Source organism: Exiguobacterium sp. s192 (assembly GCF_018618795.1).
Classification (GTDB): Bacteria; Bacillota; Bacilli; order Exiguobacteriales; family Exiguobacteriaceae; genus Exiguobacterium_A; species Exiguobacterium_A undae.
Map to the genome: position 1 here is coordinate 172,098 of NZ_JACSMS010000004.1, position 55,319 is coordinate 227,416.

General features: G+C 48.6%; 51 protein-coding genes and 3 riboswitches (1 of these 54 only partly in view). Of the genes, 20 read left to right on the forward strand and 31 right to left on the reverse strand.

Annotation, left to right across the window (positions count from 1 at the left end; all coding sequences use genetic code 11):
- Positions 1-10, forward strand: the final stretch of a protein-coding gene (locus tag KNP87_RS09465; protein ID WP_214721539.1) for an NAD(P)/FAD-dependent oxidoreductase. It extends 1,301 nt beyond the left edge of the window; only the last 10 of its 1,311 coding nucleotides appear in the window; its start codon lies beyond the left edge, outside the window; the stop codon is at positions 8-10.
- A 44-nt stretch (positions 11-54) separates the two neighbouring features.
- On the opposite strand, the gene KNP87_RS09470 is transcribed toward KNP87_RS09465, so the two are convergent.
- The 5 genes from KNP87_RS09470 to KNP87_RS09490 all read right to left on the reverse strand — a co-directional run bounded on the left by KNP87_RS09470 (position 55) and on the right by KNP87_RS09490 (position 5,207).
- Positions 55-1,500, reverse strand: coding sequence for a DEAD/DEAH box helicase (locus tag KNP87_RS09470; protein ID WP_026831657.1), 1,446 nt, complete (start codon positions 1,498-1,500; stop codon positions 55-57).
- Between the two features lie 131 nt (positions 1,501-1,631).
- Positions 1,632-2,705, reverse strand: coding sequence for a dual-specificity RNA methyltransferase RlmN (gene rlmN / locus KNP87_RS09475; RefSeq protein WP_026831656.1), 1,074 nt, complete (start codon positions 2,703-2,705; stop codon positions 1,632-1,634).
- A gap of 144 nt (positions 2,706-2,849) precedes the next feature.
- Entirely contained in the window at positions 2,850-3,656 is an 807-nt protein-coding gene (locus KNP87_RS09480; RefSeq protein WP_119923427.1) for an ABC transporter permease subunit, read from the reverse strand.
- On the reverse strand, positions 3,653-4,534 hold the full coding sequence (locus tag KNP87_RS09485) for an ABC transporter ATP-binding protein (protein WP_214721521.1): 882 nt from the start codon (positions 4,532-4,534) through the stop codon (positions 3,653-3,655). The genes KNP87_RS09480 and KNP87_RS09485 overlap by 4 nt, the downstream gene beginning before the upstream one ends.
- A gap of 40 nt (positions 4,535-4,574) precedes the next feature.
- Entirely contained in the window at positions 4,575-5,207 is a 633-nt protein-coding gene (locus KNP87_RS09490; protein WP_214721522.1) for a methyltransferase, read from the reverse strand.
- A gap of 82 nt (positions 5,208-5,289) precedes the next feature.
- On the opposite strand from KNP87_RS09490, the gene KNP87_RS09495 reads away from it, so the two are divergent.
- Both KNP87_RS09495 and KNP87_RS09500 read left to right on the forward strand, forming a co-directional pair.
- Positions 5,290-5,619, forward strand: a complete 330-nt coding sequence (locus tag KNP87_RS09495) for a heme oxygenase (RefSeq protein ID WP_026831652.1) — start codon at positions 5,290-5,292, stop codon at positions 5,617-5,619.
- 151 nt (positions 5,620-5,770) lie between these two features.
- The gene (locus tag KNP87_RS09500; RefSeq protein ID WP_119923423.1) at positions 5,771-6,514 is read left to right on the forward strand and encodes a uracil-DNA glycosylase family protein; all 744 of its coding nucleotides are present in this window, start codon (positions 5,771-5,773) and stop codon (positions 6,512-6,514) included.
- A gap of 60 nt (positions 6,515-6,574) precedes the next feature.
- Here the strand turns inward: KNP87_RS09500 and KNP87_RS09505 are convergent, their stop codons facing one another.
- From KNP87_RS09505 to KNP87_RS09525, 5 genes are all read right to left on the reverse strand, one after another.
- A complete protein-coding gene (locus tag KNP87_RS09505) occupies positions 6,575-7,303 on the reverse strand; it encodes a GntR family transcriptional regulator (RefSeq protein WP_026831650.1) in 729 nt (242 codons plus the stop codon).
- Between the two features lie 84 nt (positions 7,304-7,387).
- Entirely contained in the window at positions 7,388-8,809 is a 1,422-nt protein-coding gene (locus tag KNP87_RS09510; protein WP_285801237.1) for a glycoside hydrolase family 1 protein, read from the reverse strand.
- Positions 8,810-8,839: 30 nt separating this feature from the next.
- The gene (celB, locus tag KNP87_RS09515; protein ID WP_214721523.1) at positions 8,840-10,177 is read right to left on the reverse strand and encodes a PTS cellobiose transporter subunit IIC; all 1,338 of its coding nucleotides are present in this window, start codon (positions 10,175-10,177) and stop codon (positions 8,840-8,842) included.
- Between the two features lie 15 nt (positions 10,178-10,192).
- Positions 10,193-10,522, reverse strand: coding sequence for a PTS sugar transporter subunit IIA (locus KNP87_RS09520; RefSeq protein ID WP_035387549.1), 330 nt, complete (start codon positions 10,520-10,522; stop codon positions 10,193-10,195).
- Between the two features lie 5 nt (positions 10,523-10,527).
- Positions 10,528-10,824 carry a PTS sugar transporter subunit IIB gene (locus KNP87_RS09525; protein ID WP_026831646.1) on the reverse strand — a complete coding sequence of 99 codons (297 nt, stop codon included), beginning with the start codon at positions 10,822-10,824 and terminating at the stop codon, positions 10,528-10,530.
- A gap of 148 nt (positions 10,825-10,972) precedes the next feature.
- On the opposite strand from KNP87_RS09525, the gene KNP87_RS09530 reads away from it, so the two are divergent.
- Both KNP87_RS09530 and KNP87_RS09535 read left to right on the forward strand, forming a co-directional pair.
- On the forward strand, positions 10,973-12,763 hold the full coding sequence (locus tag KNP87_RS09530) for a type I phosphomannose isomerase catalytic subunit (RefSeq protein WP_214721524.1): 1,791 nt from the start codon (positions 10,973-10,975) through the stop codon (positions 12,761-12,763).
- A gap of 131 nt (positions 12,764-12,894) precedes the next feature.
- A riboswitch (Lysine riboswitch) is annotated at positions 12,895-13,070 on the forward strand.
- A 106-nt stretch (positions 13,071-13,176) separates the two neighbouring features.
- Positions 13,177-14,760 carry a Na+/H+ antiporter NhaC family protein gene (locus KNP87_RS09535; RefSeq protein ID WP_026831645.1) on the forward strand — a complete coding sequence of 528 codons (1,584 nt, stop codon included), beginning with the start codon at positions 13,177-13,179 and terminating at the stop codon, positions 14,758-14,760.
- Between the two features lie 84 nt (positions 14,761-14,844).
- On the opposite strand, the gene htpG is transcribed toward KNP87_RS09535, so the two are convergent.
- On the reverse strand, positions 14,845-16,710 hold the full coding sequence (htpG, locus tag KNP87_RS09540) for a molecular chaperone HtpG (RefSeq protein ID WP_214721525.1): 1,866 nt from the start codon (positions 16,708-16,710) through the stop codon (positions 14,845-14,847).
- A gap of 83 nt (positions 16,711-16,793) precedes the next feature.
- On the reverse strand, positions 16,794-17,726 hold the full coding sequence (locus KNP87_RS09545) for a hypothetical protein (protein WP_353049364.1): 933 nt from the start codon (positions 17,724-17,726) through the stop codon (positions 16,794-16,796).
- Between the two features lie 87 nt (positions 17,727-17,813).
- Here KNP87_RS09545 and KNP87_RS09550 point away from each other — a divergent pair, with 87 nt between their 5' ends.
- Entirely contained in the window at positions 17,814-18,635 is an 822-nt protein-coding gene (locus KNP87_RS09550) for an SDR family oxidoreductase (RefSeq protein WP_026831642.1), read from the forward strand.
- Between the two features lie 166 nt (positions 18,636-18,801).
- Positions 18,802-19,959 carry an ArgE/DapE family deacylase gene (locus KNP87_RS09555; RefSeq protein ID WP_026831641.1) on the forward strand — a complete coding sequence of 386 codons (1,158 nt, stop codon included), beginning with the start codon at positions 18,802-18,804 and terminating at the stop codon, positions 19,957-19,959.
- Positions 19,960-20,001: 42 nt separating this feature from the next.
- Here KNP87_RS09555 and KNP87_RS09560 read toward each other — a convergent pair whose 3' ends face one another.
- Positions 20,002-20,349 carry a hypothetical protein gene (locus tag KNP87_RS09560; protein WP_353049366.1) on the reverse strand — a complete coding sequence of 116 codons (348 nt, stop codon included), beginning with the start codon at positions 20,347-20,349 and terminating at the stop codon, positions 20,002-20,004.
- A gap of 105 nt (positions 20,350-20,454) precedes the next feature.
- Between KNP87_RS09560 and KNP87_RS09565 the strand changes: the two genes are divergently transcribed.
- On the forward strand, positions 20,455-20,877 hold the full coding sequence (locus KNP87_RS09565) for a DUF1801 domain-containing protein (RefSeq protein WP_026831639.1): 423 nt from the start codon (positions 20,455-20,457) through the stop codon (positions 20,875-20,877).
- Positions 20,878-20,939: 62 nt separating this feature from the next.
- On the opposite strand, the gene KNP87_RS09570 is transcribed toward KNP87_RS09565, so the two are convergent.
- Together KNP87_RS09570 and KNP87_RS09575 are read right to left on the reverse strand one after the other, a co-directional pair.
- Complete coding sequence (locus KNP87_RS09570) at positions 20,940-22,178, reverse strand: MFS transporter (RefSeq protein WP_026831638.1); 1,239 nt, start codon at positions 22,176-22,178, stop codon at positions 20,940-20,942.
- Positions 22,179-22,193: 15 nt separating this feature from the next.
- Positions 22,194-22,649, reverse strand: coding sequence for a CBS domain-containing protein (locus KNP87_RS09575; protein WP_026831637.1), 456 nt, complete (start codon positions 22,647-22,649; stop codon positions 22,194-22,196).
- A gap of 189 nt (positions 22,650-22,838) precedes the next feature.
- Here KNP87_RS09575 and KNP87_RS09580 point away from each other — a divergent pair, with 189 nt between their 5' ends.
- Positions 22,839-23,261 (forward strand): MarR family winged helix-turn-helix transcriptional regulator, encoded by a 423-nt coding sequence (locus tag KNP87_RS09580; RefSeq protein ID WP_026831636.1) that lies wholly within the window; start codon positions 22,839-22,841, stop codon positions 23,259-23,261.
- 95 nt (positions 23,262-23,356) lie between these two features.
- Here KNP87_RS09580 and mmuM read toward each other — a convergent pair whose 3' ends face one another.
- The 5 genes from mmuM to KNP87_RS09605 all read right to left on the reverse strand — a co-directional run bounded on the left by mmuM (position 23,357) and on the right by KNP87_RS09605 (position 29,860).
- Entirely contained in the window at positions 23,357-24,289 is a 933-nt protein-coding gene (gene mmuM, locus KNP87_RS09585; protein WP_214721527.1) for a homocysteine S-methyltransferase, read from the reverse strand.
- The gene (locus KNP87_RS09590; protein ID WP_026831634.1) at positions 24,264-25,664 is read right to left on the reverse strand and encodes an amino acid permease; all 1,401 of its coding nucleotides are present in this window, start codon (positions 25,662-25,664) and stop codon (positions 24,264-24,266) included. Before KNP87_RS09590 ends, mmuM begins: the two co-directional genes overlap by 26 nt.
- A 109-nt stretch (positions 25,665-25,773) precedes the next feature.
- Positions 25,774-26,946, reverse strand: coding sequence for an IS200/IS605 family element RNA-guided endonuclease TnpB (gene tnpB, locus KNP87_RS09595; RefSeq protein ID WP_214721542.1), 1,173 nt, complete (start codon positions 26,944-26,946; stop codon positions 25,774-25,776).
- 168 nt (positions 26,947-27,114) lie between these two features.
- A riboswitch (SAM riboswitch) is annotated at positions 27,115-27,216 on the reverse strand.
- 107 nt (positions 27,217-27,323) lie between these two features.
- Positions 27,324-28,742 (reverse strand): polysaccharide pyruvyl transferase family protein, encoded by a 1,419-nt coding sequence (locus KNP87_RS09600; RefSeq protein WP_026831633.1) that lies wholly within the window; start codon positions 28,740-28,742, stop codon positions 27,324-27,326.
- A 206-nt stretch (positions 28,743-28,948) separates the two neighbouring features.
- Positions 28,949-29,860 carry a ketopantoate reductase family protein gene (locus tag KNP87_RS09605; protein WP_026831632.1) on the reverse strand — a complete coding sequence of 304 codons (912 nt, stop codon included), beginning with the start codon at positions 29,858-29,860 and terminating at the stop codon, positions 28,949-28,951.
- A gap of 181 nt (positions 29,861-30,041) precedes the next feature.
- On the opposite strand from KNP87_RS09605, the gene KNP87_RS09610 reads away from it, so the two are divergent.
- From KNP87_RS09610 to KNP87_RS09640, 7 genes are all read left to right on the forward strand, one after another.
- A complete protein-coding gene (locus KNP87_RS09610) occupies positions 30,042-30,758 on the forward strand; it encodes a GntR family transcriptional regulator (protein WP_026831631.1) in 717 nt (238 codons plus the stop codon).
- Positions 30,751-32,292, forward strand: coding sequence for a gluconokinase (gene gntK, locus KNP87_RS09615; protein ID WP_026831630.1), 1,542 nt, complete (start codon positions 30,751-30,753; stop codon positions 32,290-32,292). The genes KNP87_RS09610 and gntK overlap by 8 nt, the downstream gene beginning before the upstream one ends.
- Before the next feature lie 24 nt (positions 32,293-32,316).
- The gene (locus KNP87_RS09620; protein WP_214721528.1) at positions 32,317-33,663 is read left to right on the forward strand and encodes a GntP family permease; all 1,347 of its coding nucleotides are present in this window, start codon (positions 32,317-32,319) and stop codon (positions 33,661-33,663) included.
- 18 nt (positions 33,664-33,681) lie between these two features.
- Positions 33,682-35,082 carry a decarboxylating NADP(+)-dependent phosphogluconate dehydrogenase gene (gene gnd / locus KNP87_RS09625; protein ID WP_214721529.1) on the forward strand — a complete coding sequence of 467 codons (1,401 nt, stop codon included), beginning with the start codon at positions 33,682-33,684 and terminating at the stop codon, positions 35,080-35,082.
- A gap of 220 nt (positions 35,083-35,302) precedes the next feature.
- Positions 35,303-35,866, forward strand: a complete 564-nt coding sequence (ahpC, locus tag KNP87_RS09630; protein ID WP_028105377.1) for an alkyl hydroperoxide reductase subunit C — start codon at positions 35,303-35,305, stop codon at positions 35,864-35,866.
- A gap of 14 nt (positions 35,867-35,880) precedes the next feature.
- Entirely contained in the window at positions 35,881-37,410 is a 1,530-nt protein-coding gene (gene ahpF, locus KNP87_RS09635; protein ID WP_026831627.1) for an alkyl hydroperoxide reductase subunit F, read from the forward strand.
- 352 nt (positions 37,411-37,762) lie between these two features.
- The gene (locus tag KNP87_RS09640; protein ID WP_028105376.1) at positions 37,763-38,305 is read left to right on the forward strand and encodes an ECF transporter S component; all 543 of its coding nucleotides are present in this window, start codon (positions 37,763-37,765) and stop codon (positions 38,303-38,305) included.
- 65 nt (positions 38,306-38,370) lie between these two features.
- Here the strand turns inward: KNP87_RS09640 and KNP87_RS09645 are convergent, their stop codons facing one another.
- Positions 38,371-39,864, reverse strand: coding sequence for a malate:quinone oxidoreductase (locus tag KNP87_RS09645; RefSeq protein ID WP_028105375.1), 1,494 nt, complete (start codon positions 39,862-39,864; stop codon positions 38,371-38,373).
- A gap of 239 nt (positions 39,865-40,103) precedes the next feature.
- On the opposite strand from KNP87_RS09645, the gene KNP87_RS09650 reads away from it, so the two are divergent.
- On the forward strand, positions 40,104-41,630 hold the full coding sequence (locus KNP87_RS09650; RefSeq protein WP_119923411.1) for a cryptochrome/photolyase family protein: 1,527 nt from the start codon (positions 40,104-40,106) through the stop codon (positions 41,628-41,630).
- Between the two features lie 81 nt (positions 41,631-41,711).
- Here KNP87_RS09650 and KNP87_RS09655 read toward each other — a convergent pair whose 3' ends face one another.
- Positions 41,712-43,079 (reverse strand): amino acid permease, encoded by a 1,368-nt coding sequence (locus KNP87_RS09655; RefSeq protein ID WP_028105373.1) that lies wholly within the window; start codon positions 43,077-43,079, stop codon positions 41,712-41,714.
- A 161-nt stretch (positions 43,080-43,240) separates the two neighbouring features.
- Positions 43,241-43,316: riboswitch (glycine riboswitch) on the reverse strand.
- Positions 43,317-43,534: 218 nt separating this feature from the next.
- Between KNP87_RS09655 and KNP87_RS09660 the strand changes: the two genes are divergently transcribed.
- Together KNP87_RS09660 and KNP87_RS09665 are read left to right on the forward strand one after the other, a co-directional pair.
- Positions 43,535-44,089, forward strand: coding sequence for a histidine phosphatase family protein (locus KNP87_RS09660; RefSeq protein ID WP_214721530.1), 555 nt, complete (start codon positions 43,535-43,537; stop codon positions 44,087-44,089).
- 202 nt (positions 44,090-44,291) lie between these two features.
- Positions 44,292-45,536, forward strand: coding sequence for an MFS transporter (locus KNP87_RS09665; RefSeq protein ID WP_026831621.1), 1,245 nt, complete (start codon positions 44,292-44,294; stop codon positions 45,534-45,536).
- A 43-nt stretch (positions 45,537-45,579) separates the two neighbouring features.
- Here KNP87_RS09665 and KNP87_RS09670 read toward each other — a convergent pair whose 3' ends face one another.
- The 3 genes from KNP87_RS09670 to KNP87_RS09680 are packed head-to-tail and all read right to left on the reverse strand — an operon-like array spanning position 45,580 to position 47,111.
- Positions 45,580-46,098 (reverse strand): NUDIX hydrolase, encoded by a 519-nt coding sequence (locus KNP87_RS09670; RefSeq protein ID WP_214721531.1) that lies wholly within the window; start codon positions 46,096-46,098, stop codon positions 45,580-45,582.
- Positions 46,099-46,608 (reverse strand): LURP-one-related/scramblase family protein, encoded by a 510-nt coding sequence (locus KNP87_RS09675; protein WP_214721532.1) that lies wholly within the window; start codon positions 46,606-46,608, stop codon positions 46,099-46,101.
- 17 nt (positions 46,609-46,625) lie between these two features.
- The gene (locus KNP87_RS09680; RefSeq protein WP_214721533.1) at positions 46,626-47,111 is read right to left on the reverse strand and encodes an LURP-one-related/scramblase family protein; all 486 of its coding nucleotides are present in this window, start codon (positions 47,109-47,111) and stop codon (positions 46,626-46,628) included.
- 224 nt (positions 47,112-47,335) lie between these two features.
- On the opposite strand from KNP87_RS09680, the gene KNP87_RS09685 reads away from it, so the two are divergent.
- Complete coding sequence (locus KNP87_RS09685; protein ID WP_028105367.1) at positions 47,336-48,331, forward strand: tRNA dihydrouridine synthase; 996 nt, start codon at positions 47,336-47,338, stop codon at positions 48,329-48,331.
- Positions 48,332-48,388: 57 nt separating this feature from the next.
- On the opposite strand, the gene KNP87_RS09690 is transcribed toward KNP87_RS09685, so the two are convergent.
- The 6 genes from KNP87_RS09690 to KNP87_RS09715 all read right to left on the reverse strand — a co-directional run bounded on the left by KNP87_RS09690 (position 48,389) and on the right by KNP87_RS09715 (position 54,866).
- The gene (locus KNP87_RS09690) at positions 48,389-48,913 is read right to left on the reverse strand and encodes an SF0329 family protein (protein WP_214721534.1); all 525 of its coding nucleotides are present in this window, start codon (positions 48,911-48,913) and stop codon (positions 48,389-48,391) included.
- A gap of 56 nt (positions 48,914-48,969) precedes the next feature.
- Positions 48,970-51,744 (reverse strand): glycoside hydrolase family 3 protein, encoded by a 2,775-nt coding sequence (locus tag KNP87_RS09695; RefSeq protein WP_214721535.1) that lies wholly within the window; start codon positions 51,742-51,744, stop codon positions 48,970-48,972.
- A 4-nt stretch (positions 51,745-51,748) separates the two neighbouring features.
- Entirely contained in the window at positions 51,749-52,861 is a 1,113-nt protein-coding gene (locus tag KNP87_RS09700) for an alpha/beta hydrolase (protein ID WP_214721536.1), read from the reverse strand.
- A 255-nt stretch (positions 52,862-53,116) separates the two neighbouring features.
- A complete protein-coding gene (locus KNP87_RS09705) occupies positions 53,117-54,313 on the reverse strand; it encodes a DUF4317 domain-containing protein (protein ID WP_026827054.1) in 1,197 nt (398 codons plus the stop codon).
- A gap of 126 nt (positions 54,314-54,439) precedes the next feature.
- The gene (locus tag KNP87_RS09710; RefSeq protein ID WP_119923403.1) at positions 54,440-54,619 is read right to left on the reverse strand and encodes a hypothetical protein; all 180 of its coding nucleotides are present in this window, start codon (positions 54,617-54,619) and stop codon (positions 54,440-54,442) included.
- A 28-nt stretch (positions 54,620-54,647) separates the two neighbouring features.
- The gene (locus KNP87_RS09715; RefSeq protein WP_214721537.1) at positions 54,648-54,866 is read right to left on the reverse strand and encodes a hypothetical protein; all 219 of its coding nucleotides are present in this window, start codon (positions 54,864-54,866) and stop codon (positions 54,648-54,650) included.
- Positions 54,867-55,319: the final 453 nt, after the last annotated feature.

The window sequence follows — 55,319 nt, forward strand, 5'->3', positions numbered from 1 at the left end:
GCCGTCCTAAGAGATAAGTTCCCTTAAGACGGCTGGTTGAACGTGCAGTGCACTTTATTTTTTAAACGCTTCATACACCTTCAGCTGTTTGCCTTTGACTTTTGTCGTCTTCATTGCCCGCAAGACGAGTGGACCTTTTCCGTTCAGGATTTCCACATACGTGACGGTATCCTGAATCGTGATGATCCCGATGTCTTGAGCGGTCATGCCTTCAATTTTCGCAATCGTTCCGACAAAATCAACGGCACGCAGTTTCTTTTTCTTCCCGCCGTTAAAATACAGCTTCATGATATCCGCGTTAAGTTGCTCCGTTTTCGACGCCCGGACGTCTGCTGTCGTAATTTTCTCTTCAAACGCATCCGCCGTCCGAATCAATTCCCGCTCAGTCGGTGCCTGACGTTTTTCAATCGCCTCACCGCGGTACTGTTCGACTTCACGCAGACGACGCATGTCAGACTCCGTTACTAAGCTGATCGCTTTTCCGAGTGCTCCGGCGCGCCCAGTCCGGCCCGTCCGGTGGACATAACTCTCTTTTTCGACCGGCATGTCGTACTGGATGACGTGCGTGATGTTCTCAATATCGATTCCCCGTGCTGCGACATCCGTCGCGACGAGGTAACGGAACTCACCGGCCCGGAATGCTTTCATGACGGCGAGGCGTTCATCCTGCTCCATCCCGCCGTGAATTTTTTCGACCGGATAATCCATCGAGGCCAACCCTTTGGCAACGAAATCGACGTGTTCTTTTGTCCGGCAGAAAATCATGCAGCGATCCGGATTTTCGACGACCGTGACGTCTTTTAGAATCGCGAACTTCGTTTTGTCGGTTACTGTGATATAACTGTGTTCGATTTCGGCGATTTCCGTTGCCTTCGTCGTAATTTCAACTTCTTTCGGTGACTGCATGTACCGGTCACTTAACTGATGGATGTCTTGCGGGAATGTTGCTGAGAACAACATCGTCGTCCGTTGTTTGGGCAACTGTTTGAGAATCGTATCGACTTGATCAAGGAAGCCCATGTTGAGCATCTCGTCCGCTTCATCAAGGACAAGGTACTTGACCTTTTCAAGCGATAACGTGCCCCGCTCCAAGTGATCGAGGACACGACCCGGTGTCCCGACAACGATATGCGTCTTTTGTTTCAGTTCCGCCACTTGTCCGCGGAATGGCTGTTTTCCGAAGACGGCTGTCGCTTTGATCCGCTTGTAGCGTCCGATGTTCATGACATCTTCCGTGACTTGCAGTGCAAGTTCGCGTGTCGGCGTCAAGATCAGGGCTTGCGGTTTGTTTTCTTCCCACTCGACGAGCTCACAGAGCGGAATCCCGAAAGATGCCGTCTTTCCGCTGCCGGTGCGGGATTTGACGATGATATCTTTTTCTGACAAAGCGACCGGAATGACCGCTTGCTGGACATCCGTCGGCGTATGGTAACCAAGTTGTTCAATCGCTTCTAGAATCGGTGCACTGAGTTGAAAATCCGTAAATGGTTTTTTAGACATAAGAATACCTCATTTATTTTATAGTTTATTGTAAAGTGTGATTAGTGAATCAGACGTGACCTCTCATTATGCGCTACTTTCGACAGGACGTCAAAAGAGCTTCCCACCTGTTGGCGGGAAGCTCGACTTGCTTATTTTGCTGAAACTGTATCTTTTTTGATTTGTTTACTGCGTAACTGACCACATGCCGCGTCGATATCCGTACCGTGCTCAAGACGGACACCACAGTTGAGACCGTTCTTTTTCAACGTGTCATAGAACGTAGAAATGTCTTCCGACGTACTCCGTTGGTATTGACCGTGCTCATCAACCGGGTTGTATGGAATCAAGTTGACGTACGTCAAGTGGCGTTTGTCTTCGAACAATTTCGCAAGCTCGATCGCTTGAGCTTTTTGGTCGTTGACACCACGTAAGAGAATGTACTCAATCGTGATTTTCCGGTTCGTCGTCTTGACGTAGTAATCGATGGCAGGCATCAATTTCTCGAGCGGAATCGCACGGTTGATTTTCATGATTTGTGTGCGGAGTTCGTTGTTTGGCGCGTGTAATGAAATCGCCAAGTTGACTTGAAGTTTTAGATCTGCGAATTTGTAGATCTTATCTGCGAGTCCACTTGTCGAAACTGTAATGTGACGCGCACCGATCGCAAGACCGTTGTGATCCTTGATGACGTTCAAGAAATCGACCATGTTATCGAAGTTATCAAACGGCTCACCGATACCCATGACGACGACGTGGCTGACACGCTCTTCTTTTCCGACTGCATCGAGGTGATGCTGAACGTTCATGATTTGCTCGACGATTTCTCCAGCAGAGAGATCGCGGCTCTTCTTAATCAAACCACTCGCGCAGAAACTACAGCCGATGTTACAACCGACCTGCGTCGTGACACAAACTGAAAGTCCGTACTTGTGACGCATTAAAACAGTTTCAATCAAGCTGCCGTCATACAATTTGAAGAGGAACTTGATTGTTCCGTCTGCTGATTCTTGTTTCACGGCTTCTGTCATCGAATTAATCGCAAAACTCTGATCTAACAACTCAAGGCAATCCTTGTTGACATTCGTCATTTCTGCGAAAGTAGTGACACGTTTACGATAGAGCCAATCCCAAACTTGTTTTGCTCGGAACGGTTTGTGACCTTGATGCGATAACCATTCCGTCATCTGCTCAAGTGTTAATCCATAAATGGATGGTTTATTCATTAGTGAGACCTCATTTCTTTTTCCAGAACTATAACATTCCTTTATCTTAGTAAAAATCAGCCGCTTACGCAACGTTCAAATCCTAAATGTTCACTTTCTGTAAATTTTCGCGTCTTCTTTGGCTTATTTTCCGGTCCAGTTGTGTCAAATCGACAAACTTCGTTTCCGAAAACTCAAAAATGCCCCGACATGGAAGATCAGGCTGATACTCGCAAGGATCAGAAGGTGGATCAAAAACTGATCAGTTCCTTCTAATAATTGTTGGGTGTTGAACAGGCTGAAAATCGATCCGTAACGCATCCATTCCACTTTTTCACTGAGACCGGATCCGATCGTCAAGACAATCGACAGGACAAGGACACTGCCGGCAATCGAAAAAGCACGCCGTTCATCATCAAACAAGGTGGCAATAAACAACGTGAATCCACCAATGGCATACAGTAACAACAGTGCGTTCACTTGAAAACGAATCAAGGTCAGCCCATCAATCGACACTCCGGAAACAAACCAGTCCGCGAGCAATAAGACAAGCGTATTGCATACTACCAGGCATGTACTGGCGAGCATCATCACAATCATGGCGGCCGCCGTATATTGATGCCGGGTAATCGGCGCTGCCAAGTATAAAATCAGTTCGCCATTATCGATCGGTCGTGCCAGCAGACGGGCGGCAAGCGATAACAAGAACAGGGAAGCGATGATTTGAAAGATCAGCCCGTAATAATTCCCGCCAAGTAAATCAAGCACATTATCAAAACCGGTCACCTTGTCGTATTGAAAAGCTTTTAAGACTTCCGGCGGCAACGCTTGAAGTTTCGCTTCGAGCAATCCGGTCTTCATCATCGAGGGGTAGAGTGCCGCAAGCATCAACAAATACAGACTGGTGCCGATCGCATACGCCGTGATCGGTTTTCCGTTGTGTTTCAACAACGACCAAATGATGGTCATCATGATGATCCCTCCTCACCGTAATAATGTAAGAAGACATGTTCCAAGTCATCCGCTGACGATTGAATCGTCCGGACATCGTACGCTGTTAACAGGTGAATGATCTGATTTAACGTCAGTTCGTGACCCGTGACAAACGAGACCTGATTCTGAAGTCGTTGACTGCCGATCTGCAATGCAAATTGTTCCGCCTCTGCCTCGAGTCCAAATTCGATCGTATATTGTTTCCGACTCGAACGGACCAGCTCATGAATGTCCGCTTCCACGATGATTCGTCCTTCTTTGATCAGGGCAGCACGGTCACACGATTTTTCCATCTCCGGAAAATGGTGTGAGCTCATCAAAATCGCTTTTCCGCGTTGCCGTTCGATGTCGATCAAGTCTAAAAAATGTTCCTGCATCAACGGATCGAGCCCGCTCGTCGGCTCGTCGAGCAGGTAGACCGGGGCATCCTTCATGAAACAGCCGACCAAAGCCAGTTTTTGTTTCATCCCTTTTGACATCTTTCGAATCTTGGTTTTCGTCTCAAACGGAAACCGGTTGAGCAACTCCTGCTGTCGCTGCGGCGAGCTGTGATGCAGTTTTTGCATCAACTGCAACACCTGTTCTCCGGTGAAGTCGCCCGGCAGATTGATTTCTCCCGGTAAATAACCGACCAGACGTTTGACCTCTTCCGATTGATCCCAACAATCAAATCCGCCAATCGTCGCACGTCCCGTATCTGCTTGAATCAATCCCATCAATTGCCGGATGGCGGTTGATTTTCCGGCACCGTTCGGTCCGATGAAACCAAACACCATCCCCGGTTCCACCGTAAAACTGACGTCAAACAATCCTCGTTTCGGGGCAAATTCCTTCGTCACGTGGTCCAAGTGAATCATCCCAATCGCCTCACTTCTTTTGGAGATCGTCGTTAGTACCTTATACCCGTTTTGGCACTTCTTGGGACAAATCAGTCCGATAAATGACAAACCGTTCGTCATGGTTTTTGTCGAACAATTCTTTCAGCCGAACTTCGTCGACTTGCTCAAATACCGTCTGATGCTCTAAAAAATACCGGTACTCGTCTGCCGGATAATACAGAATTAAATCCACCGGTCTCGGACGGCGTTCAATCGAGGCTAAGATATTGTCCACGACCTTCATGAAGATTTGCACAGAAAACGGATTAAAGAAATAACATTTCGTGACATCATCGGGAATCGGGTACGCTTCTGCATAGGTCTGCTCAAAACGGATGCTTCCCCGCCGCTTCTTCATTTTTTTCGTATACGCCATCTGATTCGTGAGCGCATCCTGATAATATTGACCGTTCATCTCGACACCGATGACGGAGCAATCAAACCGATCGTGCAGATAAAAATTCAGTCGTCCTTTGCCGCATCCGAAATCGACCACCGTGTCCGTCTGATCAAACGGATAAACGGCACACAGCTCCTCAAGCGCCGCATAAGGAGTCGGTTCATAGCGGTTGTAGTGACTAAAGGCGTTGTAGAGGTGTTGGATATCAATCGTCTCGATTCGCAATCGTTCTTCGTACTCTTTTTCATTCATCTAAGATTCCTTCTTTCAAGCATTGTTGTGTCCATCGTACTATACTTAAGAAGTACGTAACTCGATAAAAGGGGATGTTTGTATGATCGTTGTGACGAACCGGATCAAGGTCAAAAAAGGGATGGCGGCCGCACTTGCCCCACGTTTCACGCGTCCAAGCGGTCTCGACTCGATGGAAGGATTTGTTCGGGTCGAAGTGCTGTTGACGCAAGGACTCGAAGAACATGATGAAATGAACGTCAACATGTACTGGGAAGACATGAAACATTTTGAAGCGTGGCGCAACAGTGACGATTTCAAAGCGTCCCATAAACGGCCTGCCCCGACGGACGGCAAACAAGAAGAATCGCCGATGCTTGGAAGTGAAATCATCACGTATGAAGTCGCTTCTGTCAAAGAACGAATTTCTTGATCATCCATTTGTACAACTGCCTTGCTTCCACTTTGGTCGCAAGGTTTTTTGATCCTTCAGACACCCCTTACTATATTGATATGGGTGTAAATTGTATGTAATACCATTATTTGTTATCATAAGTCCAATACAGAAAGAGAGAGGACTTATCATGCTGAATTCATTATCTATTTTTGAACGGGTCATTCGCGATTTACCGATTGATCGGTCCTTGACGCGCCAAGACTTGTGCGTGGATAGTTTCTTATTACAACAGGATCACGAGTTATCCGTTTATTACTCACCGATCGGAGAATACATCAATCGTTCTGCGAAGATCGTCTTCATCGGGATCACCCCCGGGTTTGAACAGATGCGGATCGCCTATGAAGAAGCCGCCGACGCGTTTCACCATGGCGCGACCATCGAAGAGACTTCAAAGATTGTCAAATACAGCGCCAGTTTCGCTGGACCGATGCGGCGCAACCTGACCGTGATGCTGGATGAACTGGGTTTAAATCAGTTGCTTGAAATTCCTTCAACAGCTGCTTTATTCCATACCCATCAGGAACTGCTGCACATGACTTCCATCCTCAGACATCCGGTTTTCTACCGCGATAAAAACTATACGGGACATCAACCAAAGATTGACCGAAGCCCGCTATTGCAACACTATGCGTATGAACATTTTGCCGCTGAGCTGAATCAGTTACCCCATCCGGTCATCCTGGTCCCGTTCGGACGGGTCGTCGAGTCGACGGTCCGGACGTTGCTCCATCAAGGACGAATCAAGAAGCACACCGTATTGTTCGGCTTCCCCCACCCATCCGGTGCGAACGGACACCGGAAGCGGCAATTTGAAGAAAATAAGGATTATTTGATGAAGCAACTCGAGAAGTATTTTTATAAGCATTAAAAAAACAAGCAAACTATCGTCTCAGTGTCACTACTGAAACCATTAGTTTGCTTGTTTGATTTATCTGCCGATATGAACAGAAGTAAATACGAATTTATCGTAACGATGCCGGGAAAAGGAGTATTCGAACGGTTTGCCATTTCCAAGAAAAACAACCTGTTCCACTTCAATGACCGGATCGGTTTCCTCGTTTCCCAAATATTCACGGTCCCACTGATTTGGCTTGTCGGCCCGAATCATTTTATGTGAACTTGTAATCGTATAACCAAGCACCTCTTGGATGTATTGATAAATTGAATTATCCAATATATCTTTTGTTAACCCTGTAATTAAAGAAGACGGCATAAACGTATGTTCAATCACGTAAGGTTCATGATCCACGTAACGGACACGTCGTATTTCATAAACCGGATCTGTTTTTTCAATCATTAGATGCCGTGCGACTTCCGGTTCGGGGAACCGCACTTCAAATTGTAAAACTTCGCTTTTGACTGCCCGTTCGCCGAGTACTTTTGTTAACCCTTGTGATTCTTTGTTTAAGACGTTGATTCTTCCTTGCGAAAAACTAGACGGCAGGATAAAGGTTCCTTGTCCGCGTTGTCGATAAATGATTCCTTCTAGCACAAGAATTTCAAGCGCACGTTTCATGGTCATACGGCTTACTTCAAATTCTTTTGCCAGTTGAATCTCATCAGGCATGGCCTCTTCAACATCATATCCTCCATTAAGAATTCTTTTCCGAAGTTCATCTGCAATTTTTTCATACTTCGGTTGTTTTTTTGTAGACATGATATCACCCCATGTATAGACATATATCAATAATATAACAAAAAAAGATAATCAAGGCTAGAGATGCCTTGATTACCTTTCGGGTCATTTTTCAAAACCTTGATCTTCAATTAACTGTTTAAACCAATATCCACTCTTCTTGACTGTTCTTGTTTGATTTTCCAGATCCACTCCGACGAATCCATAACGATTTTTATATGCGTTGCTCCATGACCAGTTATCCATGAACGTCCATAGATGATACCCTTTGACGTTTGCTCCTTCTTCCAACGCCAAATGAAGCCACTTCAAATGCTCTGCTATGAAGTTAATCCGGTAATCATCTTGGATACTTCCTTCTGCATCCCGATACTGCTCTTCCCCTTCAACTCCCATCCCATTTTCAGAAATGAAGCATTCCACATTGCCATAATTTTTTCGTAAATTCGTTAAAATATCATAAATTCCTTTTTCATAGATTTCCCAGCCGCGGTAACGATTCATTTTTCGTCCCGGCATTTCATAATAATCGAAGAGATGTTCCGGCATAAACGGTGCAGACGGATTCGGGAGATGTTCCTTCACTTTGACACGTCTCGGTTGATAATAATTAATGCCGAGTACATCTACCGTATAAGTCGCAATCGTTTGCAGATCCCCTTCTTCAACATGCGGTAATGCTTTTTGCGTTTTTAATAAGTCGACTAATTCATCCGGGAATGTACCGAGAACGGACGGATCCAAGAATGAACGATTAAAGAGGATATCTGCCAGATGAGCGGCTTGCAGATCAGCCGGATTCTGACTTCTTGGATAAGAAGGTGTCAGGTTCAAGATGATTCCGATTTTCCCTTTTAAATCAGTTGCTTTATACGCTTTAATGGCTAATGCACTTGATAAAATTGAATGGTAAGCGACCTGCACAGCCCGTTTGAAATCAACGACGTTCGGATAATGGAAATCGTAGAGATACCCACCTTCTACAGGAACGATCGGCTCGTTATGGGTGAACCATTTCGTAACCCGATCACCGAATAATTCAAAACACGTTTTGGCATACTCCACATAACTCGTGACGACTTCACGATTTTCCCAACCGCCTTTTTGTTGTAATTGCAACGGCATATCGAAATGATACAGATTGACAAAAGGTTCAATTCCAGCATCAATCAGTTCATTGATGACACGATTATAAAAATTGACTGCCAGCGGATTAATGTCTCCCTCTCCTGACGGAAAAAGCCGTGACCAGGAAATCGAAATCCGAAATGAGTTATGTCCCAACGCTTTCATCAAGGCGATGTCTTCTTCATACCGATGATAAAAATTTGATGCGACTGTCGCACTCACACCATCAAAAAAGCGATTTGGTTCTTGTTCATACCAATAGTCCCAGATGTTTGGTCCTTTTCCATCTTCATAGGCAGCACCTTCCATTTGTGTCGCCGACGCGGCAGTCCCCCACCAAAAGTCGCTTGGAAATGTGTAACGTTTTGTCTGAGTCATCATGTTTTCTGTTTGGTTCATCGCATCCACGTCCTATCTATAAGTTTTCACTCAACCGATCTGTTCGTTTTTCTCTTTTATCGAATCTGCTTCCTCACGTTCCTTTTTCAAGTTCAAGCGATCAATGAACACGAGGAATGGGAACCACACCGCCATGATGATTGCGAAGTTGACGAGCTGTAACAAACCGCCTGCCAGAGAATTCGTTGCCATCATGCCGCTGATGAACATCGGTACCGTCCAAGGAACAGCGACCCCCGTCGGAGGCGGTACAAGACCGGATGACATTGCAAAATAAGTGACGGTCACAGTAATTAAAGGCGCGACAATCCAGGGAATCATGATCAAGGGATTCATGACGATCGGAAGACCAAAGATCATCGGTTCGTTTACGTTAAAAACACCTGGTCCAATCGAAAGCTTTCCGATTTGTTTTAATTGTTTGGAACGCATAAATAATAGAATCGCGACGACAACTGCCAGCGTCGAACCGGAACCGCCGATTCCCACTGTATAGATTTCGATGAACTGTTTACTGATGATATTCGGAAGTTCTCCATTCGCGGTGTACGCATTGAGGTTTTCTAAAGATAAAGTATTCCAGATGGGGTCCATGACCGAATTGACGATGACTTGTCCGTGTAAACCGAAGAACCAAAACAATTGAACAAAGAAAATCGCAATCAATGTCGGGATGAGTCCATTCCCTAAATTGACAAGTGGTTTTTGAACGAGGTTAAAGATGAGATCGTGTAAATTAGTATTTAAAAGAGAGGTGACGGCAATATTGATTCCGAGGAAAATCGTCAGTGTCAACAATGCTGGAACGAGTGCTGAAAAAGACTTGGCAACGGCTGTCGGAACACCGGCCGGCATTTTGATCGTCCAGTTTTTTTGAACGACGAACCGATAAATTTCTCCTGCTAAAAATCCGGTGATCATGGCAAGAAACATTCCTTTAGCCCCTAGACGATCTAATGGAATGACGTTCCCAACAGGATCAGCGACATTCTCTACTGCGACAAAAAAAGGAGTAAGTAATAAAAAGGAAACAAGTGCGATGACTCCACCGAATACGGCCTCTACGTCATAACTTTTTGAAAGATAATAGCCGATTCCAAACACAACAAACAATGACATGATTCCCATGGTCGCCGATGGTGCATTTCCAAGAGAGGTCTTGAATGCATCGAGTACGCCGGGGGACATGAATTTTTCGAGAAACGGTAGATTCGCCACGACGACGATCAAAGAACCAAACATCGTAATCGGAAAAGCAAGCATGAATGCATCACGTAACGTCTGCAGGTAACGACTGTTATTTAAAAATGCCGCCATCGGCATCAAGAAACGACTCAACAGATCAAACCACTTACTATTCTCAGTCATTTCGAACACTCCTTATTATTTTTTAGAAAACTTGTGTTCCATCAATTCAATGAGTCCGGATGTTAAATCAAGCATGGTTTGTGTCGACATCAAATGATCCTCTGCATGTAATAACAAAAGTGACAGTGTCGTCGGTTCGCCGTTTGCTTCTTTTTGAACCTGCCCAAAGTGAACCTGGTGCGCTTCTTGCAACTGGGCACGCGCATCTGATAACAAATGCTCGAATTCTTCAAACGACCCGTCTTTATAAATTTCAATCGCTTCCCGAATCGTACTTCGTGCATTTCCGCTGTGCAAAATCATCATGAAGGCCACTTGTTCCATCGTCTGTTCGTTAGTTGGCATGTCATTCACCCCATCAATTTTACGGCTTGTTCGTAGGCCGCTTTTCCGTCAGCCATTCCGTACGCCATCATGTCAATGACCTCGACCGGCTTGTCTGTTGCTTGTTGAAACTTTGATAATAAAAAGCGCATCTGTGGTCCAATCAAAATGACATCTGCTCCTTCGATTTCTTTCATCGCTTGATCTTGACCCACCGCCCAAATCTTTGCTTCTTCTCCGATTCCTTTTGCATGTTCCTGCATTTTTGTCACAAGAATACTCGTCGACATCCCTGAACTGCACGCTAACATGATTTTTTTCATTCCAAACATCCTCTCTGATTTGAAATCGCTTACAACTTTGATTATACGGATTTATTCTTTCATGTCTATACTTGATAATTATTTTGTTTATTTTTATTTTTTAAAAGTGTAGAGTTGTTTTTGATAACAGATCAAAGGAGGAGTATGCATGAACGAGCCGATTGTTTTCAAACCCCTTACAAAAGAACGTATTTGGGGTGGTCAGCAGCTTAAACAGCATGGTTTTGTCATCTCAGATGATCAAAAAACAGGAGAAGCTTGGACACTTTCTAGTCATGAACATGGAGTGACCCTGGTTCAATCCGGTCAATTTTCCGGGTTTTCTTTAAAGGAATTGTGGTCAAATCACCCTGAAATTTTCGGGATGGACACTTCATCCGAGTTCCCGCTATTGATGAAATGGATTGATGCATCCAGTCATTTATCCGTACAAGTTCACCCAAACGATACAGATGCCCAACGCCTTGAACAGCAACCATTCGGCAAAAATGAATGCTGGTACATCGTCGATTGTCCCGAGGATGCATCCATTATTTATGGTCATACGTTTCAATCACAAGCTGAATTTGATCAGGCGCTCGAGGAAGGAGTACTCCAGCAACACCTTCAATATGTGCCTGTTTCCAAAGGTGATTTTCTCTACGTTCCGGCAGGCACCGTTCATGCCTTGACCAAGGGATGCGTCGTACTCGAAATTCAGCAAAATTCGGACACGACTTATCGGTTATATGATTATGACCGCCTTGATCCTGCGACGGGTGTTCCGCGTCCACTCCATTTGGAACAGGCTCGGCAAGTCATTCAGTTTCCGCATTTTCACTACCATGAACCTCCTGTACAGCTCTCTCCGTTTCAAAAATCATTGACTCATACCCCTTACTTTTTTGTAGAAGAATGGACCGTTCGAAATAGTCATGTGATTCCGGCACGTTCCTTTTTCCAAGTCATTACCGTCATCGAAGGAACGATTCGTCTGAACCATGATCAGTTCACAGCAGGTGCAACCATTCTTTTGCCCGCTCAGACAGAACAGAAGATTTCAGGGAACGGTCTTGTATTGTTGACCGGTCCTTCTTCTCGCACGAAGCGTCCCTTGCAAATTGGTGTAGATTTAGGCGGAACACAAACGCGTGTCGCCGCCATCGATCAAGAAACAGTGGTCAAACAACTTTCTTTTCCGACTCACCCTTCAGCAGGCCCGGCGAATGCAATCAATCAACTCAAATGCGCCATTCAACTGTTCAAACAGGAATTTGACATCACAAGAATCGGAATCGCTGCACCCGGTCCACTGGATGCCAAAACAGGGTGCCTCCTCTCGCCTCCCAACCTTCCGGGTTGGACACGCGTCAACCTGACAGCACCTTTACACTCTGCATTTGATGTCCCTGTATCTCTTGAAAATGACGCCAATGCAGCCGCATTTGGCGAAGCACTTTTTGGTGCCGGGAAAAACTTCTCCTCGGTTTATTACGTGACTGTCAGCACAGGAATCGGCGGTGGTTACGTTTATGAAAAACAATTGATTCGGGGCGCCAATGGATGTGCGGGTGAAATCGGTAATACCATCATTGAGTTCTCCGGTTCTCCACATCCTGTACTGAATACAGGTTCGCTCGAAGGCTTAGCGAGTGGAACCGCGCTTCAGTTACGGGCACGTGAGAAACAAACATCCTCGATTGTCACATTATTAGAAGATCAGGAGGAAAGAACCCGTTTCATCGCGTATTTAGCGACGGGTCTGGCTAATATCATTCATACGGTCGATCCGGACGTCATCGTCATCGGCGGGGGTGTTACAGGATCTGCTGATTTGTATTGGGAACAACTGTTAGCGGCTGTCAAAGAACGTGTTTATCCGTCACTTCGTCCTAACATCAACATTCGGTTGGCAACACTGCAGGGTCATGCCGGCGTAATTGGCGCCGCCCACCTGTAATGATTCCGTATAGTGGATGAATCCTCGCTTTTTTTATAAGCAAAAAATCCTACATGATAAAAAAAACAGACTTGAAACTATTTTCTGAAATATGATAAGGTTTTCTTATGAAAAGAATATGACTATTCTATCGATGAGGTAGAGGCGCGGTCTTAATGAGTACTTGATCTGAGGATGACAACAATGACGATCAACGAAAGGTGATGCCGCCGAAGTATCGTCATGTGTCAGACGTGACGAAGCTGGTCGAATTGGGAAATACCCGTTCGATTGCCATACGTATGTTGTATGGAGCGCTCCAATTCGGCTAAGAAAGACGCATCCAGCAAGGGTGTCGGCTTTGTTGCCGGTGCCCTTGCTTTTTTTCTGTGCAATGGGTCTCATCTTCTAAAAAAGGAGGAGGAACCACAACCATGGTCAACTATTCAGATTCCATCGTCGCACTTGCGCCGGCGGTAATCGCCATCGTCTTGGCGATTGTTACACGAAAAGTCGTCATCTCACTCGGTGTCGGTATTTTAGTCGGAGCGTTATTGCTTCACAGCTTCAATCCGATCGATACCGTTGTTTATCTCGGGAAAAATATCTTCAGTCTGTTTTGGGCAGACGGGGCTTTAAATGAATGGAACGTCTTATTACTCGTCTTCTTACTGTTACTCGGTGTCTTGTCGACACTGATTCAAACATCAGGTGGTGCCCGTGCCTTCGGCGAATGGGCAACAACACACGTCAAGACGGCGCGTGGCGCCCGACTCGCCGCTTTCGGCTTAGGTATCTTAATCTTCATCGATGATTACTTCAACAGTCTGGCCGTTGGAAACGTCAGTCGACCGTTAACGGACCGCCGCGGTGTCTCACGGGCCAAACTGGCGTACATCATTGATTCAACCGCTGCACCGGTCTGTGTCATCAGTCCGTTATCCAGCTGGGGTGCCTTCATCATCTCGATCATCGCCGGGATCTTGACGACACATTCGATCACCGATTACTCAGCGTTCAGTGCCTTCATGATGATTGTGCCGTTAAACTTCTATGCCATCTTCGCTTTGTTGCTGACACTCTACATCGCCTATACGGGAATTGCCGTTGGACCGATGCGGACGCATGAATTGCGTGCTTTACAAGGTGAGTTGTTTGACGCCAACAAAGGTACTCCAATGGGAATGGCGGAAGAGGTCAAAGAGCACGATAATGGAAAAGTCCGTGACTTGGTCGTCCCGATTATCGTATTGGTCATCGCGACCGTCACAGCTCTTCTTTGGACGGGTGCTCAAGCGCTTGCCGCTGACGATCGTCCCTTTACATTGATTGGTGCCTTCGAATCAACGGACGTGACACGTTCTCTTGTTGCAGGTGTCGTCATCAGTTTAATCGTTGCCTTCTTGATGTTGATCGGTCGGAAGATTCCGGCACGTGATTACCGCATCAGCATTTGGGCAGGAATGAAATCGATGTGGCCGGCGGTCGTCATTCTATTGTTCGCTTGGACGATCATCGCTGTCATCGGCGACATGAAGACCGGGGATTACCTTGCCAGTTTCGTCAGCAAATCCATTCCCGCTTCTTATCTGCCGTTCCTGTTGTTCTTAATCGCGAGTATCATGGCATTCTCAACCGGAACAAGTTGGGGCACATTCGGTATCATGTTACCAATCGGTGCTGACCTCATCATGGCGGTTGAGCCGAGTCTGTTGTTGCCAACACTTGCAGCAGTCCTTGCCGGATCCGTCTTCGGTGACCACTGTTCACCGATTTCCGATACGACGATTCTCAGCTCGACCGGTGCCGGATCGCACCATATCGATCACGTCACGACACAATTACCGTACGCGTTGATCGGTGCCGCAACGTCGGCTGTCGGATACCTCGTGCTCGGTGTCACCGGTTCGTCTGTGTTCGGATTCATCGGTGCGCTTGTCGCCTTCTTGATCTTCCTCGTCATGTTAAACGTTCTTTCACGACGCGGTGAAGTCCCGTCGCAACTTCGTTCGGAATAACGGAAGTCTGTGAAACGATCATTCTATTCAAAAAGCCGGACCGATGATTACATCGGATCCGGCTTTTTGCTATGGCTTTTTTGTTCAGACCATCAACGCGCAGACTTCGTTCGCAAAGGCGACCGGATCTTCAATCGGCAATCCTTCGATCAATAACGCTTGTTGATACATCAATTTGGTATACCGCTCGAATTTCGGACGATCCTCGGCATAAGCCGTCTCAATCGCTTGGAACACATCGTGCGACGTGTTCAATTCGAGGATTTTCACGGCTGCGACATCTTGGTTGTTCGGCATCGATTTGAGGATTTTCTCCATTTCGATTGAAACCGCACCATCCGTCGCGAAGCAGACCGGATGTGACTTCAACCGTGTTGAAGCTTTGACCTCTTTCACCTGTCCTGCCAGTACGTCCTGCATCGCTTTGAACATCTCGACTTGTGTCTCTGTCGTTTCGGCTTGATCCGTCTGCTCGATGCCGAGATCGCTGCTCGTGACGGACTTGAATTCTTTTCCGTCGTAATTGAGCAGCATCTGAATCGCAAACTCATCAATCTCTTCCGTGAAGTATAGGATATCGAATCCTTTGTCCTTGACGAGCTCCGACTGCGGCAATTTATCCAACCGGTCCGTGCTCTCCCCTGATGCATAATAGATGTACTTCTGCTCTTCCGGCATCGCGGCGACGTATTCTGCGAGCGTCACCAGTTTTTTCTCTTTTGCCGAATGGAACAGGACGAGGTCTTTCACCGTATCCTTTTGCATGCCGTAATCATTGTAGATGCCGAACTTCAATTGACGGCTAAAGGCTTGATAAAACGTCTCGTATTTCTCCCGGTCGTCCCGAAGCAATGCTTCAAGTTGTGTCTTGATTTTGCTTTGGATGTTTTTGGCGATCAACTTCAACTGGCGATCATGTTGCAGCATTTCACGCGAGATGTTGAGTGACAAGTCTTCTGAATCGACCATCCCTTTGACGAAGCTGAAATGATCCGGCAGCAGATCACTGCATTTTTCCATGATCAAGACGCCGTTCGCATACAGTTCAAGCCCCTTCTCAAACTCTTTTGAATAATAATCAAAGGAAGGCTGTTCTGGAATGAACAGGATCGATTGATAACGGACGGCTCCATCGGCACTGATATGAATGTGCTTGATCGGCGCATCAAATCCGTAACGTTTTTCCTGATAGAAGTTACGGTAGTCCTCATCCGTCAGCTCCCGTTTGTTTTTCCGCCAGATCGGGACCATGCTGTTGACCGTTCTCATGACTGTGACCGTCTCTGTTTCATCTGATCCGTCGACCGGACGTTGTTCCGTTTCCTCCATCTCGATCGGATAACGGATGAAGTCCGAGTATTTCTTGACGATACTCCGCAGGCGGTGCGGTTCCAGGTATTCATCGTAGTTCTCTTCGTCTTCGTTGGCTTTGATATGGAGTGTGATATCTGTTCCGACGGTCTCTTTTTCGACCTCTTCGATCGTATACCCGTCGACTCCGTGTGACTCCCATTTATAAGCGACGTCACTGCCAAACGGTTTCGTGACGACCGTCACGGTGTCGGCGACCATGAAGGCGGAATAAAAACCGACGCCGAACTGTCCGATGATATCATGACCGTCTTGTGATTCATTTTCTGCCTTAAAGGCGAGCGATCCGCTTTTGGCAATCGTTCCGAGGTTTTCTTCGAGCTCTTCTTTTGTCATTCCGATTCCTGTATCACGCAAAGTCAGTTGACGTGTTTCAGGGTTCGGCTGAATCGTAATTTTGTAAGCATCCTTGTCGAACGTAATCGTCTCGTCCGTCAACGCTTTGTAGTAAATCTTATCCATTGCGTCACTGGCGTTCGAAATCAACTCACGTAAAAAGATTTCCTTGTGTGTGTAGATGGAATGAATCATCATTTCGAGCAATCGCTTGGATTCTGCTTTAAATTGTTTCGTTTCCATTTTCGATACCCCCATGTATTTTTTAGCACTCTATAAGATAGAGTGCTAATTCATTTCCATTATTACGGATACAAAAACGACTGTCAATCCTCCAATTCATCGAGTGCATCAAGTTTTTGCCGCACCTGCCGTCCGATATCACGCAGTCCTTTTGTCGAACCGTATGTTCCGTGACTCCGGCCCTTTTCGTCAGGACGACTGCCTAGACCAAGGAACTGTTCGCTTGGTTTAAAGTGAAGTCCGATGACCGGAATCCCGAATGCAGCGGAATAACCAAATTCGACGACGGCATCCGGATAATCGGTCAACGCGACGGGTTCTTGCCACGTGATGCTTGGATCCAGTTTCCGGAAACGGTCCGTATGCTCACGTCCGAGTAAAATGATGCCATGCAGGGAAAACAGCGGCAGCAGCTTTTTCAAAAAAGTTTGTCCAAAGTCCGTCTGTTCGAGATCCTGCCGCATCGCGATCGTCCCCATGTAGCGTCTGGTCGGGAACGGAAAAAAATCCGTATGGATGACCGGAAGGAGAGCGTCATCATAAAAGGACGCCCCAAATCCATTTAAGAACCCTTCCAGTTTTCCACCCTGTTCCTTTCCAAACCATGTCTTATAAACATCCGGTTGTTGAAAATAGTGATTAAACTTGTCGATCGTTTGTTCAACGTGTTGCTCCGTTAGATAGGTCTCTAAAGACATATCTGATTCGAGCAAAAAGAACGGACCCGTCGAATCATAACGCATCGTTCCTTCCTTATTCAAAAATTGTCCGGCTGACGGATTCGTCGCGACCGTCAACCAGCTTTTCTTCGAGACGTCACCAAACCATAAGACGGGTGTCGTTCCCTCAATCAATTCGTTTCGCATCGGTCCACGTGCCAACTCCATTTGGTGCTGCACGGCTTCCGTCAATAATTTTTTTGCATGTTCCCGTTGCTCTGATGTCAGCGTTCTCATTCCTTTCGTTTTGCGCTTTCCTGTTTTTTGATGTTCCCGTTCCTCCAGAACGTTAGACACTTCGATGGGTTTAGCTCGATTCGCGGAGGGAATGTTTCATAAGGTAAAGCACAACATCGGACATTACTTTTCAGGAGGAGATTTTTTATGAAACGACTTGAGAATAAAGTAGCAGTCATTACCGGATCGGCGACAGGAATCGGCCAGGCAACGGCACTCGTCTTTGCAGAACAGGGAGCGACCGTCGTCTGTGCGGATGTTGATCTGGAAAAAGCACAAGCAACCGTCAAACAGATTGAGCAGGCCGGTGGAAAAGCAGAAGCGGTTCATGTCGACGTCTCACAAGTCGATAGCGTAAAACAACTCGCAGACCATTTAGCGTCTACATACGGGACGGTTGATGTCCTGTTCAACAATGCCGGGATTGATCAGCAAGGCGGGAAAGTCCATGAATATCCAATCGAACTGTTTGACCAAATCATCGCCGTCGATTTACGGGGGACTTTCTTGACGAGTAAGTTCGTCATTCCATTGATGCTGAAAAACGGCGGATCGATCATCAACACGTCATCGATGTCAGGACGTGCGGCCGACTTGAATCGTTCCGGATATAACGCGGCAAAAGGCGGCATCGCCAACTTCACACGCGCGATGGCAATCGACTATGCCCGGGAAGGCATCCGCGTCAACTCGCTTTCGCCGGGAACAATCGAAACGCCGCTCATCGATACACTCGTCGGCGGAAAAGAAGAAGATCAAGGGAAGCAGTTCCGTGATGCCAATGCTTGGATCACACCACTCGGTCGTCTCGGTAAACCGCGTGAGATGGCAACGGTTGCCTTGTTCCTCGCTTCAGATGACAGTTCATACGTTACGGGTGAAGACATCACGGCTGACGGCGGTATCATGGCCTATACGTGGCCGGGTGAAATGTTAATCGATGATAAATGGAAAACAGACGCGGAATAAGCGACGTTTTTTTTCAGCACGGTTCCTACTTGTGGAGCCGTGCTTTTTTTGTTCATTTTTGAACGGTTTGACCCTAAGAAATTCGAGACGCTTAAATGTTTTGGGCATTAGTTTACCTCACTGAACTACTTTTGAACGGGAAAAGTAAAGCAAAGGGGGAGAAACTATGCTTACAGAATCGATTACTTATTTACAACGTTGTTTACAAATTCCAAGCACCAATCCACTCGACGGGGAAGAGAATGTCGCCGCGTACGTCTATGATTTACTGACATCGAACGGAATCGAGACGGAATGGATCGAAGTGTCACCTAAACGGATTTGTCTCGTCGCAACGATCCAAGCCGGAGTTTCGGCCGTTCACCCGAAAACGATTGGCTTCTCAGGTCATCTGGATACCGTGCCTGTTCAACTCAGCGAGTGGACAAAGGATCCGTTCGGCGGCGAAATCGAGCAAGGACGCATCTACGGACGTGGCGCCTCCGACATGAAATCCGGTGTAATGGCAATGGTCAGCATGATGCTTGAATTAAACCAACGGGATGACTTACCAAACCATCTGAAATTGTTGATCACATCCGACGAGGAAAACGGGATGACCGGGGCCCGTCATTTAACAGAACGTGGTGACGCAGATGATTTGGACGCTCTGTTGATCACGGAACCGACAAGCGGTTTTCTCGGGTACGCCCAAAAAGGAGTCGTCGGCGTGGAAGTATCGTGTGCGGGTAAAAGCGCTCACAGCTCTTCGCCCCAACTCGGTCAAAACGCCATCGATGATCTGTATCGTGTGATTCGAGAAATCAAATCCGACCGGTTTACGATCACCACTCACAGTCATCCGGAGCTCGGTCCGGTCGTCGCTTCCATCACGTCCATTACGGGCGGTGAAGGTCCAAACGTCATTCCGAGCCAAGCTGCATTTTATATGGACATCCGGACGATTCCCGGATTCGGACGGGAACAGGTCTTAGCCGCACTGGAAGAAATCAATCAACGTCTGCGTGAACAGGACGACAGCTTTTCGATGAAAGTCACTGTCATCAAAGAGATTCCGTCCTGTGAAACTGATTCCGAGGACCCGTTCTTGAATGTCGTCGCAACAACGATGGAATCCATTCGACGTCAGCCGACACGACGCGTTGCGATTCCTGGAGGAACAGACGGCGCCATGTTCAGTCAGGCCGCCCGAAGCTTCCCGATTGCCGTTGCTTCTTTCCACGATTTCCGGCTGGCGCACCAAATCGATGAGTCCATTCCTTTATCGGAATATGAAGAAACGATCGAGTTGTGCACGCGTTTAGCGCTCCATTCATATACCTAAAAAAATCCTCCATTCGTCTCTTACACGACGAATGGAGGATTTTTAAGTGTACACGCCGATCAAGCCAAGGGCTTGCCCAACATAACTTTGATCAGACTGTAATGTATGGTTTGATTCGTCAACGTGACGCCAGTCGATTCGAACATGCCCCAGCCGGTTGTAGATCAATTCAAATATAAACCCAGCGTTTTCAAAGGAAACGATTCCCGGAAACTGCTCATGAACAATCCGAAATTCATGGGCAAATCGGTCATATTCTTCAAACGATAACGTCATCTGATGGATTCTTTTATCCTGATGCCACACGTCGATTTGTAATGTAGCCAACGCTTGATTCACTTCGACGATGTGCCAGTCAATTGTCTCGTCATATCCCGTAAATGAGATCACATGGTTCAACTAAATCACCTCTTTTTGAATGAATCCCCGTTAGACAGGGAATGGTTTTGTAACGAATCGAAATGACCGTCGCCCACTCACGAAAGGAGTTTTCTTATGACTGATCAGCAAAAGACGTTACCGACGGATCAAAGCGTCGATGCCTTTTTGAGTACGATCACGCCAGTGTCAAAACGGACGGACTGTGAACAATTGCGGCAGATTTTTGAAGAGATGACGGGTTATCCAGCCGTGATGTGGGGTGACACGATGATTGGATTCGGTCACTATCACTATCGGTATTCTTCCGGACATGAAGGCGACTCATTTCTTGTCGGATTCTCGCCCCGCAAAGCGAACATCAGCCTCTATTTCGCAACAGGTCCGGAGCGTGAGCAATTCCTCGCGCGTCTCGGCAAACACAAGACCGGAAAAAGCTGTGTCTATATTAATAAACTAGCAGATGTCGACCTGCTTGTCTTACGGGAGCTGATCGTTCACTCCGTCGCTTTTCTGGAGACGACGTATCCACGGTCTTGAACGCTCAAAAAACGTCCCTTCCTTCGCTGGTTTTGCGAAGGAAGGGACGTTTGCTGTTGGCATTAATGTCCGCTGTCTGTTGTATCGATATGACGAATGTGTTTGAGATTGACCCCGATGATGACGACAGACAATAAGACAAATGCACTCCCGACGTAAAACGGCAGGTTGGCATTAAAGATTTCAGCCAATTTACCGGCCATGAACGGTGCGATGGCTGCCCCGAGAAAACGTAAGAAACTGTATGCTGCCGATGCTGTCGAACGTTCGACCGGCGCTGCATCCATGACTGCTGTCGTAATCAAAGTGTTATTGTTCCCGAGCACAGCTCCGGCAAGAATGACACAGACGATGACGACTGCTGGTGTTTCGGTAAAGATCCCCATTAACAGTAACAAGACGGCGAATAAGAGAAGCATCAGTACCATCGCTTTGATCGTCCCGAGCCATTGTTTTAATTTTGGTGCTGTCAGGACGGACGTCAAGGCGAGCAACATCCCCCAACCGAGGAAGACAAATCCAAGCCCTTGTGCCGGCAGCTTCATGACGAACGGCGCATACGCCATGATCGTGAAGAATCCGACGTTATACAGGGCAGCAACGATTCCGAGTGTCAGTAATGACCGGTGTTTCATTGCCTGGAACGGTGCCAGCAACGAAATCTTTTTCGGTGGTGTCGCCGTGGCAACTGGTTTTGGCATCAAGAACAACAAGACGAGGAACGCGATGACCATAATCGTCGCAACACCCATGAACGGTGCACGCCATGTAATCGAACCAAGTGTCCCGCCCAGCAACGGACCGATTGAAATCCCGAGACCGACCGCCGCTTCATATAAGATGATCGCTTTCGCCGTTCCGCCGGATGACAGGGAAACGATCGCGGCAAGTGCCGTCGCAACGAACAAGGCGTTCCCGAGTCCCCAACCGCCGCGTAAAGCGACGAGCGTCCAGATGCTGTCGGCTTGTGACGCGAAACCGGCGACGACCGCAATGACGGCGATCCCGAGCATCAATGTTCCTTTTTGACCGATCCGGGACGAAATCGCACCGGTGATCAGCATCGCAAACGCCATGACGGCATTATAACTCGTAAACAGCAATGTGACTTCACTTTTGGAAGCTTCTAGATTGTCGGCAATCGTTGGTAAGACCGGGTTGACAAGCCCCATCCCCATGAATGCCGTAATACTGGCAAAAAATACCGCCCAAACCGCAATCGGCTGATGCAGCAAACCTTGTTTGCTTTCAGCCAAGACTGTCTCAGGCGCAAGTGTCGTTGTTTTTTCAGCAAGAGCCATATGAATCCTTCTTTCTTAAATAAACTGTTTAAAGGAGTGACGGATGACGTCACCACGACTGATGATTCCGACGAGCTTTCCGTCTTTTAGAATCGGCAGTTTTTTAATCCGTTTCGCGCCCAGCGTCGCCGCGATTTCTTCCATCTCGGTCTCCACCGTCGCTGTGACGACTTTCCGCCGTGCCATCTCCATGACAGGTCGATTCAAGATATGCCGAACACGCTCTTCGTAGTTTTCGTCGTCGCCTTTGATGACGTCGACATAGACGAATGTATCGACGATGATATCTTTGTGTTTCCCGATCGCCCGCATGATGTCCCCGTCACTGATGTAACCGACGACCTCCTGCTGTTCGTTCACGACCGGAACACCGCTGATTCCGGATGTGATAAAACGTTCAACCACCGTCCGGATTGTATCTTGTTCACTGACGGTAATGACGGTTTCTTTCATGGATTGATAAGCTTTCATCGGAATTCTCCTTTATCAGACGCTGTAATGGAATAAGTTCATAACAATCAGTTGCACGATACAATTAAATAACATTTATGATTGTATAATACAACTATAACCGTGTCAAGAACCCTGCTCTTGTATTGACAGCGGTCGTCTCGTGCGTAATGATGAGGGCAATAAAGGCTGATATGAAGAGGTGATAAGATGTCTAATCAATCCCTGGAAACGATTGAACTCGAACTGGCGATTTTGATTCGTCGTTTGACGACGGCGACGGCCGATAACCGGAATTTGGACCGCGCGTCCTACTTGCTGTTGCGCCAACTGTCGGATTCCGGTCAAGTCGGTGTCAAGACGCTCGCACGTGAATTGCAGCTCGACGTATCGACTGTCAGTCGGCAAGCTGCTGCCCTCGATCAAAAAAATCTGGTCGAAAAAATAAAAGACCCGACAGATGGCCGGGCCTTTTTCTACAAGATCACACCGCACGGTCAACGCGAGTTGGAAATCTACAGGACCGCTCGTTTGACGAGCATCGAACGGCTCGTGACGGACTGGCCGGCTGAAGATGCGGAATCCTTTGGACGGTTGCTGAAACAGTTTAACCAAGCGTTGCGGGAACGGTGAATTCCTGAAAAACAGCAACTGGCAACCCAGCACAGAGGGCGGATTGTATATCCGCCCTCTGTTTTTGTTCAGCTGAATGTTTCGTCGTCTTCCGGTTAAATGATCGTCACATTCTGCTGAATACGCTCGATCTGCTCCGGTGTCGTGCGGCAACAACCGCCGATCAATCGGGCACCTGCCGCGTACCACTCCGGTGCAATGTCTTCGAACGCGGTACAGGCTGTTTCACCGGACCATGTTTTACTGACCGGATCATAATGTTCCCCTGAATTCGGATAGACGATGATCGGAACATCGGTCAGTTGTTTTAAGCCGGTGATGAACGCCGTCGCGATTGATGCCGGAAAACAATTGGCGCCGATCGCTGCCAGTTGCGGATGCTCACCTAAAGCTTCGAGGCACTCGACCAACGTCGTTCCTTCACTGATGTGCGTCGCGTCACGCAAAGAAAAGGCAAGCCAAGCCGATTGTTCCGGAAATTCTTCGAGCAGACGAAACAGCACTTTGGCTTCTTGTAAGGAAGGTATCGTTTCAAACGCTAACAGATCGGCACCGGCCGCAATCAAAGCTTCGAGCCGCGGACGGTGGAAGGCTTCCAGTCGGGCATCGTCGACCCCGTAATGACCGACGTATTCCGAGCCGTCAGACAGGTAAGCGCCGTACGGTCCGATCGATCCCGCGATGAGTGCGTGACGCGCTTTTCCTCCTGTTTCTTGCCGTGCTTGTTGCGCAAGATGGACGGTTTGTTGCATCAATTCAAGCGCTTCGTCCGTTTCGATTCCCCGGCTCTTGAAGCCGTCGATACTTGCCTGATAACTCGACGTGATGGCACAGTCCGCTCCGATTTTAAAATAGTCGGCATGCACACGATGAATCTGCTCCGGTTCTTCGACCAGTACACGCGCCGACCAAAGCGGATCGTCGAGATTACTGCCGTTGCGTTCAAGTTCGGTCGCGAGCGCCCCGTCTAATAAGATATAGGGTTTTTCATGTAGCAACCGTTCAACTGGATTGTTTTTCTTTGACATCTTCCACACTCCGTTTCCATGATTTTTTAGTCAGATGATGGACGACGTAACATAAGGCAATGAAGGGAACACCAAAGTACAGCGCCACCCGTTGTGTCGGATCAAAGGCGATTCCGATCAAAGAAGCCAGACACATTAAAAAAGAGACGATTGGGACAAGCGGATACCACGGCGTCCGGTACACTAAATCGTTGAGATCATTCCCCTCCTGCAGATACCGTCTTCGGAACATGAACTGTGACGCGCTGATACTCATCCAGACGACGACAACGGCAAGACCGGAAATCGAGACCAGGGCAATGTAGACCGAACCCGGCGCATAAACACTGGAAAACAAGGCGAGCAGACCACCGAGCATACTGAAGAATACAGCACGTGTCGGTACACCACTCGCATTCAGCTTGGAAAAGAACGGTGTAATCATCCGTTGATCGGATAAGGACCAGAGCATCCGCGACGCGGCATACAATCCGGAATTCGCAGCCGACAGAATGGCTGTCAAAATGACGAAGTTCATGATGTCCGCGGCAAACGGCAGACCGATTCGCTCAAACACGGCAACAAACGGACTTTCGAGGACACCTTTTGAATCATTCGGTAAAAGAATCGCAAGAACGATGATCGTTCCGACAAAAAACAGGACCAATCTGAAAATCGTCGTGCGAATTGCCAGCGGCACTGTTCGTTTTGGATCGACGGCTTCCCCTGCTGCGATTCCAATCAGTTCCGTCCCGGAGTAAGCGAAGTTGACGGCAAGCATCGTCATCAAGATGGCGAAGGCACCATTCGGAAACAAGCCGCCTTCTGTCAAAGGAGCAAGCAACGGCGCCTGTGATCCGTCCGCGAGCGGTAAAAATCCGACGATCGCTGCTGTTCCCAAGACGATGAAGACTAAAATCGTCAATACTTTAACGGCGGAAAACCAAAACTCAACCTCCGCGAACAAGCGGACCGTCAGGACGTTGATTCCTAAAATCATGACGACGAATACGCCGCTGAACATCCAGACCGGAACGTCCGGGAACCAGCGTTGCATCAACAAGCCGGCTGCCGTGAATTCCGACCCGAGGGCGACCGTCCACGTCAACCAGTAGAGCCACGCCACCGTATAACCGGTTCCGGATCCGATGTACTTCGTCGCATAACTATGAAAGGCGCCGGTTTCCGGCATATGTACTGCTAACTCTCCTAAACACAGCATCACGAGATAAACTGCCAGTGCCCCGACCAAGTACGATAAAATCGTTCCGATCCGACCGGCCTGCTCGAGTGTATAACCTGTACTTAAAAACAATCCTGTCCCGATGACACCACCTAGTGACAGCATGACGATATGCCGGGATTCCATTTTTCGTCGAAACGTCTCCTCTTTCATCTGCTCTTCCACACTCCTCTTTCTCTCATTTACATTGAACTACCTCCACCTACGCTTTGCTCAGAGGTGGAGGATTCCTGAGTTATCCGACCTAACGGTCGAAAATTTATCAGGCTAACCCCGTCGTCCCGACGGTTGAAGAAGCTAAGATACGTTCGGCTTCTTGTTTGAGATTCAGTCCTGCGTTCACATCCCGGTCGTGATGGATGCCGCAACTCGGACATGTCCATTCCCGTAAGCCAAGATGTTTCACGTCTTTGTGTTGATGTCCGCAACTGGAGCACAGTTGACTGGAAGCAAAGGTCTTGCCAACCTTCACGACGGTCTTCCCGTACCATTCCGCCTTGTACTCCAACATGCGAAAGAACTCGGACCAGCTGACGTCCGAGATGGACTTGCTTAACTTGCGATTCTTCTGCATGTTCTTCACCTGCAAGGTCTCGATGCCGATAACGTCGTGGTTTTGGACGATCTCGGTCGATACCTTGTGCAGGAAGTCGGTGCGCTTGTTTGCAATCTTCTCGTGGATACGGGCGACTTTCCGTTTCTGCTTCTGATAGTTCTTCGCCTCGGACAGCTTCACTTTCTTGTTCAAGGCGATGTGTTGACGGCGGGAGAGCTTACGCTGTTCGCGCGCCAGTTTCTTCTCAAGCGAACGGAAGTAACGGTCATTTTGGTATACCGTGCCGTCCGACAGGATGGCGAAGTTCTTGAGTCCGACGTCGACGCCGACGGATGAACCGGTCCTCGGCCGTTCGTTGATTTCCTGCTCGACGAGCAGGGAAACAAAATATTTGCCTGAAGCGTTACGTCGGATCGTGGCGTTCAAGATCCGGCCTGTGACCTGCTTCGAGTGGGCGAAACGAACCCATTTCAGCTTCGGAAGTTTCAGCTGGTTGCATCCAATCGATACTTCAGGAAGCTGGTTTTTGCCTTGGATGTTGGTCTTGTACGACTGGACGGGATTACGCTTGGACTTGAAACGAGGGTGTTCGTTCTGCTTCTTGAAGAAGCGGTCAAACGCATCAGCAAGATGTTTGACGCTGATCTGAACAGAGGTACTATCGACTTCCTTCAACCAGTCGAACTCCTGCTTCAACAAAGGAATTTCTTTGGAACAAGAACCGTAGGACAGTCCTTTTCCAGTGGTCTTGTATAATTCATTCCACTTCGCCAAGAAGTGGTTGAAGATGAAGCGTGAACACCCAATCGTCTTCGCAATCAGGATTTCCTGCTCTTTTGTGGGGTAGATTCTGAATTTGTAGGCCTTGTGCTTCAACACCATTTTTCACCTCCTTCAAAGAGAATATACCCGAAAAACAGGCTGGCGATTCATCTCCCACTTTCACTAGGGCTTCGCCCTTAACGTTTAGAAGTAAGCGTATTCTCGCCTAATTTTGATAAAAAAACGCACCCACATACATGGGTGCGCCGGTCGACAATCAAAAGAAGCTTATCGATCGGGTACGACACCCGCAGGAATTAGCACAGTATCTTGCGACCTGTTGCTGAGGCTTCAAAGGGCCAGTCCCTCCACCTCTCTGGATAAGAATGTAATTTTTCATAACAGTACCAACCACGTTCTGAATTGTCAACACAATTCAGAATATATCATTTAAAAAAACGTCTTACACCAGAACGGTATAAGACGTCTTTTGCTTATTTCTTCGCAAACAAGTCAGCTGTTTTCAATGCCATCCGAACCGCTTTCCGGTTCAGGGTGCCCTGCTGATGTTTCATTTCTTTTGTTTGATTGTTCAACTTGCCTTGAAGCGATTTGATTTTTTTGTCTTTCTCAGCAATCTTCGCTTTATCGCGTTTTTGAGCTGCCACGATTTTTTGTTCTTCTTCCGGGAAGTACGATTCAAAACGTGAAACGGCTTCTTCGATGCTGATTCCTGTAATCGGTTTGACGACTGGAAGCAGTTCGGCTTTCGCCATTTCCCGATCAAACGGAACGTTCTCCGGATAGTTTGTTTCTTTGTAGATATGCTCTAAGTCGTTTGTGTTCAAGAACTCGACGAAGTTATCGAAGTTACGTGCCTGTACACGAGCCGGGCTTTGGAAGTCTGCTGACTCGATTACATCCGACAAACGTGTGCTGTCTGTGATGTCATTTGCCCAGATGTGTGTCAATTGGTGGTAATCCGTCAATTCACGCATCCGTGCATCTTTCGGAATCAGGATACTTGGTGTTCCGGCAAGCGTTGCCGTAATGTTTCCGTGAAGACGTGCTCCAAAGCTGAAGTCGGCTTCTTTTAAGAAGTCGATCCATGTCTGTGCATTCAAGAAGAAGCGGACACGGTCGTTCATGTATGTCGGATCCGACATTTTGACCGGGTAGTTCGTGACCGATAAGTCAGCAATCGGATGTGTCCCTGTGTACGTCAAGCGTAACTCTTTCATCCATTGCGGGATGAAGTAGTGGTTCGGGTACTCTTCCATTCCGCGTGTGATGAAGTTCAGGACGTTCTGCGGTGCAAGACGTGACGAGTTGACGCCGATCATCGAATCTTTCGTGATGTTCGTTTCACGGATTTTCAGATCACGGCCAAACGCATACATCGATGGGCAACCGATGACTTTGTGATCGATTCCTTCGCGGAAACCAAGGCGCGTCAAATATTTTGATGTGATTTCACCGCGAAGTCCAAGCATGCTTGAACGTTCGAGGACGGCACTGACAAACGCCTTTACATCTTCATCAAATGAAAAACCTTCTTTTAAGTCCGGCTCAAACGGTGCGCGTAGACCAACGCCGATGACGACGACTGGAATCTTCAGCTTTTTAATCAATTTTGTATATTTACGAAGTGTCGGAACGAATTCTTTACGGAATGCGTCTGCGAGTGGAATGACGTACAGGTCGAAGTTGGCGTTGATCTCATCTGCACGCTCTTCTTCATAGTAGTAATAATCCGGTGTAATCGTCGTGCCTTCTGTCATCAATGTGCGGAAGATGCTGTATTGATAAATCAGGTTTCCAACGTTTCCTCCGATTGAATTGTGTTTCATGAGATATTCTGCGTCGAACTGTTCAAACGGTGTCATACCAGCGCGAATAATAATACGTTTCATGTAAAGTAATTCCCCTCTCACTTCTGTTTTCATTGTCCATTAAAATTAGCTCACAAAAATATATTTTACTTTTTATTCAATCAATCCATTTAAGGATAGATGAGTTTAATTCAGTAAGTCAACGAATTGCTTGAATTTAACATATTCTTGACTGCGTTTGATTCTAATCTGTACATCCACATTAGATTTCCCGATATAACAAACACTTAAACCTGTTTTAATTGATTCCGATAGATTTCGAGATTCGTATGAATCATCCGCAAGAGCGGTTGTGCTGTCTCTTCCGTAGAGAGCAGTGTCTGAAAAAGATGCGTGGATTCGACATCGTTGCCTTTTTCCATATCGCGCTGAAGTGACGATTTCATCGTCTCGCTCATCTGACGGATCTGTTGTTCTTGAACCTGTTCGATTTCGTCACTGAACACAGCTCCCTGTTGCTCCATCGCCTGTTTGGCTTCAGCCGTCAATTGCCGGATCAGCTCCATCCCCTGTGCCTGCTCCCGAATCGGACCAATCGCCGAACGGAAAAGCGACGTTACCCCTGAAAACGTCGTGATGAACAAATACTTGTTCCACATGTCACGGATGATCGTTTCCGAATACTTGATCGGCGCTTTTGTTCCGGTCAGATGCCGTTCCAGTTCTTCCAGGCGTTGCGTCCGTTCCCCCGTCAATGGACCAAACAACAGATGGTGAGAAGGACTGGTTTGAAGAATCCGTCCCTGTTCATTCAGTGTCGATTCGATGAAGCATAGTCCGCCGAGCACACGGTGTTCACCAAATGTTTCAGTTAACCGCTCCAGATGTGCCATTCCATTTAACAACGGCAAAATGTATGTATGTTCCGCGACAAACGGTTCGATATCCTGTACGACCTGATCCAGATGGTAGGCTTTCGTCGAAAGCAGAATCAGATCAAACGTCTCATCTGTTCCGGCTTCGATTAAACGTGGCGACAGCTTAACATCACCGTGCGGACTGCTGATCCGGAGTCCGGATTGTTCCAATTCCTGCATGCGGCGTGGACGGACTAAAAACGTGACATCCTCCCCTTTTTCCGCCAAACGTCCTCCAAAATAACCGCCGACCGCCCCTGCTCCGACAACTAAAATTTTCATTTTCATACCTCCATATATCTGATTTTTTTCTTCCATTAGTACCTGTTCTTTGTTTAGCCTATCATACCGATCAGACCGAATTGGACAAAGATGACAATTTAATTAAAGCGCTTGCATTTTAGTTTCCGTCGTTTATACTACTTGTATACAAGTATACTTATCAAACAAAGTAGGTGATTTTATGTCTGATCTTTTATACCCGATTAAGTGGTTATCAAAAGCATCTGCCGGTGATCGTGTTGCCTATGAACTGCGGATGCGGATCATTTCCGGCAAAATCGAAAGCGGGACAGTCTTGTCTGAAAATAAGTTGGCCGCTGATTTTTCCGTCAGCCGTTCTCCGGTTCGTGATGCCTTGAAAGTCCTGGCATCAGAACGGATCATCCGGTTGGAGCGGATGGGGGCTGTCGTCGTCGGACTGTCGAAGCGCGACATCCAAGAAATCTACGATGTCCGGCTGTTAATCGAGACGTTCGTCTTTGAACGTCTCGTACGGATGGAGCGGCAAGAGCTGGTCCGTGAACTGAGCAAGGTGCTCGAGATGATGAAAATCGCCATTAAATACAAGGATGCGGACGAATTTTCCTATCAAGACGTCTTATTCCACGAAACGATCATCCGATCGATTGACCATGGTTACGTCAGTATGATGTGGCAAAATCTAAAACCTGTCATGGAAAGTTTCATCTTATTGTCGATGCGCCAACGCATCGACGAGGACATCGAGGACTTCGACCGGATCCTTGCGAACCACGCCCTCTACATCGAAGCCATCGAAACCGGTGACCGCAAACGAATGATTGCCTCGCTGCATCAGAACTTTGATGATGTGCAGGAAGTCGAAGATTTATGGAAGTCACAACAACTGATGACGAAGGGAGTCGAGCCACATGACTGAATACATGTTAGGGATTGATATCGGCACGACCAGTACAAAAGCGGTGCTCTTCACGACGACAGGGGAAGTCGTCGGACAAACGAACATCGGTTATCCGCTTCATACACCAAACCGTTCAACGGCGGAACAGGATCCGGAAGAGATTTTTCATGCCGTCCTCGAAAGCATCCGGTTGATGACGAAACAACATCCAACGGAGCAGCCGAAGTTCGTTGCCTTCAGCAGCGCGATGCACAGCTTGATTGCGATGGACGAACACGATCAGCCGCTGACTGCCTGCATCACATGGGCGGACAGCAGGAGTGAAGTCTGGTCGAATCGGATCAAGGAACAATACGGCTATTCAATTTACCACCGGACGGGAACACCGGTTCATCCGATGTCGCCGCTCAGCAAGATTTGTTGGCTTGTCGAAGAACATCCCGACATTGCTGCCCAAACAAAAAAATACATCGGCATCAAGGAATTTGTTTTCCAACGTCTGTTCGGTGAATATGCCATCGATCATTCACTGGCGTCAGCAACCGGCTTGTTCAACATTCATGAACTCGACTGGGATGCAGAAGCCCTGCACGTCGCCGGCATCGACGCATCGAAACTGTCGCGCCCGGTTTCAACGACGACTTCGTTTACGAATCTCGCACCGGAATACGCCAAACAAATTGGACTGGATCCATCCACACCATTTCTGATCGGAGCCAGTGACGGCGTGCTGTCGAACCTCGGTGTCAATGCGATCCGTAAAGGAGAAATCGCGATTACGATCGGAACGAGTGGTGCCATCCGGACGATCATCGACCGGCCGCAAACTGACGAAAAAGGCCGGATCTTCTGTTATGCCTTAACCGAAAACCATTGGGTCATCGGTGGTCCGGTCAATAATGGAGGGATGGTCTTACGCTGGATCCGGGATGAGCTCGCATCGTCGGAAGTCGAAACGGCGAAACGGCTCGGAATTGATCCGTATGCTGTCTTGACGAAAATCGCCGAGCGGGTCCGCCCGGGTTCGGACGGATTACTGTTTCATCCGTATCTGTCGGGCGAACGGGCACCGCTTTGGAATCCGGATGTCAGCGGCTCGTTCTTCGGCTTGACGTTATCGCATAAAAAAGAACACATGATTCGGGCAGCGCTGGAAGGTGTCATCTACAACTTGTACACCGTTTTCCTTGCGCTCATCGAGTGTATGGATGGTCCGGTCACACGGATTCAGGCAACCGGGGGGTTCGCCCGTTCTGAAGTGTGGCGTCAAATGATGGCGGATATCTTCGAATCAGAAGTCGTCATTCCGGAAAGTTTTGAAAGTTCATGTCTTGGAGCCTGTATTCTCGGATTGTATGCGACGGGGGAAGTCGATTCATTTGAGGTGGCCGCAGACATGATCGGGGATACGCACCGTCACGTGCCAAACGAAGAGGCGATGCACGAATACCGGCAGTTGTTGCCGATCTTCATCAGCTTGGCGCGTGTTCTGGAAACCGATTACCGGCGCATCGCTACGTATCAACGGGGTTTGATTCAAAAAGAAATTTAATTTAACGTTTTTGGGGGAAGTCACATGCCATTAGTCATTGTTGCCATCGGGATTGTTTTGTTACTCGTCTTAATCATGGGGTTGAAGTTAAACACGTTTATCTCCCTGATCATTGTCTCGTTTGTCGTCGCGCTCCTGCTCGGGATGCCGCTTGATCAAATCGTCACGACGATTGAAGCCGGAATCGGTGGAACGCTTGGTCACCTCGCCTTGATCTTCGGACTCGGTGCGATGCTCGGAAAACTGATTGCGGATGCTGGTGGTGCGCAACGGATCGCGATGACGCTTGTCGCGAAATTTGGGGAAAAGAACATCCAATGGGCGGTCGTCGTTGCCTCATTCATCATCGGGATCGCCCTCTTCTTTGAGGTCGGATTGGTACTGTTAATTCCAATCGTCTTTGCGATCTCACGTCAGTTACGCGTTTCGATTCTTTATCTCGGAATTCCGATGGTCGCTGCGTTATCGGTCACACACGGTTTCCTGCCGCCTCACCCGGGTCCAACGGTCATCGCCGGTGAGTACGGCGCGGACCTCGGACAAGTGCTCTTATATGGCTTCATCGTTGCCGTGCCGACGGTCATCATCGCCGGTCCGATTTTTACGAAGTTCGCCAAGCGGATTGTGCCGGAATCCTTTAAGAAAACCGGCAACATCGCGTCACTCGGTGAACAAAAGGAATTTGATTTAAAAGATACACCGGGATTCGGCATCAGTGTATTCACGGCGATGTTACCGGTTCTCTTGATGTCGATCGCAACTGCATTAACGTTATTACAGAAGACACTCGGCTGGGACAACAATCCGGCTTTAGCCGCCATCCAGTTCATCGGAAACGCCTCGACGGCGATGCTGATTTCCTTGCTTGTCGCCGTCTACACGATGGGACTGGCCCGTCAGATTCCGATCAAAACGGTCATGGATTCTTGTACGACCGCTATCACCCAAATCGGGATGATGCTGTTGATCATCGGTGGCGGTGGTGCCTTCAAACAAGTCTTGATCGATGGGGGTGTCGGTGATTTCGTTGCTAAAACCTTTGAAGGAACAACCTTATCACCGATTTTACTCGCCTGGATCATCGCTGCCATCTTACGGATTTCGCTTGGTTCGGCAACCGTCGCTTCGCTGACGACAGCCGGTCTCGTCATTCCGTTACTCGGTCAATCGGACGTCAATCTGGCGCTCGTCGTCTTGGCGACTGGAGCCGGCAGTCTAATCGCTTCGCACGTCAACGATGCCGGATTCTGGATGTTTAAAGAATACTTTGGATTAACCATGACAGAAACATTTGCGACGTGGACGGTGCTTGAGACGCTTATTTCCGTCTTTGGACTTGGCTTCATTCTCTTGCTCAGTCTCGTCGTCTAAAAAAAGGAGTCGGTCTATATGCTACATTCAATCGGAGTCATCGGGCTTGGCGTCATGGGGCGCAACATTGCCCTGAACATGGCGAGCCATCAAGAAAACGTCGCTGTTTACAACTACACACGTGATTTAACGGATGAGCTGATGGCCCATAACGAGGGATTATCGATCCATCCCTATTATGACGTTGCGGATTTTGTCCAATCCCTTGAACGTCCACGGAAGATTTTCGTGATGGTCACGGCAGGCAGTGCGATCGATTCAGTCATCGAATCACTCGTCCCGCATCTCGAGACGGGCGACATCATCATGGACGGTGGGAATTCCCACTTCCTCGATACAGAACGCCGTTTTGATCAACTGCAGCAACACGGTATCGAATACATCGGCGTCGGTGTCTCCGGCGGTGAAGTCGGGGCCCGGACCGGTCCTGCCATCATGCCGGGCGGAACAAAAGAAGCCTACGCACAGGTTGCCCCAATTTTGACGAAGATTGCCGCCAAAGTGAACGGTGAGCCGTGTTGCGTCTACATCGGACCAAAAGGAGCCGGTCATTTTGTCAAAATGGTCCACAACGGCATCGAATATGCCGACATGCAATTGATTGCGGAAGCTTACAGTTTCCTCCGGTTCCGTCTTGGACTCGATGTCGAAGAAATCGCTGATGTCTTCTCGTCTTGGAATGAAGGCGAACTGAAAAGTTACCTGATTGAAATCACAGCCGATATTCTTCGGAAAAAAGATGACGAAACCGGTCTTCCATTGATCGATGTCATCTTGGACCAAGCCGGTCAAAAAGGCACCGGCAAATGGACGAGCATGCAATCGATTGATAACGGAATTGCTTCTTCGATCATTACGGAAGCGCTCTTTGCCCGTTATCTCTCGGCTGTCAAAGAAGAACGTGTCGCAGCAGCTACCGTCCTCACTGGACCGGAAGCTCGCGAGGCACTCGACAAAGACGTCTGGATCGAGCGGATCCGCCAAGCCCTCTATATGGGAAAAATTGCGGCGTACGCGCAAGGTTTCACCCAGTACCGGACGTCTTCCGAATTGTATGACTGGAACTTACGCCTCGAAGAAATCGCGTTGATTTTCCGCGGCGGCTGCATCATCCGGGCCGAGTTCCTGAACGTCATCAGTGAGGCTTTCGCGAAGGACGAATCGCTTGCGAACTTGATGCTCGCACCGTACTTCGCCGAGAAGGTTCAGGACTATCAAACGTCACTGCGCCAAATCGTCGCAGAAGGTTCTCTGTCAGGACTCGCTGCTCCATGTCTCAGCACTTCGCTGACGTATTACGACAGCTACCGGACGGCTGACTCCAATGCCAATATCCTGCAAGCACAACGCGATTACTTCGGGGCACATACGTATGCCCGGACCGATCGTGAAGGCACGTTCCACACGGAGTGGCAATAACTTATACAGCTCCTGTTTCCTGTTTCATTTAAGGAAATGGGAGTTCTTTTTTTGTTCACACTTTGTTTATCACGATAGGAAATTACAGGTTATCTCTTGACAAAACAAAGCGGTTATATGAAATTAGTATTAGATTAGAATTATTCTAGTGTGATAGATACAGTTTTTTCTTAGTACTAGAACAGATTCTTAAATAGAACCCAACAGGAGGATTTTTATCATGTCTTTAATCGGAAGTGAAGTAAAACCATTCAGTGCATCAGCATTCCATAACGGAGAGTTCGTCGACCTTACAGATGCTAATCTTCGTGGAAAATGGAGTGTCGTTTGTTTCTACCCAGCAGACTTTACATTCGTTTGCCCGACTGAGCTCGAAGATCTTCAAAACCAATACGCAGCACTCAAAGCGCTTGACGTTGAAGTTTACTCGGTTTCAACAGATACGCACTTTACACATAAAGCTTGGCACGAAACTTCAGAAACAATCGGTAAAATCGAGTACGTCATGATTGGTGACCCGTCACACGTCATCTCACGCAACTTCGAAGTCTTGAACGAACAAGACGGACTTGCAGACCGCGGAACGTTCATCATCGATCCAGACGGTGTCATCCAAACGGTTGAGATCAACGCAGGCGGAATCGGTCGCGATGCAAGCACACTCGTTAACAAAATCAAAGCAGCACAATACGTACGCAACAACCCAGGCGAAGTTTGCCCAGCGAAATGGGAAGAAGGTTCTGCAACACTCACACCGAGCCTCGACCTCGTCGGAAAAATTTAAGGAGCGGATTTGAGATGGCTTTAGCAGCAGATATTAAAGCACAACTCGCTCAATACTTGGAGTTATTGGAAGGAGATCTTGTCCTCGCGGTCAGCGCCGGGACAGACTCCGTTTCTCTTGAGATGAGCGAGCTCGTCGAAGAAATCGCGAGCATGTCACCACGAATCAGCATCGAACAGGCGTCACTGGCCAGGACACCAAGCTTCAGCGTCAATCGTGTCGGTGAAGAGAGCGGGATCACGTTTGCCGGGATTCCACTCGGTCACGAGTTCACGTCCCTCGTCTTGGCGTTACTCCAAGTCAGCGGTCGTGCACCAAAAGTCGATGCTTCACTGATCGATCAGATCAAAGGGATCAAAGAAACGTATCATTTTGAGTCTTACATCAGTCTCAGTTGCCACAACTGTCCGGATGTCGTCCAAGCCTTAAACGTCATGAGTGTCCTGAACCCAAACATCAGCCACACGATGATTGACGGCGGTGCGTTCAAAGAAGAAGTTGAAGCGAAAGAAATCATGGCTGTCCCAACGGTCTTCGTCAACGGCGAAGCGTTCGGAAACGGTCGGATGTCGCTCGAAGAAATTCTTGCGAAACTCGGTACAGGCGTCGACGCATCAGACTTTGCCGATAAAGACCCGTACGACGTTCTTGTCGTCGGTGGAGGTCCTGCCGGTGCCAGTGCTGCGATTTATGCCGCACGTAAAGGCATCCGGACCGGAATCGTCGCTGAACGGTTTGGCGGTCAAGTCATGGATACGATGAGCATCGAGAACTTCATCAGCATGAAGTATACGGAAGGTCCGAAACTCGTGGCGAGTCTTGAAGAACACGTCAAAGAGTACGGCATCGATGTCATGAACCTTCAACGGGCAACGCGTCTTGAGAAAAAAGACCTCGTTGAGCTGGAGCTTGAGAACGGTGCGGTCTTGAAAACGAAGAGTTTGATCCTTTCAACAGGTGCACGCTGGCGCAACATCGGTGTGCCGGGCGAACTCGAGTTCAAGAACAAAGGGGTCGCTTACTGTCCCCACTGTGACGGTCCACTCTTCGAAGGAAAACGTGTCGCTGTCATCGGCGGCGGGAATTCCGGTGTCGAAGCGGCCATCGATCTTGCCGGTCTCGTCAAACACGTGACGGTGCTTGAATTTGCACCGGAACTGAAAGCAGACGCGGTCTTACAAGACCGTCTGGCCAGTCTTCCGAACGTCACGGTCGTTGCCAACGCCCAGACGAAGGAAATCACAGGTACGGATAAAGTGAACGGCATCACGTATGTCGAACGCGAAACAGGTGCTGAGCATCATGTCGAGCTCGAAGGAGTTTTCGTCCAAATCGGTCTTGTACCAAACACAGACTGGCTCGGCGAAACGATCGAACGCAACAAGTTCGGCGAAATCCTTGTCGATCGTCATGGCGCAACGAACATCCCGGGTGTCTTCGCAGCCGGTGACTGTACGGACAGTGCTTACAAGCAGATCATCATCTCGATGGGATCAGGTGCTACCGCTGCACTCGGTGCCTTCGATTACATGATTCGGAACTGATTATCGAAACGCTTTGCTTCGGCAAGGCGTTTTTTTGATTGCAAAATCTAACATAAACAGAATCTCCGTCAACTAAAGAGGATTTGTCCCGTGCTTTTCTCGGGCGAGGCGCAAGCCGCGGCTTTTGCGACCAGCAGGTCTTAAAGCCGGGTCTCACCTGCCTCTGACAGCGCGTAAACGCGCTTTTCCCCGTAGAAGTCACGGAAAATCATCTTTTAGGCCAACGCTTTCATTATGAAAGATTTAGATTCAAACTGACCTCTATAAATTGTTCGAAATTGACACTTTTAGCTAGACCAGTTATCTGATAGATTGAGAGTATTCAAAATCTATCATAAAGAAGGTCAGGCACATGCAAAAAGCAGCACCGTATTCAAGCACTCGTACCCGGCAACTCGTCATCACTTCGATGTCGATTGCACTTGTTTTTGTCGCTACACTTTTCATCAATATCAAATTACCAATCGCAGCGAACGGTGGACTGGTCCATATGGGAACAGCCATGTTATTCCTGATCGCGATTTTATTCGGACCACGGACGGCAATGATTGCCGGTGCTGTCGGAATGGGTTTATTCGATATCGTTTCAGGTTGGACACTTTGGGCGCCGTTCTCTTTTGTTGGACGGGGATTACAAGGGTTCATCGTCGGTTGGATTGCCTGGACGTATGGTCGTAAGGGAACAAAAGTCAGCATCAACGCGCTCGCAATGATTGCATCTGTTCCTGTCATGCTCGGTGTATATTACATTTGTGAAGGTATTCTATACAGCAATTGGGTAGCTCCGGCATTATCAATCCCGGGAAACATCACGCAAAACGTTGTCGGCATTCTTGTTGCGATTCCAGTCGGGATTGCCTTGAAGAAAACACGTTTCTTCCGTCAACGCGGATGATTTTACACAAGCAACCCCGTCCTCTTCAAGAGGACGGGGCTTTTTTGTGTGTCGGATGAATACTGTTAACGAATCGGTTGGGCTTCCGTCAACTCGAGCGTTTTCGTGGTTTCGGCATGAATTTGATCAAAGAGCTCCGGATTCGCGACGAGTGACGTCCCGTACGACGGAATCATTTCTTTGATTTTCGCTTCCCACTCCGGCATTTGATCCGGGAAACATTTCCCGAGAACTTCCAGCATGACCGGCACCGCTGTTGAGGCACCCGGTGACGCGCCAAGCAACGCTGCGACCGAACCGTCTGCCGCACTGACGACTTCCGTTCCGAATTGGAGAGTCCCCTTGCCTTGTGGTGTATCTTTGATGACCTGAACCCGTTGTCCGGCGACGACGACATCCCAGTCTTCCGTCTTCGCGTTCGGAATGAATTCACGCAGTTCATTCATCCGTTGCTCCGTCGACAGTAAGACCTGCTCGATCAAGTACTTTGTCAGTCCCATCTCTTTTGCTCCTGCCGCCAGCATCGTCAACACATTGTTTGGTTTGACGGATGTGATCAAATCGAGATTTGATCCGGTTTTGAGGAACTTCGGTGAGAAACCGGCGAACGGTCCGAACAAGAGTGATTTTTGACCGTCGATGTAACGTGTGTCTAAATGCGGTACAGACATCGGTGGCGCACCGACTTTGGCTTTCCCGTAGACTTTCGCATGGTGACGTTCCGCGATTTCTGGATTTTTACAGACGAGGAATAAGCCGCTGACCGGGAAACCGCCAATCTGTTTCGATTCCGGAATGCCTGTTTTTTGAAGCAACGGCAGACTGCCGCCGCCACCGCCGATGAAGATGAACTTCGCCGTATGGTGTTCGATCCGGTTGTCTTGGTCATTTTTGACTTTGATTTCCCAGCCACCGTCGACCCGTTTCAAATCTTCAACACCATGACCATAATTGATCTCGACATCGAGTTGTTTTAAGTGATCAAACAGAATCCGTGTCAATGCACCGAAATTGACGTCTGTCCCCGAATCGATTTTCGTGGCTGCAATCGGCTCCGGTGATGTCCGACCTTCCATGATCAATGGAATCCATTGTTTGAGTTGTTCCGGATCTTCCGAAAATTCCATTCCTTTGAACAGCGGATTAGCTGAGAGCGCTTCCAATCGTTTTTTCAAAAATGTGACGTTTTCCGCCCCTTCGACCATACTCATATGTGGAATCGGCATGATGAATTCTTTCGGGTTCGGCAATACTTGTTCTTTGACGAGGTGCGACCAGAATTGGCGCGACAGTTGGAACTGTTCGTTAACCTTGACCGCCTTGCTGATGTCGATCGTTCCGTCTGCATTTTCCGTCGTGTAATTCAGTTCGCAGAGTGCAGCGTGACCCGTCCCTGCATTGTTCCATTCGTTTGAACTTTCTTCCCCCGCACTTGCCAATTTCTCGAACACTTTAATCTTCATGTCCGGCGCAAGCTCTTTTAATAAGACCCCTAACGTTGCGCTCATGACTCCGGCACCAATTAAAATAACATCTGTTTGTTTAGGCATACTGCTCATGATATCCTTCCTATCCCCGTTTGATATTATGGACCTGTCATACCAGTTGAAAACCGCTTGTATGACGACAACTTACCTTTCCAGTATAACCCTATCACAGGTCGTTCATAAATTAAAATATCCGGTGTTTCCGACTAAAAATAAATCCATTTCCCCTGAACCGAACGCGCACATCCCGAGACATACTTTCAGGGAAAGCGGCTATATACTCTTAATAGAAGAAAAAGGGGGAACGATTCATGGCGACACGCTGGATTTTCGGCAATCAGCTGAACCACACGTTACCGCTTCTGCAGGAAGCGGATCCGAAACACGATGTCATCTTGATGGTCGAAGCAACGTCACGCTCGACCTGGAAAACGTACCACAAACAAAAACTGGTGCTGATTTTTTCAGCGATGCGTCACTTCGCAGACGAACTCCGGGACAAAGGATTTACGGTCGATTACCGGGAAGCGGACTCGTTTGACGACGCTTGGAAGCAGCACCAGCAACACTATAAACCGACGCACCTGCTGTATACGGCGATCACCGATCACCCGATGCGCCGCGTCATGGAACGGTTTCAAAACAACCTTCCGAAAACGATCACCGTCGATGTCTGTTCCGATGTTCCGCTCTTTTTATTGACGCAGGACGAAGCCGTCGCCCTGCTCGGGGACAAACCGTGGAAGATGGACCGCTTTTACCGGCAACTTCGTAAGGACCGCCGCCTTTTGATGAACGGAAACAAACCACTCGGCGGAAAATGGTCGTTTGACGCCGACAATCGAAAACCGGCGAAGGACGGCGTTGATTTTAAAGCACCGATCCGGTTCCGCCCGGATCAGATCACGCGTGACGTCATCCACAAAGTCGAGACGACGTTTGCCGATCATCCGGGTCAGCTCGATGCGTTCCACTGGCCGGTCACCCGAGCGGAAGCACAGCGGGCGCTCGCCCGTTTCATCGAGGAACGGCTTGAGACATTCGGAACCTATCAGGATGCCATGCTGACGGGAGAGGATACGTTATCGCACTCCCTGCTCTCCTCGTCGATCAACATTGGCTTACTGTCACCGGACGAAGTCATCAAGGCCGCTGCCGCAGCGCTCGAAGAGCAGGAGGCGCCGCTCAATGCCGTCGAAGGATTCATCCGCCAAATCCTCGGGTGGCGTGAGTACATGCGGGCCGTCTACCTGAGTGAGATGCCCGGTTATGAACAGGTCAATGTCCTCAAACACGACCGTGACTTGCCGGACTTCTTCTGGGACGGTCAGACGACGATGACCTGTGTCGCCGAGTCGCTCCGTCCCGTCATCGAAACGGCGCACAATCATCATATCCAGCGGCTGATGGTGCTCGGAAACTTTGCCAACTTGTTTGAGATTTCGCCGCAACAAACAGCGGACTGGTTTAATGAAATGTATATCGATGCCTATGATTGGGTCGTCCTGCCGAATGTACTCGGGATGGCTTTGCATGCCGACGGTGGTCTTCTGTCGACGAAACCGTACATCGCATCGGCGAACTACATCCACAAGATGAGCGACTACTGCGGGAACTGTCCCTTTAATCAGAAAGATGCCCTTGGGGACAATGCCTGTCCATTCAATGCCTTGTATTGGGACTTCATCGCCCGGCACGAGGAACGTTTCTCCGGCAACCAACGGATGTCGATGATGTACCGGCAGTGGGCGAAGCGGGACCAAGCGGATCAGCAGGCAATCCGTAAAAAAGCGACGGCGTTGAAAAAACAGTTGGCGGACGGACAATTTCATCGCTGAGCTTTTCATCAACATCAAGAAAGACCCGGCTCCCTGTCTTGTTCGGCAGGGAATCGGGTCTTTGTTTTTTTCCTTGATGCATCACGCACTGTGTCGTTCTGCTTTTTGATGTTTTTTCGTCCGTAACTGGTACAAGACAAACAATCCGATGAACCAGACCGGTGTCAGGAGCAAGGCAGGACGTGTTTCGTCCGCGACGAGCATGACGACCAGGATCAGTGTGAACAGACCGAGTACGAGGTAGTTGACGAACGGTGTCCACGGCGCTTTGAACGTTGAGGCGGCATGCAATTCCGGCTGTGTCTTCTTGTATTTCAAGTGACAGACGAGAATGACACCCCAGACCCAGATGAAACAGATCGCACTGATCGTCGTGACGATACTGAACGCCTGTCCCGGAATCAATTTGCTTAACAAGGCACCACCCGAGACGACCAATGTCGAGATGAACAAGGCATTTGCCGGCACGTGGTTCTTATTCAGCTTCGAAAAAGATTTCGGTGCTTGCTTTTGATTCCCGAGATTGTACAAAATCCGGCTCGTCGAGAACATTCCGCTGTTACAAGCGGAAGCGGCCGACGTCAGGACAACGAAGTTGATGATTCCGGCAGCAAGCGGAATCCCGATCAGACTAAACGTTTTGACGAACGGACTTTCCGTTGCATTCAGTCCTGTCCATGGATTGATCATCAGAAGGACCAGTAAGGCACCGACGTAGAAGAATAGAATCCGTAGCGGAATTTTATTGATTGCTGACGGAATATTCTTTTTCGGATCAGCTGTTTCTGCTGCCGAGACACCCACGAGTTCAACCCCGACATACGCGAAGACGACCATTTGGAACGACAACAGGAATCCGGTGATGCCGTTCGGGAACATCCCGCCGTGCTGCCACAGATTCTTGACTGTGACCGGTCCGGCATCTGTTTTGAAGCCGATGACCAGCAAGACGATCCCAACCCCGATTAACGCTAAAATCGTGATGACTTTGATCAAGGCGAACCAAAACTCGAGTTCTCCGAACAGTTTGACCGTCAGGAGGTTAAAGCCGAGTAAAATCAACAGAGCGATGACGGCCGGAATCCACTGCGGGATATCAAACCAATATTTGACGTAGACACCAACGGCAATGATATCGGCCATCGCCGTCATGATCCAACAGAACCAATATGTCCAACCGGTCACGAAAGCCGCGCGTGGTCCGAGATAATCTTCCGCGATATCCGTCAGTGACTGGTAACCGGCTTTTGACAATAACAATTCGCCCAGTGCCCGCATGACGAAGAAAATCGCAATCCCGACAAGCAGGTAGGCAAACACAATCGATGGACCGGCCAGCTGAATCGCTTTCCCCGATCCTAAAAACAACCCTGTTCCGATCGTTCCACCAATCGCAATCAATTGGACGTGACGATTCGATAAATCCCGTTTTAATCCTTGCTGTTCCAAACCTGAACTCCTCCTTTGATGATCTCTCTGTTTCCCCCGGTCAGACTGTTCTGTCAGTCCAACAAAAAAAGAGACTGGACGGGTGTCCAATCTCAAAAAAATCATCAGAATAGCAAATAATCATCCTTTGCTTGGCAAAGCCAACACAAAAAATAAAAATTCAGTACTCTTCTGTCCTTTTGCCTGAGATTGTGAACCCTTCGGCGCCGTATACACGGTCTCTCCAGAAGCTGCTCCTGCCATAGTGTGACCCATGACAATCATAGCTTTCTTTTTTTATTCGGTTGCTGAGGTGACATAATCACCTGAATTGTTTTTAATACTAGTAATCTTATGATCGTTTGTCAACCGTTTTATTTCATTTTTTCATTTCTTCTTTCATAACGTGAAACAGGACTTTACGTGCCGTTTCCAGAAGTCTCCTACAAAGACTACCGCAGGAGGAGGAACTGATCGTGAAGACATATTATGTCATTCGCCATTGTGAAGCAACGGGACAAGCACCCGATGCTCCGTTGACGAAACAAGGTTACAAACAAGCAGACGCACTCGCCGGTTTTTTCAAAACCATCCCGGTCGACCGGATTTTATCCAGTCCGTTCCGCCGGGCACAGGAAACGATTTTACCTGTCGCCGCTCTCCAGGATTGTCCGGTTGAAATCGAGGATCAGCTCCAAGAACGAATCCTCAGCACCTCGCCATTAAGCGAGTGGCGTTCCGCTTTACAAGAAACATTCGTCGATTTCAATCTCCGCTTTCCCGGCGGTGAATCGAGTCGTGAAGTGATGGAGCGGATGACGTCTGTCCTGAAAGAAGCATCGTTGCATCCGGCCCGTCATACGGTGCTTGTCACACACGGAAATGCGATGGCTTTGTTGTTGCACACCATCGATTCGACTTTTGGCTTTGATGACTGGCAGCAATTGCAGAACCCTGATGTGTACCGTCTCGTTCAGACTGCCGACGGGATGACCTGTGAACGGATGCCGCTTCATCAAACCAAAACGTAAACAGGTGACAGACATTTTTTCAAGTATTCGACAAACGCATACGATTACTTTTGATCTATTCTTTTAACTTATGGAAAACATAAGAATTATCTATTTTACTTCCCCTTCGAACTCCGCTACATTTAACGAATTGATAACAAAGTGAAGTAGTTCGAATCCCTGTCTACCGGGAGATTCGGCTTAGGAAAAGAAGGGGTATCTTATGTCTACACAATCTAATCACGCACGTAAAGGGTACTTGATGATGGCCGTTCTCTGGTTCGCATATGCGACGTTCGCCATGAACTGGGTCGCCGGGTCTTCCTTGACACCACAGATCACAGCCCATTTTTTCGGTGACCGGACCGTCGATCCGTTGATTTCGCAACTCGTCAACTATTCGATCACAACGGCACGTGTCTTCGCGAACATTTTGGCCGCACTCATCCTGATGAAACTTGGACCTAAAAAAGCACCGATGCTTGCCCTGTTGTTCCTGATGATGTCGATCGTCGCCATCTATCTGCCAAACTACTGGGCGTATACCGCAGCCCGGATGATCATGGGGCTTGGTGGCTCGATGGTCATCGTCTACATGAATCCGGTCGTCACCCGCTACATCAGTGATCCAACGGAAAAACTGCGGATCAATGCACTCAATACGGTGTCTTACAATGTCGGAGCGTTTGTCGTTTCCTTGCTGTTCACATTTTTCGCGACACAATTCACGAACAACTGGCAACTGACATTGACGATTTTTGCTGCTTTGACAGCCGTCCTGTTCCTCGCCTGGTTGATCTTCAGTGAAGAATTCGACTTGAATACGGCAAGTGATCAAAACGAAGTCGTCACCGCTTACGGTTACAAAGATGCGATCAAAGACAGCTTCTTATGGAAATATGCGTTGGCGTTCGGCGGCTTCTTGACACTTTATATCCTGTCACTCGTCGGACTCAAACCGGTATTTGACACCTATACCGAATTAAACGGTTCGCTCGTCAATCTGCTCGTGTCCGGTGCCGGGATTATCGGGACCTTTGTTGGTTTGAAAATCGGTAGCCGCGGAACACCACGAAAACCGATTCTTCTGACCAGCGGACTGATCATGATCGGCAGTTTTATCATCACGGTCGCGTTCGGCAATATCTCGCCACTCGTTTCATATGTCTTTGCCTTCGTTTCCGGATTTGCGATGTACATTCAGTATCCAATTTTCATGAATCTCGCCCACGAGATGAAAGGCATGACCCCGCAAAAGATTACCGTCTTATTTGGTCTTTTTTGGGCAATTGCGTACGCCACACAGACAATCTTTACGATTCTTTGGAGCTATACGCTCGGACAAATGGGATACACGGCTTCGATGGTCGTCTTTTTCCTTTGCTGTTCGACGTACCTCCTGTTCAGTTTCTTTTTACCGGAGACCAAACCAAAACAAACGGTGCCGGCTTCGAAAAAAACAGCCTGATCCCAAAAACAACCCCCAAGTCGCTCGCGACCTGGGGGTTGTTTTATTTTTGATGGGCACCATATTGATGCCGTAAGATGAACAGCAACCGGATCAACGGTTCATGGTACGAAATGAACGTTCCTTCCCGTATGCCCGCAATGATGTCGTCTTCCGTCGCCCACTTGACGGCTTGGACTTCTTCTTCCTGTAACGTCAGTGTCGTCAAATCAACGTCTGTTTCGATTAAGTAATAGTCGTCAAACCCGACCTCAAACGGAACCGTCAACTGTGGACGCCGTCCGGCGAACGACAGGGACAATCCGAGTTCCTCAAACAATTCACGTTCCGCCGCTGTTTGACTCGTATCGCCTGCTGTCGCACTGCCGCCGACGCTGAGATCCCACATATTCGACCAACCCGATTTAAAAGGTTGGCGGTGCTGAATCAACATCTGTCCTTGTTTGTTGAACAAGCAGATGTGGACAGTAAGATGGTAATCGCCGTCTTTTAATTCTGTTCCACGCGGCCAGGTCCGTCCTGTTTTCTCGCGGTCTGCCGTATAGATATCCCATCGTTCCATTTACTTCTTCCCTCCTGCCCAATTATCCGAAAAGAGCGTTGCAACAGTTTTGTCTGCTTTCGCCCGATCGAGTCCGAGCACGACACTTAAAAACAGTGTCTCCGACGCTTCATCGAGCAGTGTCAGTTCGTACTGTTTTCCGAAACGGACCCACCGTCTTTTGCCTTGCCCGATTTTGTTTCCTTGATACGTGACACTGAACGTCATCGTCGCCCAGTTGATGTCGATTTGCAGATCCCGGCTGTCGATCCGGTAATCCGCAAACATCAAGAATCCGGTTTTTTGAATGGTCGCAACAACACGCCCGTCCACTTCCACCAGGATATGCGGCAACATGCTGAACGTCTGTTTCGTCACGCGGCCGATCTCGGCTTCTTCCTGTACGAGTTGCCAGTTTTTCTGCATTTGCAACAACTGTCCGGTCACTTCATGCGTGACGTGTCCGTCTTCGTCTTGGATCGTAAAACGTCGGTTCAAATCCATCGTCTGGTTCATCAAAAGTGATTTCATGCTTCTCTCCTGTTCTGTTAAGACGATGCGTTTGCCGCATCGTCTGCCTTCACACAATCAATCGCAACGACGAGTGCAATCAGAATCGTCTCCATCGCGGCATCAATCACCTGAATTTCGTAGCTGTCGCCAAACGACAACCACTTTTTCTCAACCTGTCCGATGACATTGCCTTGCTGCTTGACTTGGAAATCCATGTCCCACCAGTTTCCGTCAATCTCGATTCCGGCTGCGTCAATCGTATAACGGGCTTTGAACAATGAAAATTCCTTTTCGATCGTCATCGTTTGTCCCTCGACCTCAACAAAAAACTTCGGTCTTAAACTGAATGTTTTTTTCGTGATCGTCGCAATTTCTTCTCCGTCCTTCGTCGTAATCGAAAACGACTTCGGAATTTTCATGAAGCTGCCTTCGACGAGATACCGATCCTGCTCCTGTTCATTCTTAATCGAAAAACGACCTCGTAAACTGAGTGCTTTTTGTTTCATGTACAGTGTATGCATGGAGATCTCATCCTTTCCTGGCGACTGTGTTACACCTATTACGATATGAACGGACTAAAAGATTCATCCCTGACTTCCTTTATCTGGTTTCGACAAACGGCTTCAATATTCCCGCCTGCAAAGCTTGTCTCCTTGCACTTTTTGTTCAATACGCTTAAAGTATATAGTTGATGAAATTTTAATTGAGCAAAACGAATTACCTTAAGGAAAGGGTTTTATATACGATGAAAAACAACTTTTGGCAGGACCTGCCACGACCATTTTTTGTACTTGCACCAATGGAAGATGTCACCGATGTCGTCTTCCGTCACGTCGTTGCGAAAGCAGCGCGACCGGATGTCTTCTTTACTGAATTTACGAATACGGAAAGTTACTGTCATCCGAAAGGGAAACAGAGTGTCCGCGGACGACTCGAGTTCACTGAAGATGAACAGCCGATGGTCGCGCACATCTGGGGCGACAAGCCGGAATATTTCCGTGAGATGAGTATCGGGATGGCGGAAATGGGCTTTAAAGGCATCGATATCAACATGGGCTGCCCGGTGCAAAACGTCGCCGTCAACGGAAAAGGATCAGGACTGATCAACCGTCCCGATGTCGCCGCTGAACTGATTCAGGCAGCAAAAGCCGGCGGTTTGCCAGTCAGCGTCAAGACACGTCTCGGCTATTCGAAAGTCGAGGAGTGGCACGACTGGTTACGCCATATTCTCGAACAGGATATCGCCAACCTCTCGATTCACCTGCGGACGCGTAAAGAAATGAGTGCGGTTCCGGCTCACTTCGAACTGATTCCGGAAATCAAGAAACTTCGGGATGAAGTGGCACCGCAAACCCTCTTGACGATCAACGGAGATATCAACGACCGGCAACACGGGCTTGAACTCGTCGAGCAGTACGGTGTCGACGGCGTCATGATCGGCCGCGGCATTTTCCATAACCCGTTTGCCTTTGAAGTCGAAAAGAAAGAGCATTCGAGCGAAGAATTGTTGGGTCTGTTGCGTCTGCAGCTCGACCTGCACGATCAATATTCAGCGGAATTCGAACCCCGCCTCTTCAAGCCGCTCCGCCGGTTCTTCAAGATTTATGTCCGTGGTTTCCGCGGTGCCAGCGAATTGCGTGCCCGTTTGATGGACACGAATTCAACGGATGATGTTCGGGCGCTCCTTGACGAGTTCGTCGAACAGGAAGGCATTCACGCCGTCAATTCGTTTTCGATTTAAGGATTTGAATTGAACATGCGAAAGAGCAAGGCATCGCGCCTTGCTCTTTTTTTGGAGTTAGTTCGCTTCCGCTTCCAATCGAATCTTTAAACAGGTCAATTCAAACGGTGTGTCGCATGTGACACGCTCCAAGCGGCGTTTCCCGACCCGTCGATCGAGCAACGCAAAGCCGCGGATAAAGGCATGCGGATACGTTAACGCTTCTTCAATCGAGAGCGTCGGATACAGCAGCAAATCCTGTTGCACGTTGTAATTGGCATGCCATCCTTCTTGCTCCAACTCATGTTCAATCTGCCTATATAATTCACGAGATGTTTTATACCAATCCGATTGAAAAATCTCCAACGTGATGCGCTCCGGCTTTTGGGGCAATCGAGCCTTCGCCAACGCATAGCGACGGTCTGCTTCCTGCGTAAAACGTAAATCTTCCGCCTTAAAAAAGGGTTCGCCATCCAGCGTCATCCAGATTCGGCTTTCACCGTCATGAAAATGCCGGTCAACTGTGGCATAAAGATCTAGACGCGGTCGAAGTGACGACGCGACGAACGATAATATCTGCTTTTTAATTTTTGAGAATTGCATCGGTTCCTCCTTTAAACACATCAAACGTCAGGCAGCAAAACTGCCTGACGTTTCGTTTACCCGTTTTTCATATGGAACGATTCCGTTAACGTAAAGGTGATGTTTTTGAGTTCAAGCCCGCCGAGCGCAAAGTACAGCTTGAAATAGTTGTGTGGATTAAAGACGAAGACGTCTTTTGTCTGCGTCACCCATTCGCCGTTCGTCCCGTTAAACGTAAACGTTGCGACCGGCATGTTGTTCGCAAACAATGTCACGGGCATCTGTGCCAGTTCACCAGCATACGACCGGGCTTCAAACGTGACGTGGTACATCCCCGTTTCTTCCGCCGTCACGGCAAAGACATGACTGCTTCCGGTCGACGTGTCGAGTTCATCAAACACAATCGGAACACCGCTTTGAAGTTGCTGATGCGTCACGGCCTGTTCGTTCAGATCATCTGCCTCTTCCGGTAATCCGATGACGTCGACTGTCGCTTCCTGACCAAGCGTCCGCTCCATGACCGGTGACCGCAGGATGAACTGACAGATGTTCGCCGCACTCCGCAACAACTCCGCCCGTGTCAATGTGCCGTCTGCAAGCGACGACAGCGTATCATCCTCAAACGGATTCGCCCCCGGTTCTCCGACGACCATGTACAGGTCATTTTGGGAACGGACCATCGTCGCTGTCTGTTGCCGGTTGGCTTCCGTTCCTTCGGTATTGATCTTCGCCCACCAGTCGGTCATGACGACACCGTCAAAGCCCCACTCGTCGCGGAGAATCCGGGTATTCTGATCATACAAGCCGGCGGTCCACAGACCATTGACAGCACCGTATGTCGTCATGATCGCATATGCCTGTCCCTGTTTGACGGCATGCTCAAATCCTTTCAGATAAATCTCCCGCAAGGCCCGTTCCGAGACGATCGAATCGAGATCATGGCGATGGAATTCCTGATTGTTGGCACTTAAGTGTTTGAGTGTTCCCGTCACGCCGACCCGGTGCATCCCGTCGAGCTGGGCGACGGCCATCATCCCCGTCAAATGCGGATCTTCCGAGAAGTACTCGAAGTTCCGACCGTTGAGCGGATGACGATGGATGTTCATGCCCGGTCCGAGCAACGTGTCGATGCCGTTTTTCCGAAGTTCAAGCCCTGTCATTTCAAACAAATCCGCAACTAAATCGACGTTGAACGTCGAGGCGACGAGCGTTCCGTTCGGCAGTGAGAAGGCTTTCGTTCCGATATCCATCCGGATGCCCGATGGACCGTCGGCACAGCAAGCTGCCGGAATCCCGAACGCTGTCAGCCGGTCGGTGACACCGCCGAATGCTGCCGCCGTTCCCGGTGTGACGCGCGGTGAGTTCATCCCCTCGCCGCGGACAATTGCTGCCAGATCTTCATCCGACAACTGATCAAGGAACACGTCGAGTGATGTCTTCTCTTCGTAAACGTCCTTCAGAGTCAGTCCCTGATCCTCCGAATATGTGCGTGCTGCCGGTCGTTCGGCTAAGCGGCGGACTTCCGGATCAATTGTCCGCAGCGGTGTCGCTTCGTACGTGACGTCATAACCCGTTTCCGTTTTGTGCGGCTTCAGGCGGTCAAACGCCGTGACCGGAGCCATGTTTTCGCTTAACTTCTCGGTGACACGTAACGTGTCAATCGTTTGTGTCGCCACGTGCGTCGCTGTCCGGACGTCCGTGCCGACGTACAGATGATACGCTCCTGCTTCAATGACGTAAGACGATTTATGCCCCGTCACACCGGCATCATCGTAGCTCGTATATTCCGCCAGTGGAACCGTTAAGGTCAGCGTTTCCTTTTGACCCGCCTCAATCAGTTGTGTCTTAGCGAACGTCACGAGTCCGCGTGCCGGATTGCCGAGTTGTCCCTGTGGTTTCTCGAGATACACCTGGACGACTTCTTTCCCGCTGCGTGTCCCTGTATTCGTGACGGTGACTGTCAATGTGACCTGTTGCTCCGTCATGTCGACCGTTTCTGTTACGACATCAAACGTCGTATAGGATAAACCAAACCCGAACGGATACAGGACGTCATCCTTCGCAAACGTCTCGAAGTAACGGTACCCGACGTAAATGTCTTCCTTGTAGATCGCCCGGTCTTCGTGACCGAAGTACGGCGTCGACGGATACGCGTCGAGTGAACGGGCAATCGTATCCGGCAGTTTCCCGGATGGTGTGACTGTTCCCGTCAAGAGATCAACCAAGGCATTGCCGCCCTCCATCCCGCCTTGCCATGCATACAAAATCGCACTCGGATCAAAATCAAGCGCCCACTGCATGTCGATGACATTGCCGACGTTTAACAAGACAACCGTCTTCGGAAACGCCTGCGAAACTTTTTCGATTAAGGTCAATTCGACGTCCGTCAGCAGGTAACTGCCCGGATCTGCCGTATTGTCACGGTCTTCACCGGCCGTCCGGCCGATCATGACGATGGCGACATCCGACTGCCCTGCCGCCTGAGCGACGACTTCGTCCGTAACCGGCATTTCCTCTTGCGACCAGGGTTCCGCCGCCCAACCTTCGCCTTTGTCAAACGGATGATCCTGCAACCAGGCTTCGTAGACGTCGAGCAACGCCTGGTTCACGGTCAGATCCGGATGTTGGTGCAGGGCTTCGAGTGGACTTGTCACGTGCGATACGTTGACCATCCCACCCGATCCCGTTCCGCTTTTATAATAGTTAAACTGATTGCGTCCGAAAACTGAGACCGTCGTCCCTGCTAAAAGCGGCAACGTCTGCTTGTCATTTTTCAGCAGGACTGCCCCTTCTGCGACCGTCTTCCGGGCCAGTGCCGTATAAGCGTTCCAATCTAATGTATAAGTCGTCATCTGCTTATCCCCCTATAGTGTTCGTATTAGATTTCATTACCGCAAACCGGTTCTGAAGACCGTTCGCAATTTCTGTGATGCAATCTTCCGCTTGCGGATACTGTCCGAGTTTTTCGATGAAGGCATGATCCATGCCGTTATACTGAATCCGTTTTGTTTTGACGCCGGCCCGCGCGAGTTTCCGTCCGTACGCTTCACCTTCGAGACGAAGATAATCGTATTCCGCCGTGATGATCAGCGCCTCCGGCAGTCCTGCCAGCTTGTCGCTGTCGCTGAAGAGTGGCGAGACATGTGGATCCTGCACATCCGTCGTTCCTTGCAGGTATAACCGGTTCAACAAGCCATCCGTGTCTGCAAGAGCGGTGACGATCCCTTCAAGCAACTCCCGATTCTCGTTCATTTCGTAGGCGTCAAGACGCCACTCGAAATCATCCTTCGGCAAGGCCGCAAGATTGACGACCGGATAGAGCAGGACTTGGTACTGGATCATCTCTGTCTGTTGTTCGCGGTCAAGCAGGGCACAAACGGTCGCTAAGTTTCCGCCGGCACTGTCGCCGGCGACAGCCAGTTGTGCGCGGTTGATTCCGAGTGCCTCCGCCTGTTCGTAGACCCATGTGACGGCCGTGAAACAATCGTTCAGACCGGCCGGAAATGGATGTTCCGGTGCGAGCCGGTAATCAATCGAAATGACGACGACATTGGCCCGTTCTGCCAGCAACCGGCAAGGATGCTCGACCGGATCAAGTGTCCCGCCGAAAAAGCCGCCGCCGTGAAAATAGACAACCGCCGGTAACAGTTCCGTCGATCGTGGACGGTAAATCCGTGCCGAAATCGGTTGCTCGGCACTCGGAATCATGATGTCTTCCGTCGTGATGTCTGTCGTCGTCAGATCGGTATTGACCCAACCCATCCCAGCCCGCACCGCTTCAAGCGAAAACGGACCTGCCGGCGAACTGTCTTGTTCTTGCTGCATCATGACTTCCAAAACGCGCGGATCAAGTACGCCGCTTTCCGTCCGGTCTGGCACCGGTTTGATGACGACTTCAACGCCATCTTGCAGTTCACCAGTCGTTTTTTCCGCTAACCGATCGACCAATTGCTGATAATCCTGTCCCATGAATCTGCCTCCTTTAACCGAATTTTTTACGCACTTATAAGAAATCATTCATTTGTAAAAATAAGTATCGAAACCGCTTTCGTAAATCGTTAAAAAAATTTTGGGTGTCCTTTATTTTTAAAAGAGACCGCTTACAAAACCAATCATACGCATCTTTATCCGATTAATCAATCATTCTGGATGATTCAAAAAAAGCCACTTGTCTTTCACGTGTTTTCCTTGTCGGAATGACGTGAAACGAGTGGCTTTTTTGAATTAGCTTAAGATATTTTCTTCTGAAACAAGCGTGAATCCGTCGATGACCGTGTCTTCCTCGACTTCAATCAACAGACATTGTTTGCCGTTGTAATTGACCTGCTTAATGTACTTCAAGTCTTGGGCACTGACGGAGATATTCGCGACTTTCGTATTGATTTTAATTGATTTCGCTTCATAGTTCGGGACGATGTTGCTCGCCTTCATTTCGTATGTCGTATCATCGATGACTGTTTTGAAGGCCCGTTCGACCTGTTCCGTACTGACGTCTTCGATGCCGCTCGCTTTTAAGACCCGTTCGACTTCTTTGACGTCCAGCATCGGAATATCTTCCGGCTCGTCTTCCTTTTCGTCCTCAACGACGAGCAGATGATTAACTTCTTCATAGACACCCGCGAGCGTTTTTGAATCGACCGATTCGCCGATGACCAGTTTGACGATCTCTTCAAATACCGCTTTGTCTTCTTCCGCCGTCACGATTTGATCACCGTTCAGGACGTTTTCGATGAACAGCAGGTCCGGTTTATTCGGCTTGCTTGCTGTGTAAAGGACACGGTTGACGTCCGCCGCATTATCCGTGAAGCACGGGAATAAAAAGCCGCCGATTGGTGACGCCAGTTTGATGACCGGATTGATCAGCAGGTTCGACTTGAACTCGAGATCGACGTAGTCGAAGACAAGCGACTGTTTCGGCAGTTCCGTCTGGTTGAGACTGCTGAGAATAAACGGTGTCGTATAGACTTCATCGTTCTTATCCACTTCCGTCTCGTCCGCCTGCCGTTTCGTCGTTTTGTAATACTGTCCCCGAATGAACGTGACGACGATATCGTTTTCGTACTGCACGTCCTGGACCATCTTCAGCGCAATCTGTTGCATCTGCTCCGTCCAGTCTTCCGTCTCTTCCGTGTACAGACCTTCGTACAACAGTTGTTGCGTATGTCCGGTCGCGCCTTCTTCCGGCTGCTGGAACTTGACCTCAAACAGTTTGATGTCGAGTTTCCCGGTCAGGACTTTCTTGAAGTTCGCGAGGAACAATTCCTGTTGCTCGAGTTCAAGAAAGGCGAACGGCCGGCTTTCCTCATAGAAGATTTCACTCGTTTCCTTGCGGATATATACATTATAAATTTCGTTGATTTTAAGTAGTTCCGAGTCGACCTTAAAATGGCGACGGATATCACTGATGTCTTGTTTGTTCATGGTGCGGTCTCAGCTCCTTGGCATTTGAATTCCTCGTGGCTCCTAAAAAAAGGAGTGCCTCCTGTTCAAATCGAACAGAGGTACCCCTTTACTATACAAGATTTGAATCAGATTCGCTGACAGAGTTCAATTCTTCGCCCGGGAACTGAATAAATAATGTTTGATCAGATAACCGACAAGAACAATCAGCAACGCGATGGAAAAGTAGACAATGAAATTCAACGCGACCGGCAGAAAGATCGACACGACATAAATGATCATCACCGTGACGGCGTAGAACAGTAAAAATTGACTGATGGCTTTCAATAGACTTCTCCTTTCGATTTTGTTCTTGTTACTCCTGTTCGAATGCTCTAAAACTGTAGGAGTTCGTGATTGGTTCATGGATCACCAATTCATAACCAAAACCTCGTTCGTCTGCCTGCTCAACAATGGATTCAATCTGAATCGAGTTGAGATGACGTTGAACGAAAACAAGTGTAATGGTCATCAAGACGATTAGTCCTGCTAAAATAAAACTTGGTGTAATGGACGTATGTAATCCTTTTTTCATCCCCTCAGCTCCTTCCTTCATTCATACGTTTTCTCTTATGTAAAGTTCCAAATTTCCCCATTATCGTTCTTGGATGACACAGGTTCGTTGAAAATTTGTTTAAGAAAAGTTCAACTAAGGAAAAAATTATACATACAGATTATGTAAAAGAAAGCAGGTGTCTCATGGTGACTCAACTCATCGGTCTCGTGTCAGTCTTCCTGGTTCTCGGCTTGATTTTTACCAATCGTTCTCTTCTGGCCATCCTTCTAGTAGTATTCACAAGCTCGATTGCTTTGTTTTTTATACACATTTCACTGGAAAAAATGCCGCTCTTAGATGCTTTCTGAACTGAACCCTGAATGGTGGACACTTGATAAAAGACCCCATTCGGGGTTTTTTGTGTTTAAAGAAATCGATATACTGTACCTATTCAATTTAGACGGGAGAACTATTCATGAACAGACGCACCTT

Excerpts from the sequence above, each read along its gene's own strand:
- KNP87_RS09470 (WP_026831657.1), bottom strand. The coding sequence starts at position 1,500 with ATGTCTAAAAAACCATTTACGGATTTTCAACTCAGTGCACCGATTCTA.
- rlmN (WP_026831656.1), bottom strand. The coding sequence starts at position 2,705 with ATGAATAAACCATCCATTTATGGATTAACACTTGAGCAGATGACGGAA.
- KNP87_RS09480 (WP_119923427.1), bottom strand. The coding sequence starts at position 3,656 with ATGATGACCATCATTTGGTCGTTGTTGAAACACAACGGAAAACCGATC.
- KNP87_RS09485 (WP_214721521.1), bottom strand. The coding sequence starts at position 4,534 with ATGATTCACTTGGACCACGTGACGAAGGAATTTGCCCCGAAACGAGGA.
- KNP87_RS09490 (WP_214721522.1), bottom strand. The coding sequence starts at position 5,207 with ATGAATGAAAAAGAGTACGAAGAACGATTGCGAATCGAGACGATTGAT.
- KNP87_RS09495 (WP_026831652.1), top strand. The coding sequence starts at position 5,290 with ATGATCGTTGTGACGAACCGGATCAAGGTCAAAAAAGGGATGGCGGCC.
- KNP87_RS09500 (WP_119923423.1), top strand. The coding sequence starts at position 5,771 with ATGCTGAATTCATTATCTATTTTTGAACGGGTCATTCGCGATTTACCG.
- KNP87_RS09505 (WP_026831650.1), bottom strand. The coding sequence starts at position 7,303 with ATGTCTACAAAAAAACAACCGAAGTATGAAAAAATTGCAGATGAACTT.
- KNP87_RS09510 (WP_285801237.1), bottom strand. The coding sequence starts at position 8,809 with ATGAACCAAACAGAAAACATGATGACTCAGACAAAACGTTACACATTT.
- celB (WP_214721523.1), bottom strand. The coding sequence starts at position 10,177 with ATGACTGAGAATAGTAAGTGGTTTGATCTGTTGAGTCGTTTCTTGATG.
- KNP87_RS09520 (WP_035387549.1), bottom strand. The coding sequence starts at position 10,522 with ATGCCAACTAACGAACAGACGATGGAACAAGTGGCCTTCATGATGATT.
- KNP87_RS09525 (WP_026831646.1), bottom strand. The coding sequence starts at position 10,824 with ATGAAAAAAATCATGTTAGCGTGCAGTTCAGGGATGTCGACGAGTATT.
- KNP87_RS09530 (WP_214721524.1), top strand. The coding sequence starts at position 10,973 with ATGAACGAGCCGATTGTTTTCAAACCCCTTACAAAAGAACGTATTTGG.
- KNP87_RS09535 (WP_026831645.1), top strand. The coding sequence starts at position 13,177 with ATGGTCAACTATTCAGATTCCATCGTCGCACTTGCGCCGGCGGTAATC.
- htpG (WP_214721525.1), bottom strand. The coding sequence starts at position 16,710 with ATGGAAACGAAACAATTTAAAGCAGAATCCAAGCGATTGCTCGAAATG.
- KNP87_RS09550 (WP_026831642.1), top strand. The coding sequence starts at position 17,814 with ATGAAACGACTTGAGAATAAAGTAGCAGTCATTACCGGATCGGCGACA.
- KNP87_RS09555 (WP_026831641.1), top strand. The coding sequence starts at position 18,802 with ATGCTTACAGAATCGATTACTTATTTACAACGTTGTTTACAAATTCCA.
- KNP87_RS09565 (WP_026831639.1), top strand. The coding sequence starts at position 20,455 with ATGACTGATCAGCAAAAGACGTTACCGACGGATCAAAGCGTCGATGCC.
- KNP87_RS09570 (WP_026831638.1), bottom strand. The coding sequence starts at position 22,178 with ATGGCTCTTGCTGAAAAAACAACGACACTTGCGCCTGAGACAGTCTTG.
- KNP87_RS09575 (WP_026831637.1), bottom strand. The coding sequence starts at position 22,649 with ATGAAAGCTTATCAATCCATGAAAGAAACCGTCATTACCGTCAGTGAA.
- KNP87_RS09580 (WP_026831636.1), top strand. The coding sequence starts at position 22,839 with ATGTCTAATCAATCCCTGGAAACGATTGAACTCGAACTGGCGATTTTG.
- mmuM (WP_214721527.1), bottom strand. The coding sequence starts at position 24,289 with ATGTCAAAGAAAAACAATCCAGTTGAACGGTTGCTACATGAAAAACCC.
- KNP87_RS09590 (WP_026831634.1), bottom strand. The coding sequence starts at position 25,664 with ATGAAAGAGGAGACGTTTCGACGAAAAATGGAATCCCGGCATATCGTC.
- KNP87_RS09600 (WP_026831633.1), bottom strand. The coding sequence starts at position 28,742 with ATGAAACGTATTATTATTCGCGCTGGTATGACACCGTTTGAACAGTTC.
- KNP87_RS09605 (WP_026831632.1), bottom strand. The coding sequence starts at position 29,860 with ATGAAAATTTTAGTTGTCGGAGCAGGGGCGGTCGGCGGTTATTTTGGA.
- KNP87_RS09610 (WP_026831631.1), top strand. The coding sequence starts at position 30,042 with ATGTCTGATCTTTTATACCCGATTAAGTGGTTATCAAAAGCATCTGCC.
- gntK (WP_026831630.1), top strand. The coding sequence starts at position 30,751 with ATGACTGAATACATGTTAGGGATTGATATCGGCACGACCAGTACAAAA.
- KNP87_RS09620 (WP_214721528.1), top strand. The coding sequence starts at position 32,317 with ATGCCATTAGTCATTGTTGCCATCGGGATTGTTTTGTTACTCGTCTTA.
- gnd (WP_214721529.1), top strand. The coding sequence starts at position 33,682 with ATGCTACATTCAATCGGAGTCATCGGGCTTGGCGTCATGGGGCGCAAC.
- ahpC (WP_028105377.1), top strand. The coding sequence starts at position 35,303 with ATGTCTTTAATCGGAAGTGAAGTAAAACCATTCAGTGCATCAGCATTC.
- ahpF (WP_026831627.1), top strand. The coding sequence starts at position 35,881 with ATGGCTTTAGCAGCAGATATTAAAGCACAACTCGCTCAATACTTGGAG.
- KNP87_RS09640 (WP_028105376.1), top strand. The coding sequence starts at position 37,763 with ATGCAAAAAGCAGCACCGTATTCAAGCACTCGTACCCGGCAACTCGTC.
- KNP87_RS09645 (WP_028105375.1), bottom strand. The coding sequence starts at position 39,864 with ATGAGCAGTATGCCTAAACAAACAGATGTTATTTTAATTGGTGCCGGA.
- KNP87_RS09650 (WP_119923411.1), top strand. The coding sequence starts at position 40,104 with ATGGCGACACGCTGGATTTTCGGCAATCAGCTGAACCACACGTTACCG.
- KNP87_RS09665 (WP_026831621.1), top strand. The coding sequence starts at position 44,292 with ATGTCTACACAATCTAATCACGCACGTAAAGGGTACTTGATGATGGCC.
- KNP87_RS09670 (WP_214721531.1), bottom strand. The coding sequence starts at position 46,098 with ATGGAACGATGGGATATCTATACGGCAGACCGCGAGAAAACAGGACGG.
- KNP87_RS09675 (WP_214721532.1), bottom strand. The coding sequence starts at position 46,608 with ATGAAATCACTTTTGATGAACCAGACGATGGATTTGAACCGACGTTTT.
- KNP87_RS09680 (WP_214721533.1), bottom strand. The coding sequence starts at position 47,111 with ATGCATACACTGTACATGAAACAAAAAGCACTCAGTTTACGAGGTCGT.
- KNP87_RS09685 (WP_028105367.1), top strand. The coding sequence starts at position 47,336 with ATGAAAAACAACTTTTGGCAGGACCTGCCACGACCATTTTTTGTACTT.
- KNP87_RS09690 (WP_214721534.1), bottom strand. The coding sequence starts at position 48,913 with ATGCAATTCTCAAAAATTAAAAAGCAGATATTATCGTTCGTCGCGTCG.
- KNP87_RS09695 (WP_214721535.1), bottom strand. The coding sequence starts at position 51,744 with ATGACGACTTATACATTAGATTGGAACGCTTATACGGCACTGGCCCGG.
- KNP87_RS09700 (WP_214721536.1), bottom strand. The coding sequence starts at position 52,861 with ATGGGACAGGATTATCAGCAATTGGTCGATCGGTTAGCGGAAAAAACG.
- KNP87_RS09705 (WP_026827054.1), bottom strand. The coding sequence starts at position 54,313 with ATGAACAAACAAGACATCAGTGATATCCGTCGCCATTTTAAGGTCGAC.
- KNP87_RS09715 (WP_214721537.1), bottom strand. The coding sequence starts at position 54,866 with ATGAAAAAAGGATTACATACGTCCATTACACCAAGTTTTATTTTAGCA.